Annotated in this window: 62 protein-coding genes and 2 pseudogenes; 28 read left to right on the top strand and 36 right to left on the bottom strand. The window is 67.4% G+C overall.

Annotation, left to right across the window (positions count from 1 at the left end; all coding sequences use genetic code 11):
* Nucleotides 1-380: 380 nt before the first annotated feature.
* Nucleotides 381-1115, bottom strand: coding sequence for an SDR family oxidoreductase (locus tag ACFV4K_RS02345; protein ID WP_379271414.1), 735 nt, complete (start codon nt 1113-1115; stop codon nt 381-383).
* Nucleotides 1116-1183: 68 nt separating this feature from the next.
* The gene (locus ACFV4K_RS02340; RefSeq protein ID WP_379271412.1) at nt 1184-1483 is read right to left on the bottom strand and encodes a hypothetical protein; all 300 of its coding nucleotides are present in this window, start codon (nt 1481-1483) and stop codon (nt 1184-1186) included.
* A gap of 213 nt (nt 1484-1696) precedes the next feature.
* Here ACFV4K_RS02340 and ACFV4K_RS02335 point away from each other — a divergent pair.
* Nucleotides 1697-2083, top strand: a pseudogene (locus tag ACFV4K_RS02335) (YciI family protein); the annotation flags it as partial.
* A gap of 134 nt (nt 2084-2217) precedes the next feature.
* Here ACFV4K_RS02335 and ACFV4K_RS02330 read toward each other — a convergent pair.
* Nucleotides 2218-2817 carry a TetR/AcrR family transcriptional regulator gene (locus ACFV4K_RS02330; protein ID WP_379271411.1) on the bottom strand — a complete coding sequence of 200 codons (600 nt, stop codon included), beginning with the start codon at nt 2815-2817 and terminating at the stop codon, nt 2218-2220.
* Nucleotides 2818-2877: 60 nt separating this feature from the next.
* Here ACFV4K_RS02330 and ACFV4K_RS02325 point away from each other — a divergent pair, with 60 nt between their 5' ends.
* A complete protein-coding gene (locus ACFV4K_RS02325; protein WP_379271410.1) occupies nt 2878-3615 on the top strand; it encodes a nuclear transport factor 2 family protein in 738 nt (245 codons plus the stop codon).
* Nucleotides 3616-3618: 3 nt separating this feature from the next.
* Here the strand turns inward: ACFV4K_RS02325 and ACFV4K_RS02320 are convergent, their stop codons facing one another.
* Entirely contained in the window at nt 3619-4080 is a 462-nt protein-coding gene (locus tag ACFV4K_RS02320; protein WP_379271408.1) for a PaaI family thioesterase, read from the bottom strand.
* A gap of 177 nt (nt 4081-4257) precedes the next feature.
* Between ACFV4K_RS02320 and ACFV4K_RS02315 the strand changes: the two are divergent.
* Both ACFV4K_RS02315 and ACFV4K_RS02310 read left to right on the top strand, forming a co-directional pair.
* Nucleotides 4258-4401: pseudogene (locus ACFV4K_RS02315) on the top strand (SAM-dependent methyltransferase); the annotation flags it as partial.
* A gap of 11 nt (nt 4402-4412) precedes the next feature.
* The gene (locus tag ACFV4K_RS02310; RefSeq protein ID WP_379271406.1) at nt 4413-4679 is read left to right on the top strand and encodes a hypothetical protein; all 267 of its coding nucleotides are present in this window, start codon (nt 4413-4415) and stop codon (nt 4677-4679) included.
* On the opposite strand, the gene ACFV4K_RS02305 is transcribed toward ACFV4K_RS02310, so the two are convergent.
* Complete coding sequence (locus ACFV4K_RS02305) at nt 4676-5221, bottom strand: oxygenase MpaB family protein (protein ID WP_379271405.1); 546 nt, start codon at nt 5219-5221, stop codon at nt 4676-4678. The genes ACFV4K_RS02310 and ACFV4K_RS02305 overlap by 4 nt on opposite strands.
* Before the next feature lie 189 nt (nt 5222-5410).
* On the opposite strand from ACFV4K_RS02305, the gene ACFV4K_RS02300 reads away from it, so the two are divergent.
* The 5 genes from ACFV4K_RS02300 to ACFV4K_RS02280 all read left to right on the top strand — a co-directional run bounded on the left by ACFV4K_RS02300 (nt 5411) and on the right by ACFV4K_RS02280 (nt 8672).
* Nucleotides 5411-6025 (top strand): TetR/AcrR family transcriptional regulator, encoded by a 615-nt coding sequence (locus ACFV4K_RS02300; RefSeq protein ID WP_379271403.1) that lies wholly within the window; start codon nt 5411-5413, stop codon nt 6023-6025.
* A gap of 151 nt (nt 6026-6176) precedes the next feature.
* Nucleotides 6177-7103: a patatin-like phospholipase family protein gene (locus ACFV4K_RS02295; protein ID WP_379271402.1), complete on the top strand. Its 927-nt coding sequence runs from the start codon at nt 6177-6179 to the stop codon at nt 7101-7103.
* Between the two features lie 72 nt (nt 7104-7175).
* Nucleotides 7176-8105, top strand: coding sequence for a DUF808 domain-containing protein (locus tag ACFV4K_RS02290; protein WP_379271400.1), 930 nt, complete (start codon nt 7176-7178; stop codon nt 8103-8105).
* Between the two features lie 125 nt (nt 8106-8230).
* Nucleotides 8231-8425, top strand: coding sequence for a DUF1918 domain-containing protein (locus ACFV4K_RS02285; protein ID WP_379271398.1), 195 nt, complete (start codon nt 8231-8233; stop codon nt 8423-8425).
* A gap of 46 nt (nt 8426-8471) precedes the next feature.
* On the top strand, nt 8472-8672 hold the full coding sequence (locus ACFV4K_RS02280) for a DUF5988 family protein (RefSeq protein WP_379271397.1): 201 nt from the start codon (nt 8472-8474) through the stop codon (nt 8670-8672).
* A gap of 113 nt (nt 8673-8785) precedes the next feature.
* Here ACFV4K_RS02280 and ACFV4K_RS02275 read toward each other — a convergent pair whose 3' ends face one another.
* Nucleotides 8786-9862, bottom strand: a complete 1077-nt coding sequence (locus ACFV4K_RS02275; protein ID WP_379271395.1) for a serine/threonine protein phosphatase — start codon at nt 9860-9862, stop codon at nt 8786-8788.
* 87 nt (nt 9863-9949) lie between these two features.
* Here ACFV4K_RS02275 and ACFV4K_RS02270 point away from each other — a divergent pair, with 87 nt between their 5' ends.
* A complete protein-coding gene (locus ACFV4K_RS02270; protein WP_379271393.1) occupies nt 9950-10795 on the top strand; it encodes a hypothetical protein in 846 nt (281 codons plus the stop codon).
* Here ACFV4K_RS02270 and ACFV4K_RS02265 read toward each other — a convergent pair.
* Entirely contained in the window at nt 10779-11366 is a 588-nt protein-coding gene (locus tag ACFV4K_RS02265; RefSeq protein WP_379271392.1) for a hypothetical protein, read from the bottom strand. The genes ACFV4K_RS02270 and ACFV4K_RS02265 overlap by 17 nt on opposite strands.
* 224 nt (nt 11367-11590) lie before the next feature.
* Here ACFV4K_RS02265 and ACFV4K_RS02260 point away from each other — a divergent pair, with 224 nt between their 5' ends.
* Nucleotides 11591-12178 carry a hypothetical protein gene (locus tag ACFV4K_RS02260; RefSeq protein ID WP_379271390.1) on the top strand — a complete coding sequence of 196 codons (588 nt, stop codon included), beginning with the start codon at nt 11591-11593 and terminating at the stop codon, nt 12176-12178.
* An 82-nt stretch (nt 12179-12260) separates the two neighbouring features.
* On the opposite strand, the gene ACFV4K_RS02255 is transcribed toward ACFV4K_RS02260, so the two are convergent.
* Nucleotides 12261-13568: a nitric oxide synthase oxygenase gene (locus ACFV4K_RS02255; RefSeq protein WP_379271388.1), complete on the bottom strand. Its 1308-nt coding sequence runs from the start codon at nt 13566-13568 to the stop codon at nt 12261-12263.
* 175 nt (nt 13569-13743) lie between these two features.
* Between ACFV4K_RS02255 and ACFV4K_RS02250 the strand changes: the two genes are divergently transcribed.
* Entirely contained in the window at nt 13744-14040 is a 297-nt protein-coding gene (locus ACFV4K_RS02250) for a putative quinol monooxygenase (protein WP_379271387.1), read from the top strand.
* 29 nt (nt 14041-14069) lie between these two features.
* On the opposite strand, the gene ACFV4K_RS02245 is transcribed toward ACFV4K_RS02250, so the two are convergent.
* Nucleotides 14070-14222 (bottom strand): tRNA-dependent cyclodipeptide synthase, encoded by a 153-nt coding sequence (locus ACFV4K_RS02245; protein WP_379271385.1) that lies wholly within the window; start codon nt 14220-14222, stop codon nt 14070-14072.
* A gap of 40 nt (nt 14223-14262) precedes the next feature.
* Between ACFV4K_RS02245 and ACFV4K_RS02240 the strand changes: the two genes are divergently transcribed.
* Nucleotides 14263-14580 (top strand): DUF222 domain-containing protein, encoded by a 318-nt coding sequence (locus ACFV4K_RS02240; protein WP_379271383.1) that lies wholly within the window; start codon nt 14263-14265, stop codon nt 14578-14580.
* A gap of 74 nt (nt 14581-14654) precedes the next feature.
* On the opposite strand, the gene ACFV4K_RS02235 is transcribed toward ACFV4K_RS02240, so the two are convergent.
* Nucleotides 14655-15311, bottom strand: coding sequence for an SDR family oxidoreductase (locus ACFV4K_RS02235; protein ID WP_379271381.1), 657 nt, complete (start codon nt 15309-15311; stop codon nt 14655-14657).
* 79 nt (nt 15312-15390) lie between these two features.
* Between ACFV4K_RS02235 and ACFV4K_RS02230 the strand changes: the two genes are divergently transcribed.
* The 4 genes from ACFV4K_RS02230 (at nt 15391) to ACFV4K_RS02215 (ending at nt 18045) form a co-directional block, all read left to right on the top strand.
* Complete coding sequence (locus ACFV4K_RS02230; protein ID WP_379271379.1) at nt 15391-16293, top strand: LysR substrate-binding domain-containing protein; 903 nt, start codon at nt 15391-15393, stop codon at nt 16291-16293.
* Between the two features lie 62 nt (nt 16294-16355).
* Nucleotides 16356-17261 (top strand): class I SAM-dependent methyltransferase, encoded by a 906-nt coding sequence (locus ACFV4K_RS02225; protein ID WP_379271378.1) that lies wholly within the window; start codon nt 16356-16358, stop codon nt 17259-17261.
* A 38-nt stretch (nt 17262-17299) separates the two neighbouring features.
* Entirely contained in the window at nt 17300-17683 is a 384-nt protein-coding gene (locus ACFV4K_RS02220; protein WP_379271376.1) for a nuclear transport factor 2 family protein, read from the top strand.
* Between the two features lie 2 nt (nt 17684-17685).
* A complete protein-coding gene (locus ACFV4K_RS02215) occupies nt 17686-18045 on the top strand; it encodes a winged helix-turn-helix transcriptional regulator (protein ID WP_379271374.1) in 360 nt (119 codons plus the stop codon).
* A 49-nt stretch (nt 18046-18094) separates the two neighbouring features.
* Here ACFV4K_RS02215 and ACFV4K_RS02210 read toward each other — a convergent pair whose 3' ends face one another.
* Nucleotides 18095-18730 carry an AAA family ATPase gene (locus tag ACFV4K_RS02210; protein WP_379271373.1) on the bottom strand — a complete coding sequence of 212 codons (636 nt, stop codon included), beginning with the start codon at nt 18728-18730 and terminating at the stop codon, nt 18095-18097.
* Nucleotides 18731-19551: 821 nt separating this feature from the next.
* Here ACFV4K_RS02210 and ACFV4K_RS02205 point away from each other — a divergent pair.
* Nucleotides 19552-20277: a hypothetical protein gene (locus ACFV4K_RS02205; RefSeq protein ID WP_379271371.1), complete on the top strand. Its 726-nt coding sequence runs from the start codon at nt 19552-19554 to the stop codon at nt 20275-20277.
* Nucleotides 20278-20442: 165 nt separating this feature from the next.
* Here the strand turns inward: ACFV4K_RS02205 and ACFV4K_RS02200 are convergent, their stop codons facing one another.
* The 3 genes from ACFV4K_RS02200 to ACFV4K_RS02190 form a co-directional block, all read right to left on the bottom strand.
* Nucleotides 20443-21066 (bottom strand): WS/DGAT domain-containing protein, encoded by a 624-nt coding sequence (locus tag ACFV4K_RS02200; protein ID WP_379271369.1) that lies wholly within the window; start codon nt 21064-21066, stop codon nt 20443-20445.
* Between the two features lie 69 nt (nt 21067-21135).
* Nucleotides 21136-21822, bottom strand: a complete 687-nt coding sequence (locus ACFV4K_RS02195) for a wax ester/triacylglycerol synthase domain-containing protein (RefSeq protein WP_379271367.1) — start codon at nt 21820-21822, stop codon at nt 21136-21138.
* The gene (locus ACFV4K_RS02190) at nt 21823-22413 is read right to left on the bottom strand and encodes a hypothetical protein (protein ID WP_379271365.1); all 591 of its coding nucleotides are present in this window, start codon (nt 22411-22413) and stop codon (nt 21823-21825) included.
* A gap of 639 nt (nt 22414-23052) precedes the next feature.
* Here ACFV4K_RS02190 and ACFV4K_RS02185 point away from each other — a divergent pair.
* Entirely contained in the window at nt 23053-24501 is a 1449-nt protein-coding gene (locus ACFV4K_RS02185) for a 2OG-Fe(II) oxygenase (protein WP_379271363.1), read from the top strand.
* Between the two features lie 170 nt (nt 24502-24671).
* Here the strand turns inward: ACFV4K_RS02185 and ACFV4K_RS02180 are convergent, their stop codons facing one another.
* Nucleotides 24672-25625 carry an NAD(P)-dependent alcohol dehydrogenase gene (locus tag ACFV4K_RS02180; protein WP_379271361.1) on the bottom strand — a complete coding sequence of 318 codons (954 nt, stop codon included), beginning with the start codon at nt 25623-25625 and terminating at the stop codon, nt 24672-24674.
* Between the two features lie 325 nt (nt 25626-25950).
* Between ACFV4K_RS02180 and ACFV4K_RS02175 the strand changes: the two genes are divergently transcribed.
* Together ACFV4K_RS02175 and ACFV4K_RS02170 are read left to right on the top strand one after the other, a co-directional pair.
* Complete coding sequence (locus ACFV4K_RS02175; protein ID WP_379271359.1) at nt 25951-26856, top strand: ADP-ribosylglycohydrolase family protein; 906 nt, start codon at nt 25951-25953, stop codon at nt 26854-26856.
* A 167-nt stretch (nt 26857-27023) separates the two neighbouring features.
* Nucleotides 27024-27548, top strand: coding sequence for a DUF4334 domain-containing protein (locus tag ACFV4K_RS02170; protein WP_379271357.1), 525 nt, complete (start codon nt 27024-27026; stop codon nt 27546-27548).
* 61 nt (nt 27549-27609) lie between these two features.
* Here the strand turns inward: ACFV4K_RS02170 and ACFV4K_RS02165 are convergent, their stop codons facing one another.
* A complete protein-coding gene (locus tag ACFV4K_RS02165; protein WP_379271356.1) occupies nt 27610-28389 on the bottom strand; it encodes an MBL fold metallo-hydrolase in 780 nt (259 codons plus the stop codon).
* Nucleotides 28390-28469: 80 nt separating this feature from the next.
* Here ACFV4K_RS02165 and ACFV4K_RS02160 point away from each other — a divergent pair, with 80 nt between their 5' ends.
* The gene (locus ACFV4K_RS02160) at nt 28470-29327 is read left to right on the top strand and encodes an alpha/beta fold hydrolase (protein WP_379271354.1); all 858 of its coding nucleotides are present in this window, start codon (nt 28470-28472) and stop codon (nt 29325-29327) included.
* Nucleotides 29328-29698: 371 nt separating this feature from the next.
* Here the strand turns inward: ACFV4K_RS02160 and ACFV4K_RS02155 are convergent, their stop codons facing one another.
* From ACFV4K_RS02155 to ACFV4K_RS02145, 3 genes are all read right to left on the bottom strand, one after another.
* Nucleotides 29699-29977, bottom strand: a complete 279-nt coding sequence (locus tag ACFV4K_RS02155; protein WP_379271353.1) for a hypothetical protein — start codon at nt 29975-29977, stop codon at nt 29699-29701.
* Nucleotides 29978-30116: 139 nt separating this feature from the next.
* Nucleotides 30117-31289 (bottom strand): serine hydrolase domain-containing protein, encoded by a 1173-nt coding sequence (locus ACFV4K_RS02150; protein WP_379271351.1) that lies wholly within the window; start codon nt 31287-31289, stop codon nt 30117-30119.
* 268 nt (nt 31290-31557) lie between these two features.
* Nucleotides 31558-32445 carry an LLM class flavin-dependent oxidoreductase gene (locus ACFV4K_RS02145; protein WP_379271349.1) on the bottom strand — a complete coding sequence of 296 codons (888 nt, stop codon included), beginning with the start codon at nt 32443-32445 and terminating at the stop codon, nt 31558-31560.
* 166 nt (nt 32446-32611) lie between these two features.
* Here ACFV4K_RS02145 and ACFV4K_RS02140 point away from each other — a divergent pair, with 166 nt between their 5' ends.
* Nucleotides 32612-32833 carry a hypothetical protein gene (locus ACFV4K_RS02140; protein WP_379271348.1) on the top strand — a complete coding sequence of 74 codons (222 nt, stop codon included), beginning with the start codon at nt 32612-32614 and terminating at the stop codon, nt 32831-32833.
* A 7-nt stretch (nt 32834-32840) separates the two neighbouring features.
* On the opposite strand, the gene ACFV4K_RS02135 is transcribed toward ACFV4K_RS02140, so the two are convergent.
* The gene (locus ACFV4K_RS02135; protein ID WP_379271346.1) at nt 32841-33062 is read right to left on the bottom strand and encodes a hypothetical protein; all 222 of its coding nucleotides are present in this window, start codon (nt 33060-33062) and stop codon (nt 32841-32843) included.
* A gap of 215 nt (nt 33063-33277) precedes the next feature.
* Between ACFV4K_RS02135 and ACFV4K_RS02130 the strand changes: the two genes are divergently transcribed.
* Both ACFV4K_RS02130 and ACFV4K_RS02125 read left to right on the top strand, forming a co-directional pair.
* Nucleotides 33278-33517: a hypothetical protein gene (locus tag ACFV4K_RS02130; RefSeq protein ID WP_379271344.1), complete on the top strand. Its 240-nt coding sequence runs from the start codon at nt 33278-33280 to the stop codon at nt 33515-33517.
* Between the two features lie 148 nt (nt 33518-33665).
* Nucleotides 33666-34868: an FAD-dependent monooxygenase gene (locus ACFV4K_RS02125; protein WP_379271342.1), complete on the top strand. Its 1203-nt coding sequence runs from the start codon at nt 33666-33668 to the stop codon at nt 34866-34868.
* Nucleotides 34869-34903: 35 nt separating this feature from the next.
* Here the strand turns inward: ACFV4K_RS02125 and ACFV4K_RS02120 are convergent, their stop codons facing one another.
* Nucleotides 34904-35389, bottom strand: a complete 486-nt coding sequence (locus tag ACFV4K_RS02120; protein WP_379271340.1) for a hypothetical protein — start codon at nt 35387-35389, stop codon at nt 34904-34906.
* Between the two features lie 358 nt (nt 35390-35747).
* Between ACFV4K_RS02120 and ACFV4K_RS02115 the strand changes: the two genes are divergently transcribed.
* On the top strand, nt 35748-35966 hold the full coding sequence (locus ACFV4K_RS02115; protein ID WP_379271338.1) for a hypothetical protein: 219 nt from the start codon (nt 35748-35750) through the stop codon (nt 35964-35966).
* Nucleotides 35967-35983: 17 nt separating this feature from the next.
* Here ACFV4K_RS02115 and ACFV4K_RS02110 read toward each other — a convergent pair whose 3' ends face one another.
* The 9 genes from ACFV4K_RS02110 to ACFV4K_RS02070 all read right to left on the bottom strand — a co-directional run bounded on the left by ACFV4K_RS02110 (nt 35984) and on the right by ACFV4K_RS02070 (nt 45934).
* The gene (locus ACFV4K_RS02110) at nt 35984-36766 is read right to left on the bottom strand and encodes a maleylpyruvate isomerase family mycothiol-dependent enzyme (RefSeq protein ID WP_379271336.1); all 783 of its coding nucleotides are present in this window, start codon (nt 36764-36766) and stop codon (nt 35984-35986) included.
* 8 nt (nt 36767-36774) lie between these two features.
* Entirely contained in the window at nt 36775-37401 is a 627-nt protein-coding gene (locus ACFV4K_RS02105; protein ID WP_379271334.1) for a TetR/AcrR family transcriptional regulator, read from the bottom strand.
* Between the two features lie 83 nt (nt 37402-37484).
* On the bottom strand, nt 37485-38402 hold the full coding sequence (locus tag ACFV4K_RS02100) for a LysR substrate-binding domain-containing protein (RefSeq protein ID WP_379271332.1): 918 nt from the start codon (nt 38400-38402) through the stop codon (nt 37485-37487).
* 74 nt (nt 38403-38476) lie between these two features.
* On the bottom strand, nt 38477-38872 hold the full coding sequence (locus ACFV4K_RS02095; RefSeq protein ID WP_379271330.1) for an ester cyclase: 396 nt from the start codon (nt 38870-38872) through the stop codon (nt 38477-38479).
* A 100-nt stretch (nt 38873-38972) separates the two neighbouring features.
* A complete protein-coding gene (gene truB / locus ACFV4K_RS02090) occupies nt 38973-40049 on the bottom strand; it encodes a tRNA pseudouridine(55) synthase TruB (protein WP_379271328.1) in 1077 nt (358 codons plus the stop codon).
* Nucleotides 40049-40723 carry a 4'-phosphopantetheinyl transferase Npt gene (gene npt, locus ACFV4K_RS02085; RefSeq protein ID WP_379271431.1) on the bottom strand — a complete coding sequence of 225 codons (675 nt, stop codon included), beginning with the start codon at nt 40721-40723 and terminating at the stop codon, nt 40049-40051. The genes truB and npt overlap by 1 nt, the downstream gene beginning before the upstream one ends.
* 150 nt (nt 40724-40873) lie before the next feature.
* The gene (locus tag ACFV4K_RS02080; RefSeq protein WP_379271326.1) at nt 40874-41830 is read right to left on the bottom strand and encodes a metallophosphoesterase family protein; all 957 of its coding nucleotides are present in this window, start codon (nt 41828-41830) and stop codon (nt 40874-40876) included.
* An 84-nt stretch (nt 41831-41914) separates the two neighbouring features.
* The gene (locus tag ACFV4K_RS02075; protein WP_379271324.1) at nt 41915-44224 is read right to left on the bottom strand and encodes an Ig-like domain repeat protein; all 2310 of its coding nucleotides are present in this window, start codon (nt 44222-44224) and stop codon (nt 41915-41917) included.
* Nucleotides 44225-44251: 27 nt separating this feature from the next.
* Entirely contained in the window at nt 44252-45934 is a 1683-nt protein-coding gene (locus ACFV4K_RS02070) for an Hsp70 family protein (RefSeq protein ID WP_379271322.1), read from the bottom strand.
* 49 nt (nt 45935-45983) lie between these two features.
* On the opposite strand from ACFV4K_RS02070, the gene ACFV4K_RS02065 reads away from it, so the two are divergent.
* Nucleotides 45984-46502 carry a nucleotide exchange factor GrpE gene (locus tag ACFV4K_RS02065; protein ID WP_379271320.1) on the top strand — a complete coding sequence of 173 codons (519 nt, stop codon included), beginning with the start codon at nt 45984-45986 and terminating at the stop codon, nt 46500-46502.
* A 72-nt stretch (nt 46503-46574) separates the two neighbouring features.
* Nucleotides 46575-47720 carry a Rieske 2Fe-2S domain-containing protein gene (locus ACFV4K_RS02060; protein WP_379271318.1) on the top strand — a complete coding sequence of 382 codons (1146 nt, stop codon included), beginning with the start codon at nt 46575-46577 and terminating at the stop codon, nt 47718-47720.
* Nucleotides 47721-47738: 18 nt separating this feature from the next.
* Here the strand turns inward: ACFV4K_RS02060 and ACFV4K_RS02055 are convergent, their stop codons facing one another.
* The 6 genes from ACFV4K_RS02055 to infB form a co-directional block, all read right to left on the bottom strand.
* On the bottom strand, nt 47739-49172 hold the full coding sequence (locus ACFV4K_RS02055; protein WP_379271316.1) for an MATE family efflux transporter: 1434 nt from the start codon (nt 49170-49172) through the stop codon (nt 47739-47741).
* Nucleotides 49173-49621: 449 nt separating this feature from the next.
* Nucleotides 49622-50230, bottom strand: coding sequence for a nitroreductase family deazaflavin-dependent oxidoreductase (locus ACFV4K_RS02050; protein ID WP_379271314.1), 609 nt, complete (start codon nt 50228-50230; stop codon nt 49622-49624).
* A 271-nt stretch (nt 50231-50501) separates the two neighbouring features.
* Nucleotides 50502-51491 (bottom strand): bifunctional oligoribonuclease/PAP phosphatase NrnA, encoded by a 990-nt coding sequence (locus ACFV4K_RS02045; protein ID WP_379271312.1) that lies wholly within the window; start codon nt 51489-51491, stop codon nt 50502-50504.
* Between the two features lie 6 nt (nt 51492-51497).
* Nucleotides 51498-51950 (bottom strand): 30S ribosome-binding factor RbfA, encoded by a 453-nt coding sequence (gene rbfA, locus ACFV4K_RS02040; RefSeq protein ID WP_357281298.1) that lies wholly within the window; start codon nt 51948-51950, stop codon nt 51498-51500.
* A 19-nt stretch (nt 51951-51969) separates the two neighbouring features.
* Nucleotides 51970-52260, bottom strand: coding sequence for a DUF503 domain-containing protein (locus ACFV4K_RS02035; protein WP_357093398.1), 291 nt, complete (start codon nt 52258-52260; stop codon nt 51970-51972).
* Between the two features lie 111 nt (nt 52261-52371).
* On the bottom strand, nt 52372-54933 hold a 2562-nt coding region (gene infB, locus ACFV4K_RS02030), incomplete at its 5' end, for a translation initiation factor IF-2 (protein ID WP_379271309.1).

The raw sequence follows: 54933 nt of genomic DNA, 5'->3' as shown, positions 1-54933 counted from the left end.
GACGTGGTGGACCTGCGCGAGCTGGTCGCCGCCGAATCGGTACTGCGGGACAGTGAATCGGTCAGTGGTCGTCGCAATGTCCGTCATGCTCGCGGTGCAGATGTCCGTCGTGTACGCAGGGTCAATCGGGCCCGTACACCAGCGCATGGGACGACAAGATGAGAAGGCCCCGCGTGTTCCACGTGGGAACGCGCGGGGCCTGGTGTTGCCGAGTATCAGGCGGTCAGCAGGCGATATCGATTCCCGCCGGACCCACCTGCCGCGCCATCTGCTCGCTCATGATTCCCCTTCCTCGCACCGCTCGGACCAACGATTATGGATCGCCGACGGGGGCTTGCGGCAAGTACCCGTGCGCGGTATTCATTGAAGTGGGGAGAAGATCAGGCGAGCCGGTGACCGCCGTCCACATGCAGGACAGTGCCGGTCACGAAGGTGCTCTTCAGCAGCGAAACCACTGCCACCGCAATATCTTCCGGATTCCCCAGCCGCCGCGCGGGCAGCTTCTCCGCCATGGCCTGCAACCGCTGTTCCTTGTCGTCCCACGGCATCCGCTCCCAGATCCCGGTCATCACCCACCCCGGCGACACGGCATTCACCCGGACCGGCGCCAACTCCACCGCGAGCGCCCGCACCAGCCCCTCGAGCGCCGCGTTCACCGCCGCCACCATCGCCCCACCCGCCGCCGGGCGATACGCCGCGATACCGGAAACAACAGTGAGCGACCCGTTCTCGCTGAGCCGCGCATGCTTCGCCAGCAACATCGACCCGATCAATTTCGTCTCGATGAATCCGCGCCCCTTCTCGAAATCGAACGTGGCGATCGGGCCATATGCCCCCGCCACATCCGCCGCGGTGCTGATCACATGATCGACGGTCCCCACCGTCTCGAACACCCGCGAAACCTGCGCCTCGTCACTGACATCCGCCGCGACCGCACTGACCTTCCCGTCCCCCAACTCCCGCACCGCATCGGCCAGCCGCTCCTGCGACCGCCCGACGATCACCACCTCGTACCCCTCCGCGAGCAGCGAATCGGCAATAGCGAACCCCATTCCCGACCCACCCCCGACTACAACCGCACGCCCAGCCCGCTGCCCAATCCCGTTATCCGTCATGCCATTCAGCCAACCGCCGCGAACACCCCCGGTCCACGACGCTTCTCCGAACCCGTCTTAGCCCCGACCTAACATCCCCGCTCACCGGTTCGAGGCAATCCATTCACCTCGTGAAAACTGATCCGCGGCTCCCCGACAATCCCGACCCACCCGGCCGCATCACCGAACCGCACCGCCGAGAACCGCCGGAACACTTCCTCCGATTCCCATACCTCCGCGATCCGAATCCCGCTCTCCGTGGCCGCGACCCACCCGAACAATCCCCCGTCCGGCATCGACCCACCCGCGGGCGCGCCCAGCCTGCCCATCACGCGGTCGTACTGCTCGACCGTCACCCCATCGACCTGGATCTCCACCCCGACCACCATGGCCGTCCCCCTTTCACCGCCGAACCCCATTGGGCCAGATTCTCCCCAGCCCAGCACGACCCCGAAACACGGGGCAACCGGCCGAGGCTGACACGCTTTTCGGCTGGTTCCGAAAATTGTCGGCGGTGGGTGTCGAGAATGGGCGGGTGGCTCCGTCCCAGGGGTGACAGACACATTCGGCCTGGCTGGTCGAAGCGAACCCAGGGAGACATCATGGCCAAGTATCTGCTGCTCAAGCACTATCGGGGCGCACCGGCGGCGGTCAATGACGTGCCGATGGACCAGTGGACGCCGGAGGAGGTGACCGCGCATGTGCAGTACATGCGGGACTTCGCGGATCGGCTGGAGCGGAGCGGGGAGTTCGTGGACGCGCAGGCGCTGGCGCAGACCGGGACGTGGGTGCGGTCCGACGGGGAGGGGCAGCCGCCGGTGACCGACGGGCCGTTCGCGGAGACGAAGGATCTGATCGCCGGGTGGATGGTGATCGACGTGGACTCCTACGAGCGGGCGATCGAGCTGGCCGGGGAGCTGTCGGCGGCGCCGGGAGCGGGCGGGAAGCCGATCCACGAGTGGCTCGAGCTGCGGCCGTTCCTGAACGAGTCGGCGCACGAGCACGCCGATCACCGCGGGGACGAGCGCACGCAGCAGCGCCTCGTTCACTCGGTCGCCGCCGGAGGTGGTCACGTTCGGGCACGGTGGTGGCCACGCGGGATGCCGCGTTCCTGAGCCCGCGATCAGGACCGGGTGACGGCTCCGAGCTGTGGCACGAGTTGTGTTGCGACAGTGGAGACATGCTTGACGAAGGCGGCCCGGTCGGTGCGGAGGCTGCCTTCGGTCCACTCCACGAACAGGGAGATGATCGCCCCGAACAGCGCGGAGAACTGCATCCGGATCGCGGGGTCGTCGGGTGATCCGGCGACGAGATCCCCGAGCGCGGCGGTGGTGATGGCCGGAAGGGTGTCGCGGACGTACCGGCGCAGGCGGGCGTCGGCGACGGGTTCCATCAGCAGGATCCGGCAGATTCGCGGGTCGGACTCCATCAGTCGGGCGGCCGCGTCGAACAGCCCGGCCAGATCGCGGGCGCCCAAGGCGGGCCGGATGGCCTCCTCGAGCCGCACGAGCGCCGCCGTGTACACCGCGTGCAGCAGGTCGTCGATGTCGGCGAAGCTCTCGTAGAAGAACTTCTGGCTCAACCCGGCCGCACGGCACACGGCCCGCATGCCCAGTGCGGCAACGCCTTCCGTCCCGACGATCTCGGTCCCGGCCTCGATGAGCCGGACGCGCCGGTCCGCCACCCGGTCGTCGGTGCTGCGTCCGCCATAGCTCCTTGACACACCGAGACGATATCAGGAAGCATCTGCTTCAGAAAGCAGTTGCTTCCCGATGGAGTCGCGATGTTCACCGACCACCAGTTCCAGCAGGCCCTCGCACAATCCCGCCTGGCCCAACCGATCCCGAAGATCCTGGGCAACCGAGCCGCCCCGGTCGAAGTCCTCGACGAGCAGGCTCTGACCGCAATGACCACCCGGTGGTTCGACGAATACGAGCACAAGATCGCGTTCTACGCCGACCACGGCCTGGACATCGCCTGGACCCTGGACTGGGCCAAGAAGTACTGGTGGAGCTGGCAAGCCCGCGATATGAGCTACAACCACGAGCTCTACACGCCCGACCTCCGCTACAAGGACGTCACCACCCTGGGCGCCACCATCGTCGGCCTGGACGAGTTCGTGGCCTACAACTTCGCCTTCTTCGACGCCATCCCCGACTGGCGCTACGACCCCATCCCCGGCCAGTCCTTCGTCGACATCACGCCCGGCGGCGAGGTGCGAATAGTGGTGCGCTACTACGGCAGCGGCCATCTCCACGGGCCCTTGAAACTGCACCCGTACGGCGGCGACGCCGTCTCCATCCCCGGCAATGGCGCTTTCGTCCAGTGCACCGCCGTGGACCGCTACCACTTCAACACCGACCACCTCATGTACGAGGGCGAAACCCTCTACGACCTGATCGACGCCGTGCAGACGGCCGGCTTGCTGCCGGGCCCGAAGACGGGCTCCTTCCGGTGGATGATGCGCGGCGCGGCCCTCGCGACGCGGGCGGCAACGGCCCTCGGCCGCAGCGCCCGCTGACTCTCACTTCGACGCGTTCCCGGCGGCGGGGAGTTCGATATTGCGCATGGTGACCAACGCGGTCGCGCACAAGGTCTCCTCGCCCTGGTCGACGCCGTAGACGTCGGCCGCCGCGACCGTGATCGCCTTGCCGGGCTTCACGACCCGCCCACGCGCCACGATCATCTCGCCGCGTGCCGGCGCGAGCAGTTTGACCGTGTAGTCGACGGTCATGTTCACCCACCCGACCGGCAGCAGGGTGCCCGCCGCCGACCCACCCGCGAAGTCCGCGAGCGAGCCGATCACCCCGCCTTGAAAGTTCCCGTTGTGCTCGGTCAGCTCCGCGCGGTACGGCTGGATGATCTCCGCCTCCCCCGCGGCCACCCGGCCGAACGAGAACCCGAGGTGCTTCGCCGCCGGCATGCTGAGGACCACCGCCCGCACGGCCTGTAGGACTTCCGGATTCCCCGTCTGCCACTCGCTCATACCGGTACCGTACCTCCCCAATCTGACCCGAACTTGAATTCAGCGTCAAATTTGGACCCAATGCGGGACTCGATTTCCCCGGCGTGGCACAACCCACACCCGCGCGCCCACCTGGATCCTCTATAAATGTAGAGGGAACCCCCGATACTGATCGGGCGGGTGAAGGAGTTGAGCCGAATGTCGGTGCAACCACTGGTCACTCACGTGTCCCACACCGCGCGGTGGGTGGCCGCGCACCGCGCCATCGAATCCGCCCGGCCGGACGCGCTGTTCCGCGACCCGCTGGCCGACCGCCTGGCCGGTCCGATCGGCCGCGAGATCGCGGCGGCCGCATGAGCGACCGCAACGAGGGCCTGCTGCGCCGCGCACCGTGGACGTTCCTGCCCGCCGAGGGCGTCGCCTACTTCGAGAACCTCGGCTGGGACGCGACCTATCTCGCGTCGATTGTCGTCGCCGCCGCTCGCTTCGATCGGCTCGCGCTCCCCGTCTCCCCCGAGGAACTCGAAGCCCAGCGGCCGGACCCGCGGGCGCCCGGCGACCAGCCCTACAGCGGCGTCGTCCGTCTGACTCCCGCTCGATCCGGGGGCCGCGCGCGCTAGCGGCGGAATTCCTCCACGGGCGTGAACTCGGCTTCGCGGTCGCCGACTTCCTTGCGGTACCACTGTTCTCGGCGGTGGCGCTGTACGCCGTCGGCGATCGCGTCGAGGCCGGGAATGGTGCGGCGGAGGGTCTCGGCGCCGAATATCAGCGGTGCTTGGAGGATCGGGTGCAGGACCCAGGGGAATCGGCGCGGCATGGTGTGGCGGGCGTAGGTCGCCGGGGGTAGCCAGAAGGCCGTGTAGCCGATCTGGATTCGGTAGTTGATGTGGTCGCGAATTCGCTTGGGCCATGGGCTGTCCGGGTTCGGCTCGAAGGCCGGGAGGTAGGACTCGACCAGCTCCTCCCCGTCCGCGCCCGCCGTGTACGCGCGTTTGACGAAGGCGGCGAACATGATTTGCACGGACTCCTGGAAGTTGCGCGGATACCAGGTGGGCTGCACGCCGAGGAGGTGACCCACGTAGCGCCAGAAGTGCAGGGTGGCTTCGATTTCGGTGATGGTGGTCTGGTGGCCGATGCTCCACAGTCCGAGGCCGGGGACCACGCTTCCGGCCAGGAGGGTGAGGGTCGCGTCGCCGATGCTGATCGGGACGCCATTCGGGGGCGGTTTCGAACTCCTCGAACAAGCGGATCAGGGTCGCGATGGTTGCCGGAACCTTGTCCCTGGTCATGCGGCCAGCGTAAAATGAGCTCGTGCTCACTTTCTACTCACTTCTGCGGCGGCGGGGTGCTCATGGCTGAAACCCCGTCTGTACGGCGCAAGAAGCCGAGCCAGGAGCGCGCCCGGGAGACCAAGGAGCGGGTTCTCGACTCCGCCGCTCATCTTTTCGCCGAGCACGGCGTCGCCGATGTGTCCACGAATCGCATCGCCGCGCACGCCCATATCAGTATCGGGTCGCTGTACCGATATTTCGAAGACAAGGCCGCGATCGTCGATGTCCTGCGCAACCGGCTGCTCACCGAATTGGAAGAGTGCTTCACCGAAGCGGTCCTCGGCAGCCTGGGGCTTCCGCTGCACGAGTCGGTGCAGACCAGCATGCGGGCCGTCATGCGCGCCTTGACCTCCCGACAGGGCCTGGTGCGCGCGCTGGCCGCCGACGCCACCGTTTCGGGTATCGGTTTCGGCGGCCTGGAACGTCGGCTGCTGGTGCTGACCCGCGGCTACCTGCTGCAGCAACTCGGCCCGCGTCCCGACGACGAACTCGATACCCGCGCTTTCGTGATGGTGAACGCGGGCTTGGCCGCCAGCCTGCGGATCGCGCTGCACCCGCCGGAGGGACTCGACCCGGACCGGCTCATCGAGGAGACCGCGAACATGTTCGGCGACTGGCTCGCCGCGGGAACCTGAGCGTCCGAACTGTCGACTTGGCCCTCGGCGCGGGACGACGGTGCCGACCACGCCGGCCGCGCCGGTGATCGCGTACGACCCACTGACACCGCCGCTCTGCAGGCTTCGCGCAACGCCCGGCGGCGATGGCGAATGTCGTTAGGATCGCGGCATGGGGAGTCACAGTGTCGATCACATGCCGGATGGGGCCGTGCGGCGTTCGGTTGTTCTGGGTGGGGGCGGTGTCCCCGGTTCGGCGTGGATGGCGGGATTGGCCGCCGAATCGCGCCGCCGGGGAATCGATTTGGCTGCGGCCGACTCGATCGTCGGCACATCCGCGGGCGCGATCGTCGGGGCCGCGCTGATCGTGGGGCGGGATCTGGATTCGTTCGCCGACGATCCACGCCGTCCCGGCAGCGCGGAATCGCCGAACGCGATGAAACCGGAGCTGATCGCCAAGGTTTTCTCACTGATGGCGGACCGGTCACTGGATCGCGAGTTCGCGCGCCGCGAGATCGGCCGTCTCGCAATGACAGTCGAGCCCGCTCTACCCGCGCATATCGCCCCGATGGAGTGGCTGGTCGGCGGCAACGACTGGCCGGACGACAAGTTGCGGATCGTCGTCCTGGACGCGGCAACCGGTGAACGCCGGGTGTGGGACAGCGGCAGCCGTGTCCCCCTGGCCACCGCTGTCGCCGCCAGCCGTTCCTTCCCGGGAACCTTCCCGCCCGTCGTCGTGGCGGACCGCTACTACATCGACGGCGGCGTCTGGTCCCCCACCAACGCCGACCTCGCCGCGGACTCCGACATCCTCCTGGTCGTCGAACCGCTGGCACACCGATTCCCGCCGCAACTGCTCCAGTCCGAACTCGCGACCACGGCGGCCGGAACCGTCGTGCGATTCGTCCCCGACGCGGCCATGATCGACGTATTCAACTCGGCCGCCATCAATCCGGACGTCCTCGCGAGCTGGCCGGCAGCGTTTCGAGCGGGTGTCCGCCAGGCCGAGGACCTGGCACAGCGCTTGATCGACGCCGGCTGGCAGTCACCGGGCCCTGACCCGTCGCGAGTCCGGTATCGGACCGGTCGACAGGCTTGACGGTTCGCCCGTGATCGGCGCAGGGATCTCCGAATAACGGTTCCCGACGGAATGGCCGGTAACCTGCCAGCCATGAGCGCAGGCCTGTTCGGACTCCTCGATGACGTGGCCGTGCTGGCCCGGCTCGCGGCTGCTTCCCTGGATGACATCGGCGCGGCCACCGGGCGGGCGACCGCCAAGGCCGCCGGTGTCGTCATCGACGACACCGCCGTGACACCGCAGTACGTGCACGGCATCACCGCCGACCGCGAACTTCCGATGATCAAGCGGATCGCGATCGGATCGCTGCGTAACAAGCTGGTCTTCATTCTTCCGGCGGCCCTGATCCTCAGCCAGTTCGCGCCGTGGCTGCTCACGCCGATCCTGATGGTCGGCGCCGGCTATCTGTGCTTCGAAGGCGCCGAAAAGGTGCTGGGCCGGTTCCTGCACCACGACAGCCGCGGCACCGAAACCGAGGGCGCCGCCGATGAGAAGGCGATGACCGCGGACGCCATCCGCACCGACTTCATCCTGTCCGCCGAGATCATGGTGATCGCCCTCAACGAGGTGGCCCACCAGTCGTTCGTGCCTCGGCTGATCATCCTCGCCATCGTCGCCGTGGTCATCACCGCCGCGGTGTACGGCGTCGTCGGCGTCATCGTGAAGATGGACGATGTCGGGCTGTCCCTGGCCCAGCGCTCATCGACGTTCGTGCAGGCTCTCGGCCGCGGACTGGTGACGGGAATGCCCAAACTGCTGTCGGCGCTGTCGATCATCGGCACGGTCGCGATGCTCTGGGTCGGCGGGCACATTCTGCTCAGCGGCACCGACACACTCGGCTGGCACGCGCCGTACTCGTGGGTGCACCACGCCGAGGAGGCCGTCCGGGATGCCGTGCCCGGCGTCGGCGGACTGATGGCGTGGCTGACGAACACGGCCGCCTCGGCGGTCATCGGATTCGTCGTCGGCACCATCGTGGTGCTGATCGTGCAGGTGCTGCCTTCAAGGAAAAGAACTGACTGAAGCTGAAACGAGTCTTCGGGGACCAGCCACGGTAGTCTCCAGCTATAGCCGTTTTCGCCAGAATCTTCGCGGCCGGATCGGGGTAAGCAAACACCGGATCAGCACTCGCCGAAAAGGGGTTCGTTATGAAAGCCAGCGTAGGTGACCAGCTTCTGGTTCACGGCCGGACCGTCGGACAGCCCGACCATACGGCCGAAGTCATCGAAGTCCTGGGACAGGAAGGCTCGCCGCCGTACCGTGTCCGATACGACGACGGGCACGAGACCATCATGAGTCCGGGACCCGACACCACCGTCCGGCACATCAGCACCGGAGACTGAACTGACGGAATGACGCCGACCTGGTCGAGCACCGAAGGAGCGTGTGATGGACCCGATGGCATTCCTCGAAGGCGGACCGGCCGACCTTCCCACTCGAATCGTTCCGCTCCCGCCACCGGGTGACGAGGTGAAGATTCAGCACCGCGGCGGATACGAGCATTTCGAGAACTCTCCCGGACATATCGAGACTCCCGAAGGCCGGCTGCCCGTATACCTGTGGTGCCGACGAACCGAGATCGCGGAATAACGGGACTCCGCGACCATCGGTTCCCTGAGGACTTTCCTGTCGACGGTACAGGCTGAAGGCCAGGAAGCTGACTTTCTGCTGATTGCCCAGATGTCGGTCGGCGGCAGTGGCTTTCACGCCCAATTGCGGGGTGATCCCGATCTGCGGGCCCTGCTTGTCGGGCCGGTCCGTCTGGTAGTCGACGAAGGCCAGGCCATGTAGGCCGCGTGGAGTTCGCCGTCGAACAGCTTCCAGAGGAAGGCGTTCATGGTTGCGGCGGCAGGGGCGTGGCGGGTCAGGATTTCGGCTACGGCGGGCGGGACTTCGGACGGGATGTGACCGGTGGCGCAGTCGATTACGTATTCGTTGCGGGCGATTGGGCCGCCGGTGGCGGGGGTCGGGATTCCGCAGACTTCGGTTACCAGCCAGTTGACCAGGCGCATGGCGATGTAGGCGGCGTCGTGGGTGGCGTGGCGTTCGACGAAGTCGCGTTCGTCGGGAGACAAGTCGAAATGTGGTGAGGTGGCCAGGCCGAAGTCGGTGAGGTAGAGCTGCTCACCGTCGGTGCGTATGTTGCCCCAGTGGGCGTCCATGTGTAGGAGCTGATGGTCTCGTAAGAAGGTCACGATCTCGGAGAGCTGATGTTCGATCGTCGCGGCCTTGCCGACCGGGTTGTCGCTCAACATATTCGATGCCGCGTGGGGGATGTATTCGGAGAACAGGACCAGCGAGGAGGGGGCTGCGGCCACCGCTTCCATGCGGGCACGAACCGCTGGCGACCCGCCTTGGGCGGCGACGACCTTGTCGATGTCGGCGTGTTCGGCTGCGATCGGTGGGCGGCCCGGCAGCACCCGCCAGTGGTAGAGCATGGGGAATGACTTGGTTTCACCGGCCAGGATCGCGTTGGTGACCATGTTGTTCGCGGCCAGCTCACGCCATGCGTTGAAGCTGGGGCCGCCGATTCCGTAGTGGCAGTGCAGCGGGAGGTCGAAGAGGTTCGCGGTGGAGGCCGGATTGGCCAGTTCCCGCTCGGATAGCGGGATGCGTTTGGCGAATACCGGTACGCCGTCGACGTCGAGGACCGCCGCACTGCCGCCCACTCCCACGCTGACGGGCCGACCATTGCCGATGAGCTCGGTGAGCTCGCTGTCACTTCGGTATCCCAGCTGATCCGAGAGTCTTTGGTGCCGCTCTTTTCTGGAGGCCGTCACCGGACAAGTCTGCCAGCGGTCGTGGCGAGGCTGCTGGATCGCACACAGAATGGGAGGGGCTGGTGGATCCGAGTGGAAGGAATTTCTGTGGTCAGCTCCGCGGCTCCGGCGCGCTCCGACACGATCGTTCCTGGTCGCGCTGTGGGTGCGCTGACCGCTCTTGCGCTGACCCTCGTCACCACGCTGGTGCTGGCTCCTCCCCCACTGGCCGACACGGGGAACCGCGGCTTCGCTGATCAGGACACGCTGCGGCAGGCTTTGCGTGACGGCTTTGTGGCGTACTGGAATTCCGGTGGTTCGACTCGGCCGCCGGCTCTGACGAGCGTCATCGACTATTGGTTCCGCTTTCATGTGGTCAAGGGCGTGATCGCGGCGCTACTGCTGGTCACGCTCATCGCCCTGGCGGCGTCGCTGTGGAAGGCTTACCTGCGCGCCGGCGGGCTCGGCGTAGGGCCGCAGTCCGCGCTGGCAACGGCGGGCGCCTTGGTCAGCCTGTTCGCTTTCGGGGCGCTTCTGGTGGTGATCGCGAACATCCAAGGGGCAGTGGCGCCGTTCTCCTCTTTGCTGCCGATGCTGCCGTCCGGCGCGAACGACCCCGAGCTGGCCGCCGCCTTCGACCAGATTCGGCAGCAGCTGAACGAATCCACCAGCGCCACACCGCCGGTGGACGACATGGTCGGCGATTTCGCCCGCTACCACGTCACCGTTGCCGTCATCGCCGCGGTACTCGCGATCACCGCCGTTGGCCTCACCGTCGTGTCGTGGAGACGGTTCGTGCGGTCTGCGGATACCCAGAGTAGGCGTCTCTTGTGCGCGTCCGGGATCGTCACCGCCTTGCTGTCGCCGGCCTCGCTCGTCCTGCTGGCGGCGAACACTTCGACGGCGATGAACTCCACGACTGCGCTGGCCGCCTTCTTCAACGGCAGCTGGTGAGCACTGCGGCGACCATCTTGCCCTCGGCATTGGTAATCCAGGTGACAGCCTTGCCGTCGTAGTCCGGGACATTGATCGCCATCCCCTGCTCGAGCCAATACTGCAGCAGCAGAGACTCTTTCATCGTTCCGACTTGCAGGGTGTGTGACGGATTGCACGAGGAATCGGTGGAATCGATCGCTTCCTGGAACGACACCACCGGCCGCGGGCTCCCCATCCACGGGATACCGGGCACGAGCACCGTCGTGGCGGTGACGATCGGATCGTCATGGTCATCATTGGTCCGGAACAGCAATTGCTTCGTGTACACCGGGAACGGAATCCCGAGCAGCCGAGTCTGCACTTCCCGACTCCGCACGATCTGCCCGGGCGCGTAATCAGCCAGGTCCGAGGGCGCTTCGTACCACGGATCCTGATCCGGGGTCGGAATCGGCAGCCGCCCATACAGATCCGGTTCCGCCGGCAACTGCGGCAACTGATTCCGATCGGGCGGGAACGACGGCGGAAAACCCGGCTCGGCCCGCGCGACTCCCGCTGTCATCACGAGGCACAGCGACAACGCCGAGAACACCGTTCGACGAATCCCAGTTCTACGCATCCGACCTCCTTGGCAACCACACGACAACACTGTCTGGGACAGCTCTTCATAATGTAGGTAGCGCGCGGGCAGGGATCAACGGTGAATCTTCCAGCTCTCACCCAGTCGGACTGTGCACTTTGCTCGGCTCGATCGTTGCGGCAGAACGAGATCGGCTATCGTCCGACTCACCATCAACGGCATACATGCGAGGGAATGTGGCGAGCGAGGCGAGGCGGGCAACTCCGGCCGATAAGGATCTGGATCCCGGGTTGTTCGACGGTGAAGCGCAGCAGTCCGCGGCTTGGCTCGCGTGGAGCGACCGGGCTGCGATCGATGGGCGGATCGAGGCATTGTTCGGCGAGACGCTGCCGAGGCTGGAAGCGGCGCGAGGCGGCGATGGTCGCCCATCATTGGATGACCGGTTCAGTGCCGGCGCGTTCGACTGGGTCGTTTCGCAGATCGATGCGGCTGTGCTCGACGAGAACGGGCGGTACATAGCCGAAAACAGCTATCTCGCTCAGCAATTCATCACCTACATCGGTGAGTGGATGGTGCGGCGAGTCGAGGGCGTTTGGTTCAACTCGCCGGGCAACGGGATGCCGATCTTCGATGGGTTCGGCCCGGCGATCGGCTTCCGATGGTCGCAGGAATCCGCGAACGATCTGCTCGTGCCGCTGTTCATGATGGCCGTCGAAGCAGACGACGCGCCCTACGCGTACTTCGTGGACCTGTTATACGGGCGCGCACTGGAGTTCGCGGAGGAGCGGGACCAGCCGGATCTGAAAGCGGAGCTATTCGCCTAACGGTGCGTGGACCTCGAATGCAGTGCGGCCGGCGAGCCCGCGATGAGCGCAGACCCGCTTCGCGAACGAGTCTGCGCCGGATTCAGTGCCGCAATGACACCAGCTTCCGCACCCACGAACGCTTCGGATCCTCATCCGGCTGTTCGGCCGTGGCTGCTGATTCGCTCGATGTGAAGGGGCACCGGGACTCCGCTGCCGCGGCATCCGCCTCCAGCGGCGCTCGCCGTACGAAGGCCGGCCGCAGCTGGGGGTCCGGCGGGTCGTAGTACCGGTGGAAGGTCGGGGTCAGACTCGCCGACAGCGGCGGGTTGATCCAGCTCCAGTCGGCCGGGCATGCTCGGCCCGCGTCCGCTTCGCGCTCGACGTGGTCGATGAACTGCTTGGCGACCGTGTGGTGGTCGACCAGATGGACGCGAGACTGCTTGTAGCTGTGCAGGATTGCACGACTGAGCTCGATCAGCGCGCGGTCGCGCCACAGTGTCCGCTCGTTCGAGCAGTCCATTCGCGCGTGCTCGGCGATCTTCGGGAGCAGGTCGTAGCGGTCGGAATCGCCGAGGTTGCGGCCGATCTCCGAGGAGACGTACCAGCCATTGAACGGCGCACACGGATAGCTGATGCCGCCGATCTCCAGGTCCATGTTCGACACCGCGGGCACCGCATGCCACTTCAAGCCGAGATCGCCGAACCAGGTGTGGTCGGGATGAGTCAGCGGAACCTCCAGGATGAGATCCGCGGGCACCGGGAACAGATGCACTTGCCCATCGGGCGACTGGATCAGCAGCGGGAGCACATCGAATCGACCCTGGCTGCGCGGCCGCCATCCTCTGGCCATCGCGAGATCGGTGAGTTCGACATTCGCGGGATCACCGAGCAGGCCGCCGGGAACTCGATAACCCGCGTATCGGATGAGCTGGGAGTTGAGAATTCGGAATGCCCGTCCCTCGGGATCGGCGGGCGGCCCGATGGTGATGAAGCAGCGGACCGCGCCGCCATTGGTGGCGCGGCGCAGATGCTGCCAGCATGCCTGCGCGATATCGGCCGCGGTGCGCGCGCCGCGCGCATCGAGGACTTCCAGTGCGCGCCAGTGCTTTCGACCGACGCAGCGATCGTGGTTGCGCCATGCCAGCCGGGCGCCGACGCGGAGTTCGTCCACGGTGTGCCGGTAGGTGCCGGTACTCCGGAACTCGCGCAATGCGGTCTTCACCCGGTCGGAGGGCAGGTGCGCCAGTTCGGGGTGGGCGAAGAACTCGGCGCACTCGCGCAGGCGCTCACCATCGGCGCCGGTCGCGGGGGGCGAGTCGGCGTGACCGACTGCCGCATCCTCGGGCTGTCGGCCGGTCGCGGGTGTTCTGCTCCGCCGTGATCCAGATACTGCGGTGGAGATCGTCATGAAGTTGTCGCCTTCGCGCTCGATTCAATCTCGCCTGATATCCAGCCTCGGCCCCTTCCTGACTTCCTTTCCCGCCGCTGAATATCGCACACTTCGCCCAGGGCGCGGGCGGGTTGCTCACGAATCCAACAGCTGCCCGGGAAGAGATTTCGATCGTGATGGGTTGCCCAGGCCCATGACTCTCACCGCAATATCCACGCTGCAAGCTCGCGCCGGTAAGGAAGAGGTGGTGCGCGCGCAGGCGCTGTCGCTGATCGAGCCGTCGTTGGCAGAACCCGGGTGCCTGAGTTACCAGCCCTATCAGCACCCGACTCGGCCTGGAAGCTGGGTCGTCATCGAAACCTGGGACAGCCGTATGGCTTTCGAGGCGCATCTGAACAGCCCGCATCTACAGGAGGCCTTCGCGGCGGGGGCCGAGCTGTTGGCTGGACCGCCCCAGGAACAGGTCTTCGAGGTACCCGACTCGATCTGATGGTCGGCTTGCCGTCGGAGCGCGGCTGATCAGGGTTCGTTCAGTATCAAGAAGCCCTGGTTGGGCCAGACCTTGATGGGGAATTCGCCGTGGTTGATGCGGTTCCACAGAACCCAGGAGCGGTGGTGGACGATCGCGGACTCCTCGTGACCGAGGATGTCGGCGGCGCCCAGCCCAGCCAAAACTAGAACATATGTTCGACTGTGCGGTATTCTCGGTCGGGTGAAGACACCTTCGACTGCACTGGCCCAGAGTGCTCCGGCACGGGGATGGTCGGAACTGGCTGATGTCGATCTGCTGCGCACCCTCGTCGAGACCGAACGGCACCGGCGGCGGCTGGGTGCGGCTATGGTCGCGGCCGTCGCCGAGGCTGAGCGACGTGGTCTCGCCGCCGATACCGGGTACCGCGATACGGCGGAGCTATTGAGTGATCTGTTGCGGATCAGTGCCTCTGAGGCGCGGAGGCGAATCGAATACGCGGCACCGCCGGTCCGCTCGCGTTCCAGAAAGGCGTGGAGGGCGTTGACGGCGGCGGGCTGAGGTCCCGCCCTGGCCGAGGTGTTGGCGGCACGGTCCGCGACGCCACTCACCGCGTCGCGGACCGACCGGAGGCGTCACGCCAGACGGCCACCGCCGTCGACGTGCAGGGTTGTCCCGGTGATGAACGGGTTGGTGAGTGCGAGGAGCGCAGCGGCGGAGATGTCGGCCGGGGTGCCGACCCGGCGGGCGGGGTTGCGTTCGGCGATGGCGGTGAGGAACGAGTCCTTACCGGGTCCGTCCCAGATGCCCGAATCGACAATGCCGGGGGCCAGTGCGTTGACACGGAGCGGCGCGAGTTCGACCGCGAGAGCTGCGGCGGCCGCGGCCGCGGCGGCGTTGGTCGCGGCCATCACTACCCGCCCGGGCGCGGGCCGCCACGCCGCGCCACCGGAGAACAGCAGAATCGCGCCGTCGGGCCGGAAGTGCGGAGCGAGGTGTTTGGCGAGCAGGATCGGACCGATCACCTTGGCGTCGAAGGCGCGGTGGACGGCGCCGCGGTCCAGCTCCGTCACCGGGCCGTTGGCGTGGTCGGCGGCGAGTGACACCAGATAGTCCAGTTCGCCGACGCGCTCGGCGAAGGCGCGGATCGTCGCTTCGTCGGTGAGGTCGAGTTCCGGGCGTCCGACCGAAATAACCTGTGCGCCTTGCGCTGTCGCATCCTCGGCGATACGCCGGCCGATACCCGATCCGGCGCCGACCACGACCATTTTCTTGTTCTGCAGTGTTGTCATGCTTGCTTCAGCGCCGTGCCGCAGACGAATCATCCCTTCGCAACCTGAATGTATTCGATGCTTGCCATAGAATTTGCGAATGCCTACCTTGAGGGCGCTGGAATGCCTGGTCGCGGTCCTGGATGCGGGGTCGATCACCGAAGCCGCGGCAGCACTGCACATGTCACAACCTGCGCTGTCGCATCAGCTGGCGGCGCTGGAACGCGAGATCGGAGCGCCGCTGCTGGAGCGCCTGCCGCGCGGGGTGCGACCGACCACCGTCGGACGGGCGGTGGAGGCCGACGCTCGCGCGACCCTCGCCGCCGCCACCCGCATGGTCGGTGCCGGACGCGCCGCGGCGCGCGGCGAAGCCGGACGGATCCGCCTGGCCTGCGCGGAGAGTCTGACCGTGAGCCTGCTCGCCCCGGTGCTGCGCGCCTGGCGGCGGCGCGCGCCGGATATCGAGGTGCTGGTCGCCGAAGCCACCAGTGCCGACGCACTGGCCCAGTCCATCGAGTCCGGGCGGGCCGACCTCGCGGTCGGTCCGCAGCCGACGCGCTGGACGGGGGCGTCCGCGCTCATCGGCCTCGAGGAGATCGTGGCTGTCCTTCCCACCGATCATCCACTGTCCCAGCACGATCGGCTCAGCTTCGACGACCTGCGCGACCAGCCGATCGTGCACTACCACCGCGATAACGGCCTGGCCGGCTGGTTCGACACCGAAGCCGCCCGCCACGGCGTCACCCTCACCCCGATCATGCGCACCCGCCAGGCCGCCACCGCCGCCCAGCTCGCCGCGGCCGGACTCGGCATCGCCTTGGTCCCCACCACCGCCCTCTCCACGGCCGTACCCGCAGACCTGAAACACCTCGATCCCGGCCTGACCCGAGAGCTGGTGTGTCTCCTCGGCGCGCCCAGCGACCCGCTGGTACGCCGGTTCGCGTCCGACCTCACCGCCCGCGGCGTACCCGTGCATCCACCGATCAGAGCGAAACTCAGCTGACCCGGATCACCGCTGGTCCGGTCCGAACACCGATGGGGGGCATAGCCGGTAGTTTCTCGGGTATGGACAACGAGGGACCCAGCCGGACGGCGCTCGTGACTGCCTACGCCCGTGCCTATCATCAAATTGCTGACCGGCCAAGGATTCTCACCGATCCACTGGCGGCACGACTGCTGGGTGTCAGCGCGGATGAGCTCACCGAATTCGGGCAGCCCGCAGAGGACCGTCCCGGGGCGAATGCGGGGGCCGGAATTCTGCGGCTGGGTGTCAGTGATCGTCCACGCCGCTTGTTCTTTGCCGCCCGTTCCCGTTTCGCCGAGGATCGTGTGGCCGAAGCCGTCGCTGCCGGGGTGCGCCAAGTCGTGATTCTCGGCGCGGGCCTGGACACCTTCGCCTACCGCAACCCGCACCCGAGCCTGCGGGTATTCGAGGTCGACCATCCCGCCACTCAAGCGTGGAAACGCCAACGCCTCACCGAATCCGGCATCGACCTGCCCGACCGATTGACTTTCGTGCCGGTCGATTTCGAAACCGATTCACTGGCAACGCGATTGGAGGCGGCCGGATTCGTTCGGACCGATCCGGCCGTGTTCGTGTGGCTCGGTGTCGTCTTCTATCTGACTCCCGACGCCGCCCGCACCACCCTCGAATACATTGCCGGTCAATCGGAGCCGGTCGAGGTGATCTTCGACTACCTGCAGGCCGCGGACACCGAGGAGGATCGCGCGAAGCTGCGGGCCCGCGAACACCGAGCAGCAGCCATCGGCGAACCCTGGCTCAGCTATTTCACTCCCGACGACCTCGCCGCCCAGTTGCGCGCACTCGGCTTCACCGACGTCGAAGACCATTCCGCCGCGGACCTCATCGCTGGATACCTCGATGAATCCGCCGAATTCGAGGACGAACCACCCCAGGCCCTACGCCCGGTCCACCTACTGCGGGCAAGCCGATACCGCGCCCCTGCCTGATCTGGCCGATCGGTGGCGAGTGCCTCTAAAATAGAGGCATGACGGAGAGCCTCATACTGCCGGTGTGGCAATCGAAGGACCCCACGCGGCTGCCGGACCTGCTCGCCGAGGAGGCGACGTTCTCGAGTCCGGTCGCCGACTACCACGGCCGCGCCCGTGCGGCGCACCTGCTGGCCACGATCGCCACGGTGCTCGACTCGGTGCACCAGACCCGGCAGTGGACCGACGGGCGGGAGAGGATATTCGCCTTCACCGCACGATTCGCCGACCAGGAACTTCAGGGGATGCTGCGGGAAGAGCTCTCCGAGGACGGCCGCCTGACCCACGTGACACTGTTCCTGCGCCCATACCGGGCACTGCGCGCGGCCATCGCGGAAATGGCGCGGCGACTGGAGAATTCACCCGCGCCGCAGGAGGTGTGATTGTGCCGACCGGAACACCGCGCCCCGGAATCCCGGTCCGCGGATCAACCACCGGACGCCCGATCATGGCCCTGTTCGACCTGATCGGGCGGCGCTGGGTACTCCGAGTGATCTGGGAACTCGATCAGGCCCCAACCCCTCTCACCTTCCGGGAACTGCGCACCGCCTGCGGCGACCTCTCCTCGAGCGTGCTGACCCGCCGTCTGGCCGAACTCGTCGAGGCCCGCCTCATCGAGCACGAGGAGGGATACCGACTGACCCGCGCCGGGCGTGCCCTCGTCGAACAGCTCGCACCGCTGACACAGTGGGCAGACGAGTGGCAAACGACGATGGCCGAGCCAGCACCCCAAGCTGGGCGGTAGCCCGGCAACCCCGAACGTAGCTCATGCCGAATGCCGCGCATTTCCAGCGTTAGACGTGGGCGTGCTTCAAGGTCACAGCCATACGGCGAAGCCTGTTCCGCAGTCGCCCATCTATGTTGGGAGTGAGCGGCAGGCCGGTGATGTCAGCGATCCGGTCCGCCACTTCCGCGACCGTGGCTGTATCGGTCCAGATGCGCTCTCCGAACTCCGGCTTGCCCAGCTGCTCGAGGCAACGATCGAGCTTGTCCACCGCGAACTGTTCTCTTCGCAGCAGCAGATCTTGTTGGCCTACGATCCGCAGGAAGGGCACGAGGCCAAGCCCACGGTCACGCAACCTGTCCAGCACCGTTTCCCGTTCAGCGAGCAACGCGAAGTGCCGCACTTCATGCCCGTTTTCGCGCAATCGCCCAACGGTTTCAGCGAAGTACTCGGGTTCGACGACGGTCATCGGCACGATGACCGTCCCCTCGTGTTCGGCGAGCACGAGGTCGAGGATCTCGAATACGCCGTAGCGCCAACTGGCATGGTCTTGAAAATCACCCCGCATGTGCGGAGGCAGCATCCGATGTAGCCCATATCCCAGCTGCTCTGGATCGCAGACCACGCTGCCGGGCAAACGCCTGTGCAACTCGTGGGCCGTCTGAGTCTTGCCTCCGCCAAAGGGCCCATTGATCCACAGCAGCATGATTCCGACCTTACCGATCGACTCACGGATTGCCTTGCCGCCCAGCTGTTCACCCCCAACTCACGTTCTGGAGTCGAATAACCTCTACGCCGCACTCGGGCTCCAACCACCGCCGGCCAGCCCGTCCGCCACCTGCTCCTCGCGGCTGGCTCCAACGGGCTCACGTACGCGCTCATGCCGAATGCAGGGCGTTCGTCCGTCGTAATTCGCTGCTGCACACCTCGACGCTCGTGGTATCGCGGAGTTGCATCCAGCGCTGAGTTACCCCTTTGCTCGGTCGATCCAGGCCCCCGAGCGTCGTTGCGGATGGTGTAGGAGGGGGAGGAGAAAAGCGGTCGAGGGAGGGAGAATGCAACCCACGACGGACTTCAGCTGCGACGGCCGCGCCGAAGGCGCGTACGCCAACCCCGACGATCCGCACACCTTCTACCGATGCATCAACGCCTACCCCGGCCCGGTCCTGGAGGACTGCCCTACCAACCTCTCTGCCGGACGCAACCTTCGGCCGAGCCGGTCGGTGGCGTGGACGAGCCAGTCTGGGTCGCCGTGTCGCCCTCCCCACATCGCTTCGCGGACTGCTCCGACCTGTGTCCAGCGACGTACCCGGTCGGGATCGACTTCGGCGGCGTCGCAATAGGCACCGAGTAGATCGAGCACGGTCGGCTTCATATTCGAGGCGCGGAGCAAGGTATTCGAAGCGGGGGCTGCGTATCACGATGAGGGCGTCGTGTGCCGAGTCGCCGACCGAGGTCTTGGGTCCGTTCGAACGCTATGACGTTTGGTCCTAGTGGCCTGCCTGCACGGTGTCGCATGGTTGTCGTATGACCGGTGTGCTCGAGATCACGGGTGCCGCGGCAGTGGGAATAGTGGCTGCGGTGGCCTACCGGCGTCTTCTGGCGCCTCAACTGATGACGTGGGGTGCGACCGATGACGAAGTTACCGGCCCCTTTCCTGGTGGCGACCTTGTCCCTGAGGGCGAGCGGGGAGCAACCATGGCCGTCACCATCGAGGCGGCCGCAGAGCAGGTATGGCCGTGGCTGGTTCAAATGGGTTGGGACCGCGGAGGCTTCTATTCCTGGGACCTCTTCGACAACGCGGGCCGTCCCAGCGCCCGGGAGGTTCACCCGGAGTGGCAGGGCCTCGGCGTCGGGGACCGCCTGAAGTGCCTCGGCCTCCCCTCTTATGCGGTGGTAACCCTTGAACCGAACCGATTCTTGGGGCTCTACTGGTTAGCCGATCTCCGAGGACAGTTGCTCGATCCAAGCCAGCCGCGGCCCTCGGCCTACATGGAGGGGCTCTGGGGCTTTCGCCTGACCAAGCTGCCTGGCCGACGCACCCGCCTGGTCATCGGCGGCTATCAAGCCGCCCGCCCCAGATGGTTCGAGCGGTTGATGTACGACTGGGTCTTTCCCGTAGTGGTGTGGATCATGCAGGCGCGCATGCTGGCCGTGCTGAAGCGCAACGTCGAGCGGACGGCCTCTGCGCTCGCTGAGCAACAGACAAGACGTGCGGATAGTGGCATGTCAGGCGACCTCGGTCTCGGTTGATCGGTCCGGTTCGGTCGGGGTGATCAATGGCCCGAGGTCAACTCGAGCCGTTGGGCATCCATGGAACGCCTGTCTATGCCAATGAGCGAGCGGTCCGCCGGTCCGTGCGCGCCCTATTCTCGACTTGGACCGATCCCTGGAGCTTGACTTCTCCGAGCGGGTGATTCACGGCCGGGTGTGTGCCAGGCGGGTGAAGGTTGCGTGTAGTGCGCGGGTGAGGGTGTCTTGTTCGGGGAGGATGTCGGGGTCGGCGATGGTGTTGACCGTGAGGGTGCCTGCGTAGGACAGCACCGCGAAGGTGACGCCGATGTTTCCCGGTGTTGCTACCAGTGGCATGAGCGCGTCGATCCGGTGGCCCGCCAGGTGCAGGGCCGTGCCGGGGCCGCGCAGGTTCGTTTCGAAGCTGTGCACCAGTCGTTGATGGTCGATGAACAGCCGGAACAAGCCGAAGCGATGAAGCAGCCGGAATGCCAACCCCAGCGGCCTCGCCGAGCTCGCCCGGGTCGACGATCCTCGCGCAGCGGTGTTCGCGGTGACGATCGCGGTAAGCCGAGCCGGATCATCGGTGATGGCCGGCACCGCCAGCGGGCGCACGCCGGTGTTGTTGCCGAGATCGCTCACGGTGGTGGTACGGCGCCCGGAGACCGGAATCGACATCACCAGCCGGTGCAGTCGTTCCCCGCGCGCGTCCAGGATCTCGAGCAGGGCACCGGTGACCGCGGCGAGGACGACATCGTTGACGGTGCCCCCGAACCGGTGTGCGGTGGCGGCCACCTCGTTCAGCGCCACGGCGGTCGATGCCAGTCTGCGGCGGTGTGTGGTGGGCCGGATCAGCGAGATCCGTTCGGCTGGACGCAGTTAGGGCACCCCGAATGTCAATTCCCGCAGTCCCGCACAGCCACGCCGGAGATCGGCCGCAAGCGAGCCGATCGCGCGCAGCTTCGCCAGTGTCGCGTCCACCGCAAGTCCCCGGATGCTTGGCGCTGGGCGTGGAAACCGCGCGACGGCTGCGTGGTTGCCTTCGTCGGCCAGGGCAGTCAGGACGGCCAGACTGCCGAGGCCGTCCGCGAGCACGTGATGCAGGACGACGACGAGTGCGGCATGGCCGGTTCCGGTCACCGAATACGCCTGCCACAGCGGAAGGTCGGGTGCGAATGGACGGCACAGCAGGTCGGCGGCGATATCGAACAGTGCCCGGCGAGTGCCTGGTTGCGGCCACCGCAGGTGTGTCAGATGCCGGTCCACCGAGAACGTCGGATCGTCGACCCAGATCGGTCGGCCGCAGCCGAAAGGGGTGCGGCGCAGCGCCTGTCGCAGACGCGGGACATGCGGGACACGTTCGCGCAGCAACGCGCGAACTTCGGCCGGAGTCGGCCCCGCACCGTCGAAGATCAGAATTGCGCCGAGGTTCATCGGCACCGAGGCATGGTCTGCGGCCAGCACCGTCAGGTCCGCCGGCCCGGCTCGGTCGATCCGGCCTCGGCGTGAACTGTCAGCGTGCCATCGGAATCCGCTGGCACGCAACGACTGCCGGTCGATATCCATTCATCCCCGTGTTTCCGCATCCGTAGCGATCGTGCGCAACGTGGCCCGCATCATGTGCGCCACGAACGGGCGGATCAACCACCAGTACCGCAGAAATCGCCGCCGCGATACAGGATCGGTGGTGACGGTGCGAACCTCGTAGCCGAGCAGGCTGGCATGCTCGCCATAACCGGTGACGGTGAAGTTCGCCGCGATCTTCCCCCATCCCGGCTCGGTGAAGCCGGCAAAGTCCGCCCGTGGTACGTCGCGCCATTCGATATCCGGCCGCCAGAACTTGCCGACCGCACCGAACGCGATCTCACGTCCCGGTATCTCGCCGAGCAGCAGCCAGCCCGGCAGCCCGACCCCCTCACCCACCACCAGTCGCTGCGGAGTGGGGACCGCCCGGCCGCTCCAGCGAGCGGGCAGCCCCCGAATCCACATCGAGACCGTCGTCACTGGCGTACGCACGCTCAGTAAATCCAGACCGCGTGCAGCCTGATAGGTCGCACGCGGATCAGCGTGCACCACCAGATGCTCGATCAGGCCAGCGTCGAAGGCCGGCACCGCGGACTCGATAAGCACGGGTCCGACACCAGATCCCGTCGTCATAGATCCATCATCGGCACAGCTCCGCAGCCGCCCCAGGGCCGAAGGTAACGTCGCCCCGAGACCTTGGGAGGAGATATCCGACCGATCGTTCTCACCAGCGGTTCAGGACATCCGATATTGCCGCTTACAAGGCTGTTCGGACCGGCCAGGCCGTTGCCGCAGGTTGACCTCCAGGCTCAGGACAGCCTGATCGACCAATGCAGTCCTACGAGTGCGCGTTCTGCGGGGAAACAGTCCACGGCACGAGCGCTGAGTTGCGTGTCATAACGGTATCCGCTCGCGAAGTACCAGGTTTTCAAGAGCTTTTCGCCCACCGGTCCTGTTTGGTCTCCGCGTTGCGTCCCACGTTCCCGCTCAGCGAAGTTCTCGATCCGACTGCGGCGGAGCGGGCATCCTGACATGCCGCGCCCCGCGCTGACCGGACCGGTCTTCGCTGGGTCTTGGTGGCCGGAAGCTGGTGCGGTGATTCAGCTCGCCCGGCGAACCTCCGAGCTATCGGTGCTCCAGACAACGCTGTGGTTGAGCCAGTCTGTGGGTCCTCGGACGAATCTCGATACCCGATGCTCCCAGCATCAGGGTCGGATCGTCGGTCGGCTCTGAGAGGATGCCCGCGAACGTTGCCAAACACGGGAGAAGTGCGTGACGGACCAGACCCTGCGAATGATCGGTGAGCTCATGGGGTCGGTTCCCCCGGCAGGTTCATTTGCTGCGTGTCGGACGGCCTCGGCAGAGAACCTGGTGATCAATGTGGACGGGGTGGGGCCGATCCGGTTTCCCGTGACGCCGGTTCAGGCGCAGGAGCTGCGCGAGGTCGCGCGGCCGGCGCGGTACGGTCTGCGCGAGCAGACCCTGTTGGACGCGAATGTGCGTGACACATGGGAGGTTCCGCAGGACCGCGTAACCGTCGACGAGCGGCGCTGGCGCGAGACGTTGCAGCCGATGCTGAACATGCTGCGGGCCGAGCTGGGTTTGGCACCGGACTGTGAGTTGTCGGCGGAGCTGCATTCGATGCTGGTGTACGAGCCGGGACAGTTCTTTCAACGCCATCAGGATTCGGAGAAGGCCGACGGAATGATCGGCACGTTGGTGGTGACACTTCCTTCGAGGTTCACCGGCGGGGAGCTGGTGATCGAGCAACTTGGGAAGACGATCACCGACCAGGGTTCGCCGCAGGAGCTGTCCTTCGTCGCGTTCTATGGCGATTGCGCGCATGAGGTGCTGCCGGTTACGGATGGTTTCCGGATCACGCTGACCTACAACCTGGTGGCGCACGGGCGTACCGGACCGGACACCGCTGGGTTCGCCACGCATCCGTCGGTTGCGTTGTTGGCCGAGCAGTTACGCGCACATTTCACCACGCCGATGGAATCGTCGACCCGGCCTTCTCGAGGCGAGTCCAGATCGCGGCGGGTCTGGCGGCGCTGGGGGTGGGGCGCGGGGACACGGTGGCCTCCCCCGAGCAGATCGCGCACTTGTTCGCCAATGCCGGGTCGACGCGCTGATCAACTTGTCTACCTGCTGGATCATCAGTATTCCCAGCAGGGATTCGGGTGGGATCGGCTCAAGGGCGGCGATGCTGCCAGGACCGGGATGATGCTCGCCGCAGCCGAACTCGCGGGCTACGACGCGTCGCTGGCCCTCGCGGAGGTCGAGGACTCCTACGAGGAGGACGATTACACCTCGTACATGTTGATCCATCGTCAGCGTTGGGAGCGTATCGAGGACGGGTGGAAATGCGTCGAAAGCTCCGAGCCGGAGTTCGACGACGACGGGGATTTGACCGATCCTGTCCCCGAAGACCCCGCGAGCATTCCTGTACGGGCCAGCCTTCCCTTGACACCGGACTCGGACGAACTCGGCGAGCTGTTGTCGTCGACCATCACGTTGACGTGGCTGATCGACCAGTCAGGGGCGTCGGGTGAGCCCGCCGTGCTAGAGGTCGTCAAGGAAGGGGAGTTGTGTACGGGCGCGGCGAAGTCGACGCTCGAGCCGTTCGCGTCCGAAATCGAGGGTTACATGGGAAACGAAGGAAACACCGCCAACTTCTGGTACCGGCGCGCGGCGATCGTCATCCGGCCTCGTCAATAAAAGGCCCGGCGAGCACTCCCCGATCCGGCTGATTGAAGTGGCTGAGATCGACAGGCATCGACCATGCAACCGAGACACTGTAATGCCGCAAACCGCGCTGACCGAACCGGCCAGCGCAGGCGCTGGCGGCCGAAACCTGGTGCGGTGCGGACCGCCTGAGCCCGCACCGATCAGCGGATCTCGACGACCACTTTGCCGAGGGCACGCCCCGTACCCACGTGGGCCAGCGCAGCCGCGGTCTCGTCGAGAGGGAAACTGCGGTCGATGTGGATATCGATCCGGCCCGCGACACACGACTCCGCGAGGGGTGTGAAGTGCGCGGGGCCTTCCTTCACCGCGAGGACCCCGAGCCTGCGGCCGGTCACCGGCCCGGCGACCACGCCGACCGTCGTCATCCGCAGCAACGCGCTGGTGGTGCCGCCGACACAGCGGTACCGGCCGCCGCGTGCGACCGACCTGCGATAGGCGAAGACCGATCGGTGGGCGACGAGGTCGAGTACCCGGTCGTACGGTCCGGTTCGGGTGAAGTCCTCGGCGCGATAGTCGATGACCTCGTCGGCGCCGAGCGTGCGCATGAACGCCTGTTTGGCTGCGTTGTCCACCCCGGTCACATGCGCTCCCGCGCGCTTGGCCAACTGGATCGCGAACGCTCCTGAGCCCCCGCCCGCACCGTTGACCAACACCGACATACCGGCGGTGATATCGGCCGTGCCCTGCAGTGCGATCGCGCCCGCCTGCGGCAGGGTCGATGCCTCGGTGAAGCTCAGCGACGCCGGTTTGCGGGCCAGCGCTGATTCGGGAGCCACGGCGTATTCTGCGAAACCGCCCTTGAGCGTGAGATTGTCGCCGTAGACCTCGTCACCCGGCGCGAACAGAGTGACTTCGGAGCCGACGGCCTCGACCCGCCCGGCGATATCGGATCCGAGTACCGGGGTTCTCGGTGCCCGGAGCCCGCCGATGCGCGAATACAGCGGCGTCCCCCGCAGCGTCTCCCAATCGGAGAGGTTGATCGACGTCGCGTGCACCTGGACGAGCACCTGTTTCGGCCCGGGGGAAGGTACCGGGATTTCCGCGATCGACAGCATCTCGGGACCGCCGTAGCGGTCATACACAACGGCTCTCATGCGATTCCGGCATGGAGGAACGAACGGCAGTGCGGCACACGACGAAGCCTATTCGATGGACTGTCGCAGGATGGGACGAACAGTGCGTCGGCCTTCAGACCGACGCCCCAAAATCTGATCCTGCACAACAGCATCGAGAAGAATTCGACCGATGTTGGCACGCCGCGATGCCGCTGGGCGAGAGCCCGGGCGACGGCCCGACCGGCACGCGGCCGAGACCGGTTACTACGCGTGACATCCGCCTTTGCCGAATTGGGCATGTGCTTGCAGGCGATGGGTGTCGGCCGTTGCAGATGCCGATCACGGTTGGCAGGATGGCCCGGGTATGCCGCATCTATCCGATATCGCTCGTGACAGCCTCGACGGTCTGTCTGTAGGGGACGCACTCGGCGCCCAGTTCTTCGTGCCCGGCAGTTCGATTCCCGACCTTCTCGCCGGACGGCCACCCGTCGGACCGTGGCCCTGGACCGACGACACCGAGATGGCTTGCTCTGTGCACACCGAGATCCGCACCCGTGGCGGCATCGATCGCGACGCACTCGCGACCGCGTTCGCCGACCGCTGTGAGCCCTACCGTGGTTACGGCGCCGGCACAGTCGTTGTGCTGCATCAGATCCGTGACGGGCGTCCCTGGGGCGAAGCGGCCGCGGCCGCATTCGACGGACGTGGTTCCTGGGGCAACGGCGCGGCCATGCGCGTCGCCCCACTCGGAGCCCACTTCGCCGGCAACCCGGACCAGGCCGCCAACCAAGCGGCCTTCTCCGCCGAGATCACTCACCGGCATCCCGAGGCGATCCTCGGCGCCATGGCCGTGGCCGTCGCGGCCAGCCACGCCGCGGCCACTCGCGAAACGGGCTGCACGCCAGCGGAACTGCTCGCCGCGGTCGACCCGTACCTGATCGAAGGACACACCACCGCGGGTATTCGCCGAGCCCGGGAACTGCTGGGCCACACGGTCGCCGAGGCCGCCTACGAGCTCGGGAACGGTGCCCGCGTCAGCGCCCAGGACACCGTTCCTTTCACCCTCTGGGTTGCGGCCACCTACCTGCACGACTACCCCGCAGCCATCACCGCCTGCATCCAAGCGGGCGGTGACGCGGACACCACCGCCGCCATCGCCGGCGGCATCGTGGCCGCGCATACCGGCATCGGGAACCGGGCCGGCGTCAGAGGCGTACCGCACGAATGGCTTTCCGCCAGAGAGCCTCTCCCACCGTGGGCGATCCGCTGAACGGATTCCACCGGTTCGTAGCGATCAAATGATCCACCGGGCGGGAACGCACTCATCTGCCGCTGTTCGCACCGATTGAACCGGCGTCAATGACAACGCCGCATGCCCGACTTCGCTTCGGCCATGAGTTTGCCAGTAGATTGCTGCGGCACACGGCGGTATCGTGAATGCGAGCCTCCGCCGTTGGATTGGAGAGCACCGTGAGCGACGATCCGGCCCGCAAGAAATTCTCCGAGCTCAAGAAGCGCGCCGGACAGCGTCTGGTGACCGGACCACGGCGTTTCCTCATCCCCGACGCCGACCTCGACGAGTTCTGGGCCACGCTGGAGCCCGCGACGATCGACTTCATGATCGGTGAATGGGAGGGTGGCGAGTTCGACACCGGCCATCGCGAAAACGGAACACTGGCCCAGATCAACTGGTTCGGCAAGACCTTCCATTCGGCCACCGACGTGCAGCCTCTGATCTGCCTGGACGCCGACGGCAACAAGTACTCGAACACCGAGAACGGCGAAGGCAGCCTCTGGATGGAGGAGTTCCGCGGCGAGGTCACCGCGACGATGGTGTTCGACGGGCAGCCCGTTCACGACCATTTCAAGAAGATCGACGACGACGCCGTGATGGGCATCATGGACGGCAAGAACGCCCTCGACAGCGGCCGATACGCATATTTCTATCTCGAGCGGGTCTAGATGTGCCATCGCATGCGCTGACGTACCGATGACAGCCTTATGTGGTCCAGATGGCATCGAATCACGAGGTGGCCGCGGCCTGCTCGAACATGCCGGGATCGTGCGAGCACACCATCAGCAGGTCCGGACCACTCGATCGATAGAGGTCGGCCAGGCGCGCGTGATTGTCCTGGACCAGCTCGCGGTCATGGGCGAGCATGTTCTCCGCGGCGGCCAGCATCCCCGGCACCGGGGAGCGGCCATCCACGGTGCCCGAATGCAGGAAGGCGTCACCGCAGTGCATGACCCAGCGGTGTCCGGCATCGACCGCGATCGCGGTGTGGCCGCGGGTATGGCCGGGCATTGGGATCATCACAATGCCGGGGCTGATACCGGTCAACTCCTGAGCCGTGAACCCACGCCAGCTCTCCCCCTCCGGCCGGTACTCGACGATCGTCGGATCGTGCTCCCACAGCATCGAATTGAACCGGAGCCGATCCCCCTCGGTCGGCCGGCGCATGGCGAGTGCCTCGGCCGCGGTGAGATGCAGTGTGGCGTGCGGAAAATCGGCGAGCCCGCCGATATGGTCGGAATCGAGGTGGGTGGCGATCACGTGCCGGACGTCCTCGGGCTCGAACCCGAGCGCCCGGATCTGATGCACCGCGGTCTCACTGGGATCCAGCACGGGGCGGATCAACATGCGCTCCACCCCGACCCGCCCTACGGGATCGGCGATATCCAGCAGCCCGAAGCCGCTGTCCACGAGCACGAGTCCCTCGGCGGTCTCGATCAGCAGCACGTGGCAGACCAGCGTCGCATTGGGCGCGCACATGGTGCCGCAGTTCAGATGGTGAACCTTCATGAGATGAATTCTGGCTCGACTGGTGTCAGCGTGCACCGATCTGGACAGTGCAATCTCCAGAGTGCTACTCATGGATCAAGGTGCGTACGAGCCTGCACCGCAGAATATTTCGGGGGAAATTGATGTCAGCATTCGTTCGGGAAGGTGCCGGCGAACCGGTACTACTGCTGCACGGGTTCACCCTGTCACACCATGTATGGCGTGCCACGGTGACCGAGTTGTCGGCCGAGTACGACATTCTCGCGCCAACCCTGCCCGGCCACTGGGGCGGAACACCCCTGTCCAAACACGACACAGGCGTGCGTGGGATCGCCGATGGCATCGAGCGCCGGCTCGACGCATTCGGCTGGGAAACCTGCCATATCGTCGGGAACTCACTCGGGGGACATATCGCCTTCGAACTCGAACGCCGTGGGCGTGCACGCTCACTGGCCGCGATCAACTCCGGCATCGGAGCGAAGCGGTTCGACACCGCCGGGATCCGTGTCGGCCTCTTGTTCATCCTGCAATATCGACTCGTCCTCGCGACCCGCATGCTCGGGGACCGAGTGGCCACTGATCCTCGTTTTCAGAAACCGGTGCTGGCCAACAGCGCTCACGACCTGTCCAGGATCGACGCCGCTGACGCTGCCGACATGGTGCGCGCTATCGCGTGCTGCCCGACATACCTGTCCTCGATGCTGGCCTTCGCGCGTGACGGTCTTGTCGTCGACCTCGACCAGGTCCGTGTCCCAACCTCGATCATGGTCTCCGAGTTCGACGTCTACCCCAACCACGCACCGCACATTCGCCGGATCCTCGACCACCTCCCCAGCCACATCCGCGAGGTGGCACTGCCCGGCGTCGGACACATCCCGATGATCGAAGCACCCGCACAAATCGCGAATGCTCTGCGGCAGCACTTCAGCTTCGCCAAGGCCAACACGCCCCCGGGCTAGGACGCCGTTATGACAAGTGCTCACCTACCAGACCCAGAAGTCTGTGCAGTACGAAGACCAGTGGGGCCAGCAATATGCCCAGCATCAACGCGATTCCCAGCATGATGAGCGTCCACGTCCGCAGGCGGCGCCAGATCCCGGCCGCTGTCGAACAACGATGTTGCACAGTGAATCCCATTCATCCCCTTCCGTCGGGTACCGCCAGTGGCGGACCCGTCGATGCCGGTCGGGCTCCCATCGAACGCACTCTTCTGCCGCACACCGCGCTGACCGAACCGGCCGACGGTGGGCGCTGGCGGCCGGAGCCTGCTGCGGTGCAGAACGTCCGCTCATGTCGATGAGCGTGCGTTCATCTCCCACAGGAGCGCTGGCTAGTAGTCATAGGTGAAGTAGCCCGAGGTCCATTCGTCCGTGTCGACTTCGTATCTGTCGATGTGAAAGCAGTCGGGTTCGTCTCGGAAGCCCGGGAGGTTCTGTGCTTCGCGAATTCGTTCGTGTGCGCGGTGCTCGGTCGAGTAGACCCCCAAGAGCTTCACGTCGTCTCCCTCTTGCTCATCCCAGAGGAGGTCTCCATCGTCGTCGACGTGTCGAATCGGAGACCCGTCCGACGGGCGCGCGTGATGGATGTGCCGTAGCAGATAGACGTCCACGACGCCGGAGCCTATACCCGCACGTAGGCAGACGAGGATCCTCAGATCCCGTGGCGAAGTGGCTGCGAGCCAAAGACATCCGCTCATGCCTCAATGAGCGCGGTTAGAGACGGCCACGGCGGCCCGGGTGTGGGTCGGATCATGCGAGTGAGCAGATGATGGCGGTCAGTGCGGTGGAGAACTGGTCGTTGGTCTGTTCGGTGTTGACGCTGACGGTTGCGGCGTTTCCCTCGGGCGTGGCGATGGTCAGGGTGCTGAAGCCGGGAATGCCGCCGGAGTGGCCCCAGACTTCCTTCTGCTGTTGACCGCAAGGCACTTGGAATCGGATCAGGCCCAGGCCGTAGTTCATCTCGGTGCCGGGTGCCATGGGCATGGCGGTTTGCATTTGCGCGAGTTGTCTTGCGGGAAGCAGTTTTCCGGTTGTCAGTGCGGTGATGAACTGGTTCAGGTCGGCGCCGGTGGAGATCATCGCGCCGGCGGCGCCTGCCCATGCGGCTTCCATCGTGGTGGTGTCGATCCACTTGCCATCGACGTTGTGGTAGCCGAGTGGATGTGGATCGCGCAGGCCGGTCTCGCCTGCCACGGGGAAATAGGTGTCGTGCAGGGCCAGCGGTTTCAGGATGCGCGCGTCGATCTCGGCTGCGAGCTGTTGACCGGTCAGGCGTTCGATCATCATGCCCAGCAACACGTAGTTGGTGTTGGTGTACTGAAATTGCGCTCCTGGCTCGAACTGCGGTGGCATGGTCATCGCAATCCGCACCAGGTCGGCAGCGGCCAAGTCGCGGTAGGCCATGCCGTCGGAGGTCTGATCGAGTTGCTGAGGCAGTTTGTGGGCGACGTCCTCGGGGGCGAAGTCCGCAAGGCCACTGGTGTGCTGAAGCAGTTGGCGCACCGTGATCCGGTTGCCGTCGTTGCCGGCACCTTGCACCACGCCCGGCAGGTACCGTTCGATCGGGGTGTCGAGTTCGACCGCGCCCACCTCGGCGAGTTGCAGCACCACTGTTGCGACGAAAGTCTTGGTGACACTGCCGATTCGGAAATGTGCACGGTCGGCGTAGGGTGCGCCGGTGCCGAGGTCACCGGCACCTGCGGTGACGGTGCGCTGTCCATCCGGCCCACTGATGACCGCCTGCGCGCCAGGCATACCGGAACGGACGAGATTGTTGAGCGCCTCGGAGACCTGCGCCGAAGGCTCGGCGATGGCGTTCGGTTCCGCCGTGTGATTGCCGCAGCCGACCGTGGCCAGCAGTGTCACGGCGAGCAAAGATGCGAGCACTACCACCGGGGAGCGCCGGATTGCTTTTTCACGCACGTGTTCTCCTCAGCCACACGACCAAGATCGTTCGGATATGACCGATACGACGCTAGAGAACAGACCCACCCACGCCTATCCGGTAACACCCGGAATCACACCCCGAATTCGCCTGATCCACACCCCGGATTCGCGTTTGCCGAAGCGTGTCTCCCTCAACGCCTTTCGATGTTCTCCGGGCCAGCGCGTGAATGCGGTACGCACGCTATCGCCGCATACCGCGCTGACCGAACCAGCGAGTAACAGAACAGGTTCTGTTACTCGAGCGTCAAGGACGTGCTGCCGCCACCTCGGTCGCCACCTCAAGGAATTTCAGGTCGGTGACGGCTGGGACCAGGATGAACTCGTCACAGCCGGCCTGCTCCGCGCCGTCGAGGATGTCGGCGAGAACCTCGGGGCTCGACGCCCGCGCCGAGGTGGCGATCGCCTCGGCCAGCTGGGGTCCGAGGAAGCCGAGGTAGCGGGCGGTGAAGGAGCGCAGCGCCTCCGGTGCGTCGGGGACGCCCAGGGCGGTGAAGCAGCCGCTGACCTTGCGTGGGGTGGTGGTACGACCGGCCTCGGCCCAGCAGCGGTCGGCGAGTTCGGCCGCGTTGGCGATCTCCTCGGCGTTGCCCGAGACGCTGAAGCCGGAGACGCCGTCGGCCCATCGCGCCGCCCGGCGCATCGCCTTCGGGCCCATCGCGCCGGCGAGGATGATCGGTCCGCCCGGCTGCACGCATGCCGGGCCGACCGGGTCCGCGCCCTCGAACGGCGGCTCGCCGGCGAGTAGTGATCTCAGCTCGGCGACCTTGTCGTCGAGCTGCTGGTGCCGGCCCTTGAAGTCGGCGCCGAGAGCGCGGTAGTCGTGTTCACGACCGCCGACGCCGACGGCCACCTCGAGGCGGCCGTTCGCGAGCTGGTCGAGGGTGCCGATCTGTTGGGCGACCATCGCCGTCGGGTGCTGTGGAAGCACGAAGAGGTTCGCCAAGACCTGTACCCGCTCCGTCACCGCCGCGCAGGCGCCCAGCGTCGCGACCATCTCGGGGTTCGAGAACGTCACCCGCTCGCCCACCGAGACGCTCGAAAACGGGCCCGCGTCGATTCGGCGGGCCCAGTCGAGCGTCGTGCCCGGTCCGTAGCCGGGAGCCATCTGCGGAAGTGCGACACCGATCTTCATGTGGTGACCTTCTCAGACCACCCGGTCCGGTCAGACGATTTCGACGCGAGATGTGATGGCGATCAACTTGCGTCGGCGTCACCGAACCAGGTGCGGACGACCCTGATCTGTTCGGTAGATCGATGAATCCGCGATACGCACTGCTCTGTCCTCCCTGGATTTGCTGGTGATCGTTCCGATCGCGGCGGAGACCGAGCGTGCGCTGCCCCCACCGGAGCTGACCCGGCTCCGCCGGAGCGTGAATGATGCTCTGCTGGAACTGGTTTACGCCGACACCATGGAATTGCTCCACGGTGTGCCCATTCTCGAGCTGACCTGCCCGCTCGATCAGCGCGTCCACGCGGTGCTCGAGGCGCTGACAGGTCACCACGGGAATCCGCGGCAGTGATCGGGAATCAGCGAGTCGCGTCGGGAACCCACATGTACCCGGTGACCCCGGTGTTGACGCAGATGACCGGCTCCCCGGTGTTCACATCCCACGTCGGATGCATCAGCTCGCTGCGCGGACACCAGGTATTCACCACCGGCGTCGCCGTGGCGGACGCGAATCCTGCCGATCCGATGACCGCCGCCGCGATGACTCCGCCGATGACGGCTGTGCTCGCGAATGCCTTCATTGTGTTCTCCCCTCGTGGTCCGACAAGACCACTCTGCGAGGACCGCGTTAACGAAACCTTGGGGTTCGCTTGTCGACGGTTCGCACCATGCTCGACACCTGGACCGTCGCCGAGCGGGAGGCGCGGGGACTCGAGTTGAGCTGAGCCGATCCGAGGCGAGCACAGCCCAGACTGCGGAGGGAATTGTCTTGTTGGGCCGGGCATTTCGTGGCCTGTTGATTCTGCTGCTGGCGTTGGCCGCGGTTGACGTGGTGGCCCCCGCCGAACCGGTGCCGTCGCAACCGGAAGCCGTGGTCGCCGCCCTGCCCGAGCCGACCGGCGACGATGCGGTCGGCGTGGTGGATCTGCAGCGCGGCTACCTGCTCATGTTCTTCGACACGACCTTCGGCCGATACGACGACCTCGGCACAGCCCCGGCCACCCTGCTGCATCCGGAAATGATCCCGGTTCCCTAGGCGCACCGGCAGAGTGGACACGATCTCCGCTGAACCGATGAATTCCGCAGGGATACGTCGTCGACACCTCTGGATACACCGACAGCGGTGGGCCGGAGCAGAAGCAATCGATCCGGGCAGTGGTCCGGCCGAGCGAGCGGGAGGCGCAGTGAGCGATACGACGGTGTTGGTGGCGGGGGCGAGTATCGCGGGACCCGCGTTGGCTCATTGGTTGCATCGGCGGGGCGCGGCGGTGACGGTGGTGGAGCGGGCACCGGGGCTGCGACCGGGCGGGCAGGCGGTGGATGCGCGCGGGGTGGCCAAGGAGGTCATCCGGCGTATGGGGTTGGACGCGGAAGTGCGGGCGGCGCGCACCGAGACCGCGGGCGCGTACACCGTCGACGCGAACGGGACAGTGCTGGAGACCTTTCGCGCGGAGGACAACGACGGCGACGGGTACATCGCGGACATCGAGATCCTGCGCGGGGATCTGTCGCGGGTGCTCCACGACGACACCCGCGACGGTGTCGACTACATCTTCGGCGACCGCATCGCCGCGCTCACCCAGGATGCGAACGGGGTCGACGTGACCTTCGAGAGCGGCGACCGGCGGCGGTTCGACCTGGTGATCGGGGCGGACGGACTGCATTCGTCATTGCGGGAGATGGTCTTCGGGCCGCATGAACGCTTCGTCCGTCATCTCGGGCTGGCGCTGGCGTTCTACAGCGTCCCGAACGAATTCGAGCTGGATCGCTGGCTGATCGACTGCCAGGAGCCCGGGCGTTCCGCCGGTCTGCGACCCATCCAGGACGCCACCCGCGCGTTGGCCATATTCTCCTTCACCGCAGCCGATCTCGACGTCGACTACCGCGACATCGAGGCCCAGAAACGCCTGCTGCGCGAACGAATGTCCGGTATGGGCTGGCTGACCCCGCGCATCCTCGCGCACCTCGACGACACCCCGGACTTCTACCTCGACCAGGTCGCCCAGGTGATCATGGACCGCTGGTCGACCGGACGCGTCGGCCTGCTCGGCGACGCGGCGTTCAGCTCCTCGCCGATGTCCGGGCAGGGCACCGGCCTGGCGCTGGTCGGCGCCTACCTGCTGGCCGGCGAGCTGGCCGCCGCCGGATGGGATCCCGAGGCCGGGTTCACCGCCTATGAGGCCCGCATGCGTTCCTTCGTCGAGGCCAACCAGGAAATCGGGCGACTGCACGCGCACAGCCTCGCAACCCCCGCGCCCGACTCCGAGCCGACCGCCGAGCCCGAGTGGGACCTCGAGCTGATCGACCGCGCGATCAACGGCATCGAACTGCCCGACTACGCAGAGCTCCCGGACCTCAGGGCGCCTGCCGGAACGCCGACCACCTAGTCGGCCAATCGATTCCGATGCGCCGGGTCAGGGGGTCAGAGTTCGGACCAGGCGATCTCGGACCAGGGGGAGGTTCGGCCGGCGTGCAGGTGGAGGTGGAAGTCGGGGCCGTCGTGGGTGCGGTCTTCTTCGGAGTCGGTGAGTTGGGTGATGGTGCAGATGTAGTCGCCGTTGGGGAGGTCGATGCTGGAGCCGTAGATTTCCTTGTCGTCGGCTACGGAGGAGTCGGCGTACTGGGCGGCCATGGTGACGGTGTCGAGGTTGACGACGATCAGTTCGCCGCCGGTCACGGTGATGGGGCCGGTGGTTTGTCTGATGATCGGGAGTCGGGGGTCTACCGGGGAGTCGGAGAGGTCGATTCGCCATTGCTCCTCGCCACCGGTTCCCCAGAGGAGGATGGTCTGCTGGGGCAGCTCTGATTCGATGTGTTCGAACAGGCTCTCCAAGGTCCAGTCCTCGCCGACGAACGAGGTGTAGGCGTGGGGGTCGACGAGGCCGAGAAATCCTGAGTCATCGGTCATTTCGTCGATCTGATGGTGAAGCTGCGCCATTCCGTCGGTCCTCCCGGGTTGATCATCCGAACCATACAGGCGGGCGGGGGTGAGGTGGGCATCGGCCAGTGCCCGGGGTGATTACTGGCCGATCCGGTTACCTCACTGCCGCTGTCCGCGCGCCGAGCTCAATCAGCTTGCGGCAGTGGGGGTCTACGGGTGGGTGCCGCCGACCGTGGGGGTCGGGCCCGTTGGCCGGCGGCGCCCGGGTGCCTCATTCGGGGTGAGGCGGTGCGAGCGGGAGTTGGGGGTTCACTCGCAGGAGAAACGGTAGAGATCGGGTGGGAGGAAGGGAAACAGCTATTCGGGGGCAATTCATCAATGGCCGTTGTCAATTGCCGGCGTGCAGGGCGGCGGCGATCTTGCGGGTCATCTCGGCGACGACCGGCTGGCCGGGGCGGCTCGTGGCGGCGGCGGCTTCGGCGGCGATCAGGATCGTGGTGCGGAAGTTGGTCGCCTCGGCGGGGTTCTGGGCGTCGAGGAGGGTCGCGGCGGCGGTCAGGAGTCGCCGGATCGCTGCCTCGGCGGTGGAGTCTGGCGAGGCTGAATCCCACTGCCGAACGGTCAGAACGGGACCTGGGTGTCGAACGGGGCGGGGGTGGAGCCTCGGCCCGAGAGGGCTCGGCAGAATTCGATGGCGTCGAGTTCGAAGGCTTCGCCGTCGGGGTCCGGGGAGGTCCAGGTGCCGCCGGCGGGGCCGGTGAGGGTGAGGCGGTAGGGCTTGCCGTGGCGGGCGGCCCATTCGCGGACCACGTCGTCGATGATGCGGCCGTCGTGGTCGGCGGTGAGGGCGAGGGGGCGGCCGGTGGCGCGGCTGAGGTCGATGCGGTGCATCCATGGGTCGCGGGTGAGGACGACGTCGATGAGGTAGCCGAGGGTCCACTGTTCGCGCTCGCCGTTGACCAGTTCCGAGCCCGCCATGGCGCGGCGGCGCAGGAATCCGGGAGTGCGACGGCGGCCCTTGGCGGCCTTCGGGCCGATCCGGTAGAGGTCGGCCACCAGTTCGGCCGGTGTGCGCCTGCCGAATTCGCGGACCTGGAGGGCGGTGAGCGCGTCGACCATCTCGGCCTCACCTCCGGGCCGCTTCTCCGCGATGCGCATCTGGCGGCGGCTCTCGAAGGGTGAGGAGGCCATCGTGGCCATGCCCACCACGTGCGAGACGAGTTGGTGCACTGTCCATTCCGTGCATTCGGTGGGTCGTTCCCAGTCGCCGGGGGCGAGGGCGGCGACCGCGTCGGCGACGCGGGCGTATTCGTCGGCCGCCAGGCGCAGGGCGTCGGGGCGGGCGATTCGGGGCTGGAGCGGCGTCTCGATGGCGCCGTGCACTGTGGTCTGGTTGTCACGCATGGCTTCCCCTAATGCGGTTCGGGCCCTGATGTCTCGGAGTCCGGCGGCAGGCCCACGCCGTCGGCCCACATCTCCACGGCCCGATCCAGCAGGCGGCGACGGGTGTCGCCGCCGGGATCATTGGCCAGCTGCTGATCCACCAGGCCACCGATGATGGCGAAGAGGATCTCCACGTCGTCGCGGTCCGCGACCCCGGCCGAGCCGAGCAGGTCGATCGCCTGCTGGACGGTCCGCACCGAGGGCGCGAACGCCTCCTCGGACGGAACGAAGCCGGGGATCGTGCGCTGATTCATCAACTGGTAGCGGGCCAGGTCCGCCACCGAGAACTCGAAGAACGATCGCGCCATGGCCCGGACCCGGCCGCGCGGGGAGTCCGGCAGGTCCCGCAGCTCCCGCCCGGACACCTCCTCGTACTCCAGCCAGGCCGCACCGAACATGGCGTCATAGATGGCGTGCTTGGAGGCGAAATGCGTGTACAGCGAGGGCGCGCGCATCCCGACCCGATCGGCCACGGCCCGCAGCGTGAGCTGCGCCAGCCCCTGCTCGCGGGCCACGGACCACGCGACATCGAGAATCTCCCGCCGAGTCGCCTCACGACGTTCAGCTTTCCTATCGCGCGTAGTTTCTCCTAACACAGTTAGGAGTGTGAGCCGGGTCGCAGCAGAAGTCAATAGCCGAACGACATGATCGCCGGTAGCGGTATCGAGATCGGCCGGACTCAGCCCGGCGGGCAGCCCTCCGAGCGCTCCGAGGTGAGGCGCAGGCCGCCGGAGAGGGCGTCCGCCATGGTGTGCAGCAGGGGGTTCCGGGTGGCGGTGCGCCAGGCGGCGGCGTAGGTGATGACCAGGGGGCGCGGGTGGAGGGGGCGCCACACCAGGCCGGGGACCGAGGCCGTGCGGGACGAGCCGACCCCGATCGACTGCGGACGCAGGGGCAGCAGTTGCAGCATCTGGGCGTGGCTCATGGCGCTCTCGCTCAACACCACCGACGCGCCCCGCTCACGCAGCTGGGCCAGCACCGAATCGTGGACTTCCGGGGCCGCGTCGCGCGCGAACATGATGAGCTCTTGCTCGCCGATGCACGCCGGTTCCACCGAAACCGCGGCGGCGAGCGGGTTTTCGCGGGACATGACGATGCCGAGCTCTTCGTCGGCGACCGGGGTGCAGGTGAGGTGGTCGGCGAGCCCCACCGGCAGCCGCAACACCGCCAGGTCCACGTCGCCGCGATCGAGCAGCCGCGCCTGTTCCCCGCTGGTCCCCGTGGTCAGCGCGACGCGGACGCCGGGCTGGCGGGCCTTCACCAGCGCCTCGATCCGTCCCGGCAGCCAGGACGGCGCCCCGTTCACCACGCCCAGCCGGAACACCGCGTTGCCCGGCTGCGCCACGGCCCGCGTCTCCCGCACCGCGATCTCGGCCGCCTCCAGCACGTTTCGCGCCGTCTTCAGCAGCACCTCCCCCGCCGCGGTCAACTCGACCCCTTGATTGCCGCGGATCAGCAGCGGGCCGCCCACCTCCCGCTCGATGGCCCGGACCTGCTGACTCAGGGTCGGAGTGGAGATGAACAAACGCTCGGCCGCCCGCCGAAAATGCAGCTCCTCGGCCACCGCCACGAAGTATCGCAACTGCCGCAATTCCACCCTTGAAGGGTAGGCGTCCGCATCCGCCGCGCGGCCACTGGTGAGTGAATTGCCCGGTGGTGCTCGGCAGGTCGTCAGTCCCAGCCGGTGCCGGGCGCGCGTTGGGCGACGGTGGCCCAGCGTTCGGCGATGCGGCGGCCCTGGAAACGCCACAGGACGAAGCCTTGGGAGGTCATCGGCTCACCGGTGGCGCGGTCGGTCCAGCGCCAGATATTGCGGCACATGACCTTGTCGCCCTCGGCGAGCATGTCGACCACGGTGACATGCAGGCCCGGCAGCGACTCGTACATGCCGAGCATCATCTTCTCGTCACCGATCAGGTCGGTCGGTTTCCCGCCCGGACCGTCGTGATCGAGGAAGTCGGGGGTCATATTGCGGTGGATCACCGCGGCGTTGCGCCGATTGACGAACTGCTCGAAATGGTCCGCCACGAACTGCTTCATGGAATCGAGGGAGAGGTCGGTGGGCATCTTCGCCTCCTCTGCACGGCCGGACGACCATTCCATGGTGCCGCCCGAACGCTCACGCCGGTAAGCGATTGGGCGGCAACAGGTCAGAGGTTGGGCAGTGTCAGAGGTTGGCCGGTCGGACGACCATGACGGAGGAGGCGCGTTTGCCGGACTCCTGGAGCAGGGCGATGGCGTGGCCGGCGGGGTCCAGGGCCGCGTAAACGCCTGGGATACCGACCGGTTCGAGCCAGCGGCCGTTGCGGAGGTCGTTCGCCTGGGCGTCGGTGATGTCGCGAACCGGGAAAGCGGCGCGGACCGCGGCGTCGATGTCCAGCTCGAGAACCGGTTCTCCGGCCTCGGCGGCGGCCTCGACCTGGGCCAGCGTGCGGGCGTGATCGAGGGTGAACGGGCCGACCGCGGTGCGGCGCAGGGCCGTGAGATGGCCTCCGACGCCCAGCTTTTCACCGAGGTCGCGGGCCAGGGCACGAATGTAGGTGCCCGAGGAGCAGTCCACGGCGACGTCGAGATCGACGAAAGGTGTGTCGCCGGTGTCGATGTCGCGGCGGGCCAGGATGTCGAAGCGGCTGACGGTGACGGGGCGGGCCACCAGTTCCACGTCCTCACCGGCGCGGGCGCGGGCGTAGGCGCGCTCGCCGTTGACCTTGATGGCGCTGACGGTGGCGGGGACCTGCTGGATGTCGCCGGTCAATTCGGCTACGCGCGCGGCGATCTCGGCGTCGGTGAGGTGTGCGGCCGCCGTGGTCGCGGTGACCTCGCCCTCGGCGTCGTCGGTGATGGTGGACTGACCCAGGCGGATGGTGGCCCTGTACGACTTGGTGGTCAGGATGAGCTGGCCGAGCAGCTTGGTGGCACGCTCCACGCCCAGGACCAGCACGCCGGTGGCCATCGGGTCGAGGGTGCCCGCGTGGCCGACCTTCTTGGTGCGCAACAGCCTTCGGCTCTTGGCGACCACGTCGTGGCTGGTCCAGCCACCCTCCTTGTCGACGATCAGCAGGCCGCCGAACGCATCGACCAAGGGCGGCAACTTCTCCCGCTTGGGACCGGGCCGGCCGCGACGCTTCGCACCGCCGCGGGCCGCCGGCGCCGCGTCGGCGTTCTCCACCGCATCGGATCCCGATGCCACCGCACCGGATTCCGCGGCGTCCGCCGCGCCGACCACCATCGATTCGTCGCCCATCAGGCCGTCACGATCGCGGTCAGGATGAGGCCGTCGCTGACGACCCAGCGGCCGTCGAAGGCGGTCAGCGGGGTGCCGCCGTCGGTGACGGGGCCGGGGATCAGGAGGTCGCTGTGGAAGGTGCCCGCGCCGCCTTCCGCCGACTCCTCGTCCACGGTGAAGGTGATGTGGGCATCCTCGAAACCGAGCCACAGGCCGGTCAGGGGGAACCACGCCTTGTAGGTGGCCTCCTTGGCGCAGAACAGCAGCCGGTCCAGGTGCAGGCCGGTGCCGGGGAGCACGGCGGAGAGCCACTCGCGTTCGGGCGCGAGGCTGACCGAATCCAGGACGCCGTCGGGCAGCTGACCGTGCGGTTCGGCGTCGATGCCGATCGAGCGGAAGCGGAGCTTGTGGCCCAGGGCCGCTGCGCGATAGCCGTCGCAATGGGTGAGGCTGCCGACGATGCCGCGCGGGAACACCGGTTCGCCGGTGCCGCCCTTGCCGATGGCGACGGCGGGCTCACCCAGCTGGGTCAGGGCCTGTCGGGCGCAGTAGCGGGCGCCGATGAAATCACGGCGACGCTTCTCGACCGCGCGGGCGATCAGATGCTCCTCGCCGGGATGCGGTTTCAGATCCTCCGGGTAGGCCGTCAGCTCGGCCGCCGCGACCCCGTTCGGAAGAATTCTGCCGAGTATGCGCGCCGACTCCGTCGCCGCGACTGCCCGCTCCTCGATGACCCGCCTCCTGCTCGCTTCCACCAACTGCCGAATCGAGCCTACCGGGCAGGCCGGTCACCGACCGCTTCGCGCGGACGTCCACGGCCCGGCCCGCCGGGCCGCGACGGATCAGACCAGGCCGCGACGGCGTTCGGCCTGCTCCTTCATCTTCACCGCGGCCGCCTGCATCTCCGGGGTGATCTTGAAGTGGCCGCCCCACTCGTTGAGGGTGTCGCCGTAGTCGGGGACCGGCAGGATCTGGCGCAGCAGCTTGTCCGGCAGGCCGCGGCGCTGCCACTCGCGCGGGTAGCCGAGCGACACCTCCTCGAAGCGGACGCCGTCGTACCAGGTGGTGCGCGGAATGTGGAGGTGGCCGTAGACGGCGCAGACCACGTTGTAGCTGGTGTGCCAGTCCGCGGTCAGGTCGGTGCCGCACCACAGGGAGAACTCCGGGTACCACATCATGTCGACCGGCTTGCGCAGCAACGGGAAGTGGTTGATCAGGACCAGCGGAGTGTCGGCGGGCAGCGCGTCGAGGCGGCGCTGGGTGTACTGGACGCGGGCATGACACCAGGCGTCGCGAGTCAGGTAGGGCTCGGCCGACAGCAGGAACTCGTCGGTCGCCACCACATTGCGGTCCCGGGCGATGGCCAGGCCCTCGGCCTTGGTCTTCGCGCCCTCCGGCAGCCACGAGTAGTCGTAGAGCATGAACAGCGGGGCCAGGGTGACCGCGCCGCCGAACTCCTCCGCGCCCGCGCCCTCCCACACCGGGAACGGGTCCTCGGGGGTGACGACGTCCAGATCGCGGCACAGCGACACCAGGTAGTCGTAGCGGGCCGCCCCGTGCATCTGCACGGGATCCTTTGCGGTGGTCCACAATTCGTGATTACCGGGCACCCAGATGACCTTGGCGAAGCGGCCGCGCAGCGTCTGCAGTGCCCACCGGATGTCCTCGGTCTTCTCGCCGACGTCACCGGCCAGGATCAGCCAGTCCTCGGGGGAATCCGCGTGGATCGCCTCCACCACCGGCTTGTTGCCCTGATGACCGACATGGATGTCGCTCACCGCCATCAACTTCGGAATCACCCGGTTCCGCCTTCCTGTTCACGACCGTCCTGGCAGCAACCATCCCGGCCGCCACCAGATTCCCATGCGCGGGAGAAACCGACGTCACCGCACCCAGCGAAGGCGAGCCGCGGCGCCGAATCCGGCCGCGACGGTGAGGGTTCCGGACGACTCCCGGCGACACGACGCCACCGCCACATGACAGGGGCGCGGGATCTCGGCGGGGATGCGGACGCCGCCCTCGATCTCGTAGCGCATATTGGTGACCTTCCAGCGCTGCGCCTGCGGGTCGTCGGGGTCGACGGGCGGCGCGTCGGCGCGGGCCACGACCATGACCTCGGTGATGCCGGTCGGCCACTGGAAGACCAGCAGGCCATTGCGCTCGGCGAGGCCGCGCACGGTCGGCAGGCCGCTGGGCTCATGGGCGGTGTCGGCGGCAGCCCCGGTGGAGCCAGTGGCCGAATTCTCGGCGGGTCCAGGGGTGTTTCGGCGGGCGGCGGGATCGCCGTGTTGTGCTGTCGACGCGGACGCCGTGGTGGCGGCAGTCCGGTCCGAGCGGGTCATGTCCGAGGCGCGGCCCGAGATCGAGGCGACCACGCCGTACACCGGCACCGGTCCGGCGGGCGCGCCACCGTCCTCCATGGCCACGCCGCGGGTGCGGCCGACCACGCGCCAGGAACCGTCCGCGAGCAGCCGGGTGATGCGGTACTCGGCCTGATCAGTGGTCGACGGGGTCCAGGTGATCACGACCGTGCCGTCCGGTTTGCGGCTGACGGTGACGTGTTCGGGCGCGGCGACGCGGAGTTCGGCCAGGGCCGCGCGGGCCTCGGCGTGGTCGGTGCAGACCTCGAGGACTTCACGCACCGCCTGCATGCGCAGGCCGGGATCGGCGGGGAGGGCCTCGAACAGGCGGCCCGCCTCGATCACGGCGGCCCGCGCACGGCCGATCAGCAGTTCCCGGCTCGCGCCGCGCGGATCGGGATTCGCGACATCGGCGGCTCGCCGATCCAGGAAGTCCAGGTGCTCGGCCAGCGCCTCCACGAATCGTCGCCCCGCGCAGCAGGACACGGCGGCCCGCCAGTGCACGACCGCCTCGGCGAGCACCCGCTCGACGTCCTCCCCCACCGCGCGTACCGAGCGCGCGGCCGCCGCGTCATCGCCGACCAGCCGCCGGGCGTCGGCGATGAAAGCCGCCGCCTCCTTGGGCTTTCCGGCCCGCAGCGAGGCCCGCGCCGCCCGCAACGCGGCCTCCCACGGCCGCCCCGACTGGGTCGTGCCGTCGTAGGGCGTCCGCTGCCAGCGCTCCGGCTCCGGAGCGCCCGGCGAGTTCGCCTCGTCCGCAGTGGGAGTCACCGGAACAGCCGTCGACGTGGCTGAGGTGGATTGCTGCTCCGGAGTGGCGGACTGTTTCCGACTGGCCGCGAGGTGTTCGCGACCCTCGACGGTGGTGCCGAGTTCGTCGGCGAGGGCGACGAGGATGCGTTCGGCATTGGCGCGGTCGAGTCCGCCGGCGATGGCCACGCCCAGCAGGTAGTCGAAATCGGGTGCCACCAGGAGGTCTTCGACGAGCACGGCCGCGCGGACCTGGGGGCGCAACTGGTCGGTGACGGTCTCGGTGATGGTCAGCAGGTAGGCGTCGACCAGCGGGCCGCCGGGCTCGAGCAGATCGCCGATGTGGACGAGGAGCTCGTCGAGGACCACGCGCAGGCGACCGGGCGGGAGCTCGCGGGTGCGGGCGCGCAGTGCCTCGGCGCGCAGGCGGATCTCGTTGCTGCGGTGGGCCGCCGAGAAATCCATGTCGAGCAGCGCCAGCAGGGTGGGCACCGGGTCACCGGCGAGGAGCCGCTCGTATTCGGCCAGCAGCGACCGGATCTGGCGGCGACGCTCGGTACTCAGCGCGGGCGCGGGCGGGGGCGGCGGCGCGGCCGGGGCCTCGTCGATGATGCGGTGGCGGCGGACCCGGGCGGCGACCTCGGCGACCGTCAGCCCGCCCAGGCGGCCGATGTCCTCGAGGCCCGCGATCTTCCCGGCGGGAATGCCGTTGTGCCGCTGGATCAGCCGCTCGATGGCGGCATCGAGCATCTCGTAGCGTTCGGCGTCCCGACGGTCGCGCAACTGCTTGACCCGGTCGGCCTCGATCAGCCGGGAACCGGTGTGCAGCAGCGGCTCGGACAGCTCCTGATGCGCCTCGACCAGCAGCCCGGCCAGCACCCGGAACTTGGGGTGGTCGCGCAGCTTCTGCCACAGCGCCCACACCTGCTCGACGCGCGCGGCGACGTCGGCGTCACTCAGCCGGGACGCGTCGGCGAGCGGAATGTCGTACAGCTCGAAAGCATCCGACTCCGCGAGGCCGCCGCGGCGTTCGACGGCGGCGAGGACGCGTTTGCGATAGTCATTGGGATCGAAGGCGTGCATGGCTTTTCGTCGGACAGCGTATACCGGTCAGGAATTGCGACGGCGGGTGCGCTGCAGCTGATCCAGCTCGCGCTCCACATCCGCCTGCGACAGGGTGGCCCCGGTCTGCACCGACAAGGTCAGCGGCAGATCGGCGTCCACATGGTAGGCCGTCACGTGCAGCACACCGTCGAATCCCATCTCGAAGGTCACCCGGACTTCACTACCCTCCGGATACCCCGGCGGAATATCGCGAATCCTGCCCTCCACCAGCACCTTCGTGTCCTCGGGCCGGGTCGAGGCGGCCTGCCCCTGCTGCTCGACGATGGTCAGCTCGATCTGCTCCTGGTTCGCGCGCACCGTGCCGTAGGAGCGCCGAACCTTGATCGGCAGCGTCTGATTGCGGTGCACCAGCCAGCTCGCCGCCAGCCCGTTGAACGGATCCAGCGCCAGCACACCGAAACCCCGCGACACCACGGTGTCCACCTGGATCTCGATCATGCGGCGCACCAGGCTCACCGGCTGGCCGAAGGATGCGGCCACCCGCACCAGCGAGCCCTCCAGGTCACCGGGATCGGCGTCACCGAGCGGGGCGCCGTCGCGGAGCCGACCGCGGGTCACCAGGTCCGCGGCCACCAGCCGCTCCATCTCCAGCTTCTCGCCGTACAGCGCGGCGCCGCGGGCCACCGACAGGTCCGGGTCGCGCAGTTCGCCGGTGAGCCCGAATTCCTTCCGCAGCTGCTCGGCCACCATCGGCATCCGCGAGGAGCCGCCGACCAGCAGCAGCCGGTCCACCTGCCGCACCCCGCGCTTCTCGGCGGCGGCCAGCACGGCCTTGGTCAGGTCCAGGGTGCGCCGCATGAGCGAGGCGGTCAGCGATTCCAGATCCGAGCGGGTCAGCGGGATCACCGCCCGCGCGCCGTCGTGCGCGATCACCACCTCGGTGGCCTCGGCGGTGGTGAGCTCCTGTTTGGCCTGTTCGGCGGCCAGCACCAGCAGCTGGGAGCCGACCGAATCGTCCAGGGGGTCTTCGGCATCCGGGTTGGCCGTGCAGAACTGCTGCGACAGATACAGCGCCAGCCGCTCGTCCCAGTCCGCGCCGCCGAGCTGATGGTCGCCCTCCACCGCGAGCACCGAGATGCGGCGGTCGGCCAGTTCGATGACGGTGGCGTCGAAGGTGCCACCGCCGAGGTCGTAGACCAGCACGGTCTCGCGCGTGGGTTCCTTGCCGAGTTCGATACCGCCGTCCAGGCGCCCGAAGCCGTAGGACAGCGCGGCCGCGATCGGCTCCGAGAGCACACCTGCCACATCGAATCCGGCATAGGTTCCCGCTTGGATGGTGGCGCGGCGCTCCTCGTCACCGAAGTAGGCGGGCACCGTGATGACCGCGCGCCGCACCGGTTCGCCGCCGGAGAACTCGGCATCGGCGGCAAGGCTTTTCAGGATGAGCGCCGACACCGCGGGCGCGGACCACAGCTGCCCGTGCGCGCCGAACCGCCATTCGGCGTCGCCCATGCGGCGCTTCACCAGGGTGCACACATTGTCGGGGTCGAGCCGGGCCTGTCGGCGCGCGCCCTCGCCGACCACATGGTCGTTCGCGGAGGCGAACAGCACAACGGAGGGAACGGTCGGTTCCCCCTTCAATCCGACCAAGACCTGTGGCCGGCCATCTGCGTCGATTGCCGCAATTGCCGAATTCGTTGTGCCCAGATCGATTCCATAGACCCCCATGGCGGCGATGGTAGCAGTCACCGGCGACAGCTGGGTTTATCGTTCGTGCATGACCGATCCAGCCCCGGCGGCCACGATTCCCCAGGCGCCCCCAGCGACCGCGGAGGAGTCCGCCCCGACTCTCGACCGCATCACCGAACGCATCGACGACCTCGCCCGGGTCATCGCCCGGCAGGCCGCCACCATCGAGCGACTAGCCGACGCCGCCAAACTGAAGATCCGCGACGAGCGCGCCGAGGCCGACGCGCCACTGCTGCGTGATCTGTTCGCCCTGCACGGGCTGGCCCAGACCTTCGTCTCCACCTCGAATTCGGAACCGGACCGGCAGGGCTTCGAGGCCATCAATCGCCGGGTCGAGCGCATGCTGGCCGAGCGCGGCGGCGAGCTGGTGACGCCGTTCCGGGGCACGGCGTTCGATCCGGAGACCATGGAGGCCGCCGAGGTCGTCGGCACCGACGACCGGGACGCGGACAAGACCGTGGAGTCGGTCATCCAGCCGGGCCTGACCATAGGGGATCGCTCGATCCGGCCCGCGAAAGTCGTTGTGCGGCGGTATCGAGGGGCCTGATTCCGGACCAAAACTGACACGTGTTCTAGTAGGCTGCGACGTGCACGGACTGATCGATCGCGGAGGACGCAGATGAGTCAGCACTATCGCAGCATCGATGTCGGCGAACCGATGACGCGGTTCGCCCGGGGGTGGCATTGCCTCGGGCTCGCCGAGAGCTTCCGGGACGGACAGCCACATTCGGTCAATGCCTTCGGCACCAAACTGGTGATCTGGTCCGACAGCAAAGGCGAATTACACGCCCTCGACGGCTACTGCCGGCACATGGGCGCGGACCTCGCCTACGGCAGCGTCAAGGACGACAATATCGCCTGCCCCTTCCACGATTGGCGGTGGCGCGGCGACGGCAAATGCGCCGCCATTCCCTATGCGCGGCGCGTTCCGCCGTTGGCGCGCACCCGGTCCTGGACCACCTGCGAGGAGAACGGCCAGTTCTTCGTATGGAACGACCCGGAAGGCAATCCCCCGCCGCCCGAGGTCGCCATTCCGCACATCGAGGGCATCGAGACCGACCAGTGGAGCGACTGGGACTGGAACTCACTGCTCATCGAGGGCGCGCACTGCCGCGAGATCATCGACAACAACGTCGACATGGCGCACTTCTTCTACATTCACTTCGCGTACCCCGTGTACTTCAAGAATGTGTTCGAAGGGCATGTGGCGACCCAGTTCCTGCACTCCAAGGGCCGGCCGGACATTCACGCCAAGTCCAACTATTCGCAGGAAATGTCGCTGCTGCGTTCGGAGGCCTCCTATTTCGGGCCGTCGTACATGATCAACTACCTGCACAACGACTTCGGCGACAACACCGTCGAGGTGGCGCTCATCAACTGCCACTACCCGGTCACCCACAACTCGTTCATGTTGCAGTGGGGCGTGAGCGTGCAGCGCATCCAGGGGCTGCCGCCGGAGAAATCCGAGAAACTCGCCAAGTCGTTCGGCAAGAGCTTCGGCGTCGGATTCCTCCAGGACGTCGAGATCTGGAAACACAAGACCCGCATCGACAATCCGCTGCTCACCCAGGAAGACGGGCCGGTCTATCAGCATCGCCGCTGGTACGAGCAGTTCTACGTCGACGTCGCCGATATCAAGCCGGAAATGACGGCCCGGTTCGAGTACGAGGTCGACACCACCCACGCCAACGAGAACTGGCAGGCCGAGGTCGCGCAGAACCTCGAGAAGCAGGCCGCGGCCCAGGCGAACGGCTCCAGCGACTAGCGACGCCGCCGGGACGGACTACGCCATCCGTCCTGGCACCTCGGCGCCGACGCGGGCCCAGCGGCCCGACAGCGCCCGCCACGACACCGTGATCAGGCGCAGGACCAGGAAGACGACCAGGCCGGTCCAGATTCCGCCGATGCCCCAATCGAATTCGAGCGACAGCCAGATCATCGGGAGGAACCCGAGCAGCGCCGAGCCGAGGGTGGCGTTGCGCAGGAAGGCGGCGTCGCCCGCGCCCAGCAGGACGCCGTCGAGGGCGAACACCACACCGCCGATCGGGATGATCGCGACGAAGAACCACCAGACCACATTGGTGCGATCCAGCACCGCGGGGTCATCGGTGAACAGGCGCGGGATCAGCGAGTGACCCGCGGCGAAGAACACCGCCAGCACTGTCGCGAACACGGTCGACCAGGCTGTGACCCGCCGGGCCAAACTCTGTGCGCCGCGCGCGTTTCCGGCCCCGAGCGCCGCGCCGACCAGGGTCTGCGCCGCGATGGCCAGCGAATCCAGTGTCAGTGCCAGGAAGTTCCACAGTTGCAGCACCAGCTGATGCGCCGCCACCGACGCCGCCCCGAACCGCGAGGCCACGGCCGCCGCCGACACGAACGACGCCTGGAAGGCGAGGCTGCGCGCGATCAGGTCCCGGCCCAGCACCAACTGCGCCCTCATGATCTCGAGGTGCGGAGCGATCGGCACGTGCGCCCGCCACAAGGCGCGCACGAACAACGCGCCGGACACCGCCTGCCCCGCCAGATTCGCGACCGCCGACCCCTCCAGCTCCATCCGCGGCGCGCCCAGCAGCCCGTGCACCAGCGTCGGGCACAACACGCCCGAAACCACCAGCCCCGCAACCACATACAGCAATGGCCGCCGCGTCTGCTGCACCCCGCGCATCCATCCGTTCCCGGCCATCGACAGCAGGATCAGCGGCACCCCGAACAAGGCGATCCGCACCCATGACTCGGCCGCGTCGGCGATATCGGACCCGCCGGCGATGGCCCGCGTGATCGGCCCCGCGAACACCTGCACCACCAGCACGATCACCAATCCCGCCGCGACCGCGATCCAACTGGCCTGCACACCCTCCACGACCGCCCCGCGCTCATCCCCCGATCCGTGCCGCCGGGCCGCGCGCGCCGTCGTCCCGTAACTCAGGAACGTCAGCTGCGAACTGACCTGCGCCAGAATCAAACCCCCGACCGCCAACCCCGCCAGCGCCAACGCCCCGAGCCGCCCCACCACGGCCATGTCGAACAGCAGGTAGATCGGCTCGGCGACCAGCACACCGAGGGTCGGCACCGCGATCCCGAGAATCCGCCGCGGCCCCGCGGCCGCCGCCTCCGCACCCCGAGCCTCCGCCCGCGCCCGTCTGGCCGCCTCGTCCCCCGCGGACGCCGGGGATCCCGGATCCTCCCCGCCATCCGCCACGATCTCCGCACCGCTCATGGGCCCACCATTCCACACGGGAACCGGCCGAAGCGCCCGCCGAGAGCCGTGAACGGGCAAATATATGCTGCGGAACGCAGGCACCGATCCCAGCCACCGCCCCTGTACCGGCGCCGACGCTCAATCCCGGACCCACCCCACGAATGGCCCACGGCGCCAGAGCGACCGACAGCTCCGCCCAGCCCAGGGCCTCGTCCTCGGCAGTGCTCGCCCGTGCCTTGGCCGTCCGACGCACCCGACGGCAAGGTTAGATGCGCATGTCCGCATTTGAACATGCCACCCTGCCGCGAACCGGTCGATGACAGCGGCACGCGGCCGCCGGGAGGGACCCGAAGCCCGACGTTCGCGGTCGGACCACCGACGCAGCCGCATTCGCCGGGTCCCGACCGTAGGCGGGAGTACCCGCGCACCGAACTCGGGCTCTCCCCCGAACTTGGCCGCGGCCCGCTTCATTCGCGGCGAACACGCCACCACAGCGCCGCAACGGTGACGGCGGCAGCCGCGAACGCCGGGCGGGTGTACGGGGAGCGCGGGCGGGACGGGGTGTCGCCGCGGATGGCGGATGCGAGGTGCGAGGTCGGGTGGACGGGGCGTAGCTCGAAGATGCGGAAGGTGCGGCCGCCGGAGAGGTTGTGCTCCATTTCGTAGCCGGGCCAGAATTCGACGGCGGTGTCCCAGGCGCGTTTTCGTTCGACGCCGGTGATCTGGGTGACGGTGACGGGGAAACGCTGGCCGCCGACGTGGACGGTGGCGGTGGTGGCCGAGCGCAGGTTGGCCGACCAGGACGGGTGGTCGGGGCTGCCCCAGTTGGAGCCGATGAGCACGATGCTGTCGTCGTCGGGAACGTAGAGCAGCGAGGTGGTGCGCGGGAGGCCGGTCTTGCGGCCGATCACGGTCAGTTCGAGGGAGGGCAGGCCCGCGATGTCGAGAACGCCGTTGCGCCCCCGGGTGATTCGCCGGACCGCGCGGTCGGACGCGAGAATCGTGCCGGCCGCGTGCATGACCCAGCGCTGGGTGCCGAGACGGCGGGCGATGCGGGGCAGAACTGTGGACGCCATGGGAATTCCTCACCGGTATAGGGAGTTCCGCGAACGCGGTCGTGCATGCCTTCGCCCACTTCGAGAATGCTGAAACGTCCTTGTCATCAAGCGTATTCGCGCGAAGCCCCCGGACTGTTCCCCCGGCAAGCCGTCGGCGGAGGATGATTGCCGCATCCACTGTAATCACAAAGGCTCAATCGCGTGTGGCGAGCCGGAAATCAGATGAGACCCGTGGCTTCGAGGCCGTCGAAGACCCGTGCGCCGATTCACGACCCGGCCGGACGGTGGCTCAGTCAGTCAAACGGGATTTCAGCGTCTCGATCAGGTCGTCCTGCGACCCGGTCGCGCTGTATCCGGCGGCATAGCGATGGCCGCCGCCGCCCAGCGACACCGCCACCCGCGCCACATCGACGCCGGGGGTGCCGTCGGCATTGGCGTGCGAGCGCAGCGACACCGTCCACCGGTCCGGTTCGGTCCGCGATTCCTTGAACACGGCCGCGACCTGCGCCTCGGCGGCGGTGCGGATGAGGTCGATGACGCTCTCCACCTCCTCGGACCGGACCGCCTCGGTGTCCTCGCGGCGGACCACCGCGTAGACCAGGCCCGCTCCCCCGGCCGCGTCGGGCAGCAACTGCGCCGACCCCAGCACCCGCGACAGCATCGGCAGCCACGCGAAGGGATGAGTGTCCATGAGGGTGCGAGTGATGGCCGCGCCCTCGATACCGGTGGCCAGCAGCCGTTCGGCCAGGGCGTGCGAGCCCGGCCGCACCCATTTGAACGAGCCGGTGTCGGTGACCAGTCCGGCGTACAGGCAGTGCGCGATATTCGCGTCCAGCGGCTCGGACCAGGCGTCCAGGATGCGGGCGATGACACCCGCGGTCGACTCGGCGGACTCGTCGACGATGTTCACCGCGCCGAAGCGGGTGTTGGAGCGGTGATGATCGATCACCAGAGTGGTTGCGGCACCGCCCAATCGGTCCCGCAGCACACCGAGACGATCCGCGCTGCCGCAGTCCACCGTGACCAGCACATCCGTCTCGGCCGGGACCTGATCGGACCCGACCAGCAGCTCGGTGCCGGGCAGCGACCGCATGGACACCGGCAACCGGTCCGGTTCGGCGAAGCAGACGACGACCGGGACCCCGCGCCGCCGCAGGACCTGCGCCAACGCCAGCCCGCTGCCGACGGTATCGGCATCGGGCTGGACATGGCACAGGATGGTCACCGACTTCGCGGCGTCGAGAATCTCGACCGCCGGGGTGACGTCGACGGGGGTCACTGGAGGTCAGGCCTCGTCGTCTTCTTCGTCCTCTTCACTCTTGTACGGGTCCTCGTCACCGGCGTAGGTCGCGCCGACGGCGACCTGCGCGACCCGCGCGTCGCTGGCGCGGGCCTTGGCCAGCAGCTCTTCCATCTCGCGCGCCGCGTCGGGCACGGTGTCGAGCTTGAACGCGAGGGTGGGGGTGAACTTCACCCCGGTGCCCGCGCCCACCTTGGACCGCAGAATGCCGGCGGCGGCCTTCAGACCGGCAGCGGCTTCCGCGTAATCGGGTTCGGCGTCGATGGTTTCACCCATGACGGTGTAGAAAATGGTCGCCTCGCGTAGATCCCCCGTCACCTTGGAATCGGTGACGGTGACGAACCGCAGTCGCGGATCCTTGATCTCGTACTCGATCGCCGTGGCGACGATGGACGAGATGCGCTTCGCGAGTCGGCGTGCTCGGGCCTGGTCAGCCATGAGAGCGCTCCTCACTTCTTCAGTCTTCGGGTCCGAAGATGCGGCGGCGTACCGACAGCAACTCTAACTCCGGACGATTGGCGACGTGCCGTTCACACTTGTCCAGCACCTCGGTCAGGTGGTTCATGCCGTAGCTGACCATTGCCACACCGAGCAATGACCGTCGATAACGGTCATGATCTCCGCCCTCGGTGACACTCACATCGAACCGTTTCAGGTCCGCGAGGATGGGGCGAATGACAGAGCGCTTCTCTTTCAGTGAATGCACATCACCGAGCAAGATATCGAACTCGAGCGCTCCGAAGAACATCTTTTCAGTCATATGAACGCGCCCCGGGGAATGCGCGCACAGTTACCCGGAAAGGTAAGGGGCACAACCCCGCCGGACCCTAAGGCCCGGCGGGATCGCGTACTGCTTCGCCTAGTCGCGCGGCTTCTCCCGCAGCTCGTAGGCCTCGACGATGTCGCCTTCCTTGATGTCGTTGTACCCGACGGTCAGACCACATTCGTAGCCTTCGCGGACCTCGGTCACGTCATCCTTCTCACGACGCAGCGACTGGATGGTGGTCTCGGCGACCACGACGTTGTCGCGGATCAGGCGCGCCTTGGCGTTGCGCTTGACCGAACCCGAGAGCACCCAGCAACCCGCGATGTTGCCGAACTTGGAGGAGCGGAAGATCTGGCGGATCTCCGCCCGGCCCAGCTCGTGCTCCTCGTAGATCGGCTTGAGCAGACCCTTGAGGGCCTTCTCGATCTCGTCGATCGCCTGGTAGATGACCGAGTAGTAGCGGATGTCCACGCCTTCGCGGTTCGCCAGCTCGGTCGCCTTGCCCTCGGCGCGGACGTTGAACCCGATGATGATCGCGTTCGACGCCGACGCCAGGTTGACGTTGGTCTCGGTGACGCCACCGACACCGCGGTCGATGACGCGCAGACGCACCTCGTCGCCGACATCGATACCGAGCAGCGCCTCTTCGAGGGCCTCGACGGTACCGGAGTTGTCGCCCTTGAGGATCAGGTTCAGCTCCGAGGTCTCCTTCAGAGCGGCATCCAGATCTTCCAGGGAGATCCGCTTGCGGCTGCGCGCGGCCAAGGCGTTGCGCTTGCGAGCGTTGCGGCGGTCGGCGATCTGACGCGCGATGCGGTCTTCCTCGACCACGAGCAGGTTGTCGCCCGCACCCGGCACCGAGGTGAAACCGATGACCTGGACGGGCCGCGACGGCAGGGCCGCCTCGACGTCGTCGCCGTGCTCGTCGACCATGCGGCGCACGCGACCGTAGGCGTCGCCCGCCACGATCGAGTCGCCGACCCGCAGGGTGCCGCGCTGGATGAGCACGGTCGCCACGGGACCACGGCCGCGGTCGAGGTGGGCTTCGATGGCCACACCCTGCGCGTCCATGTTCGGGTTGGCGCGCAGATCCAGGGCGGCGTCCGCGGTCAGGACCACGGCCTCGAGCAGCGACTCGATGTTGGTGCCCTGCTTCGCCGAGATGTCCACGAACATGGTCTCGCCACCGTATTCCTCGGCGACCAGACCGTATTCGGTCAGCTGCTGGCGAATCTTCTGCGGGTTCGCGCCTTCCTTGTCGATCTTGTTGACCGCCACCACGATCGGCACGTCCGCGGCCTGCGCGTGGTTGATGGCCTCCACCGTCTGCGGCATGACGCCGTCGTCGGCCGCGACCACGAGGATCGCGATGTCGGTGGCCTTCGCACCACGGGCACGCATGGCGGTGAACGCCTCGTGACCGGGGGTGTCGATGAAGGTGATGGTGCGCTCGTCGCCGTTGACCTCGGCCTCGACCTGGTAGGCACCGATGTGCTGGGTGATACCGCCGGCCTCGCCCTCACGGACGTTGGCCTTACGGATGGTGTCCAGCAGTCGGGTCTTACCGTGGTCGACGTGACCCATGACGGTCACGACCGGCGGACGGACCTGCAGGTCGTCCTCGTCGCCAGCGTCCTCGCCGTAGGTGAGGTCGAAGTTGGCGAGCAGCTCGCGGTCCTCGTCCTCCGGGGAGACCACGTGCACGACGTAGTTCATCTCCGAACCCAGCAGCTCGAGGGTCTCCTCGTTCACCGACTGGGTCGCGGTCACCATCTCACCGAGGTTGAACAGCGCCTGGACCAGCGAGGCCGGGTTGGCGCCGATCTTCTCGGCGAAGTCCGACAGCGACGCGCCACGGGCGAGACGCACGATCTCGCCGTTGCCGCGCGGCAGCCGCACGCCACCGGCGATGGGCGCCTGCTGGTTCTCGTACTCGGCGCGCTTCGCCCGCTTCGACTTACGGCCACGACGCGGAGCTCCACCCGGACGTCCGAACGCACCCGCGGCACCGCCGCGACCGCCACCGGAACCCGGACGGCCACCGCCGCCACCACCGGGACGACCCCGGAAACCACCGGGAGCACCCGTGCCACCACCGGCACCGGCACCGGCACCGGCGCCACCCGCACCGGGAGCGCCGCCACCGCGGTAACCGCCGCCACCGCCACCGGGACGGCCGCCGCCGGCACCCGGACCACCCGGACGCGCCGGACGGCCTGCGCCACCCGGACCGGCCGGACGCTGAGCGCGAGCGGGCATGGCACCCGGGTTCGGCCGCGGGGGCATCGAACCGGGGCTGGGACGCGGACCGCCGGGACGGGGACCGCCCTGACCGGCAGCAGCCGGACGGGGACCACCCTGGCCGGGACCGGGGCGCGGACCGCCCTGGCCGGGACCCGGACGGGGACCGCCCTGACCCGGACCCGGACGCGGGCCGCCTTGCTGCTGACCCGGACGCGGGCCACCCTGGCCCTGACCCGGACGCGGACCACCCTGCTGCTGGCCCGGACGAGGGGCCGGACGCGGCGCGGGACGCTCGGGCGCGGAAGAGAAGGGGTTGTTACCGACACGCGGCGGCTTCGGACCCGGCTTCGGGCCACCCGGACGCGGACCGGACTGCGGGGCGGGGGCGCCGCCCTGCTGCGCCGGACGCGG

This window comes from Nocardia sp. NPDC059764 (assembly GCF_042732555.1).
Taxonomy (GTDB): domain Bacteria; phylum Actinomycetota; class Actinomycetes; order Mycobacteriales; family Mycobacteriaceae; genus Nocardia.
Note: the sequence above shows the minus strand (reverse complement) of the source record. Positions and strands in the feature narration are given on the sequence as shown.

What these genes read in the sequence shown, in the direction of transcription:
- ACFV4K_RS02345 (WP_379271414.1), bottom strand. Translation starts at nt 1,115, where the DNA reads ATGACGGATAACGGGATTGGGCAGCGGGCTGGGCGTGCGGTTGTAGTC.
- ACFV4K_RS02340 (WP_379271412.1), bottom strand. Translation starts at nt 1,483, where the DNA reads ATGGTGGTCGGGGTGGAGATCCAGGTCGATGGGGTGACGGTCGAGCAG.
- ACFV4K_RS02325 (WP_379271410.1), top strand. Translation starts at nt 2,878, where the DNA reads ATGTTCACCGACCACCAGTTCCAGCAGGCCCTCGCACAATCCCGCCTG.
- ACFV4K_RS02320 (WP_379271408.1), bottom strand. Translation starts at nt 4,080, where the DNA reads ATGAGCGAGTGGCAGACGGGGAATCCGGAAGTCCTACAGGCCGTGCGG.
- ACFV4K_RS02310 (WP_379271406.1), top strand. Translation starts at nt 4,413, where the DNA reads ATGAGCGACCGCAACGAGGGCCTGCTGCGCCGCGCACCGTGGACGTTC.
- ACFV4K_RS02300 (WP_379271403.1), top strand. Translation starts at nt 5,411, where the DNA reads ATGGCTGAAACCCCGTCTGTACGGCGCAAGAAGCCGAGCCAGGAGCGC.
- ACFV4K_RS02295 (WP_379271402.1), top strand. Translation starts at nt 6,177, where the DNA reads ATGGGGAGTCACAGTGTCGATCACATGCCGGATGGGGCCGTGCGGCGT.
- ACFV4K_RS02290 (WP_379271400.1), top strand. Translation starts at nt 7,176, where the DNA reads ATGAGCGCAGGCCTGTTCGGACTCCTCGATGACGTGGCCGTGCTGGCC.
- ACFV4K_RS02285 (WP_379271398.1), top strand. Translation starts at nt 8,231, where the DNA reads ATGAAAGCCAGCGTAGGTGACCAGCTTCTGGTTCACGGCCGGACCGTC.
- ACFV4K_RS02280 (WP_379271397.1), top strand. Translation starts at nt 8,472, where the DNA reads ATGGACCCGATGGCATTCCTCGAAGGCGGACCGGCCGACCTTCCCACT.
- ACFV4K_RS02255 (WP_379271388.1), bottom strand. Translation starts at nt 13,568, where the DNA reads ATGACGATCTCCACCGCAGTATCTGGATCACGGCGGAGCAGAACACCC.
- ACFV4K_RS02250 (WP_379271387.1), top strand. Translation starts at nt 13,744, where the DNA reads ATGACTCTCACCGCAATATCCACGCTGCAAGCTCGCGCCGGTAAGGAA.
- ACFV4K_RS02235 (WP_379271381.1), bottom strand. Translation starts at nt 15,311, where the DNA reads ATGACAACACTGCAGAACAAGAAAATGGTCGTGGTCGGCGCCGGATCG.
- ACFV4K_RS02230 (WP_379271379.1), top strand. Translation starts at nt 15,391, where the DNA reads ATGCCTACCTTGAGGGCGCTGGAATGCCTGGTCGCGGTCCTGGATGCG.
- ACFV4K_RS02225 (WP_379271378.1), top strand. Translation starts at nt 16,356, where the DNA reads ATGGACAACGAGGGACCCAGCCGGACGGCGCTCGTGACTGCCTACGCC.
- ACFV4K_RS02220 (WP_379271376.1), top strand. Translation starts at nt 17,300, where the DNA reads ATGACGGAGAGCCTCATACTGCCGGTGTGGCAATCGAAGGACCCCACG.
- ACFV4K_RS02210 (WP_379271373.1), bottom strand. Translation starts at nt 18,730, where the DNA reads ATGCTGCTGTGGATCAATGGGCCCTTTGGCGGAGGCAAGACTCAGACG.
- ACFV4K_RS02205 (WP_379271371.1), top strand. Translation starts at nt 19,552, where the DNA reads ATGACCGGTGTGCTCGAGATCACGGGTGCCGCGGCAGTGGGAATAGTG.
- ACFV4K_RS02195 (WP_379271367.1), bottom strand. Translation starts at nt 21,822, where the DNA reads ATGGATATCGACCGGCAGTCGTTGCGTGCCAGCGGATTCCGATGGCAC.
- ACFV4K_RS02190 (WP_379271365.1), bottom strand. Translation starts at nt 22,413, where the DNA reads ATGACGACGGGATCTGGTGTCGGACCCGTGCTTATCGAGTCCGCGGTG.
- ACFV4K_RS02180 (WP_379271361.1), bottom strand. Translation starts at nt 25,625, where the DNA reads ATGAGAGCCGTTGTGTATGACCGCTACGGCGGTCCCGAGATGCTGTCG.
- ACFV4K_RS02175 (WP_379271359.1), top strand. Translation starts at nt 25,951, where the DNA reads ATGCCGCATCTATCCGATATCGCTCGTGACAGCCTCGACGGTCTGTCT.
- ACFV4K_RS02170 (WP_379271357.1), top strand. Translation starts at nt 27,024, where the DNA reads ATGCGAGCCTCCGCCGTTGGATTGGAGAGCACCGTGAGCGACGATCCG.
- ACFV4K_RS02165 (WP_379271356.1), bottom strand. Translation starts at nt 28,389, where the DNA reads ATGAAGGTTCACCATCTGAACTGCGGCACCATGTGCGCGCCCAATGCG.
- ACFV4K_RS02145 (WP_379271349.1), bottom strand. Translation starts at nt 32,445, where the DNA reads ATGAAGATCGGTGTCGCACTTCCGCAGATGGCTCCCGGCTACGGACCG.
- ACFV4K_RS02135 (WP_379271346.1), bottom strand. Translation starts at nt 33,062, where the DNA reads ATGAAGGCATTCGCGAGCACAGCCGTCATCGGCGGAGTCATCGCGGCG.
- ACFV4K_RS02120 (WP_379271340.1), bottom strand. Translation starts at nt 35,389, where the DNA reads ATGACCGATGACTCAGGATTTCTCGGCCTCGTCGACCCCCACGCCTAC.
- ACFV4K_RS02110 (WP_379271336.1), bottom strand. Translation starts at nt 36,766, where the DNA reads ATGCGTGACAACCAGACCACAGTGCACGGCGCCATCGAGACGCCGCTC.
- ACFV4K_RS02095 (WP_379271330.1), bottom strand. Translation starts at nt 38,872, where the DNA reads ATGCCCACCGACCTCTCCCTCGATTCCATGAAGCAGTTCGTGGCGGAC.
- truB (WP_379271328.1), bottom strand. Translation starts at nt 40,049, where the DNA reads ATGGGCGACGAATCGATGGTGGTCGGCGCGGCGGACGCCGCGGAATCC.
- ACFV4K_RS02075 (WP_379271324.1), bottom strand. Translation starts at nt 44,224, where the DNA reads ATGCACGCCTTCGATCCCAATGACTATCGCAAACGCGTCCTCGCCGCC.
- ACFV4K_RS02070 (WP_379271322.1), bottom strand. Translation starts at nt 45,934, where the DNA reads ATGGGGGTCTATGGAATCGATCTGGGCACAACGAATTCGGCAATTGCG.
- ACFV4K_RS02065 (WP_379271320.1), top strand. Translation starts at nt 45,984, where the DNA reads ATGACCGATCCAGCCCCGGCGGCCACGATTCCCCAGGCGCCCCCAGCG.
- ACFV4K_RS02060 (WP_379271318.1), top strand. Translation starts at nt 46,575, where the DNA reads ATGAGTCAGCACTATCGCAGCATCGATGTCGGCGAACCGATGACGCGG.
- ACFV4K_RS02055 (WP_379271316.1), bottom strand. Translation starts at nt 49,172, where the DNA reads ATGAGCGGTGCGGAGATCGTGGCGGATGGCGGGGAGGATCCGGGATCC.
- ACFV4K_RS02050 (WP_379271314.1), bottom strand. Translation starts at nt 50,230, where the DNA reads ATGGCGTCCACAGTTCTGCCCCGCATCGCCCGCCGTCTCGGCACCCAG.
- rbfA (WP_357281298.1), bottom strand. Translation starts at nt 51,950, where the DNA reads ATGGCTGACCAGGCCCGAGCACGCCGACTCGCGAAGCGCATCTCGTCC.
- ACFV4K_RS02035 (WP_357093398.1), bottom strand. Translation starts at nt 52,260, where the DNA reads ATGTTCTTCGGAGCGCTCGAGTTCGATATCTTGCTCGGTGATGTGCAT.